Annotated in this window: 48 protein-coding genes, 2 tRNA genes and 2 pseudogenes (1 of these 52 only partly in view); 25 read left to right on the forward strand and 27 right to left on the reverse strand. The window is 59.2% G+C overall.

Features of this window, described 5'->3' with window-relative positions:
- A protein-coding gene (locus tag J4E08_RS10555) for a DUF726 domain-containing protein (RefSeq protein WP_349538429.1) crosses the window boundary here: on the reverse strand, positions 1-111 show its 5' portion. The gene continues 822 nt to the left of window position 1, outside the view; 111 of the gene's 933 nt are visible here — the first part of the coding sequence; its start codon is at positions 109-111; the stop codon falls past the left edge of the window.
- Between the two features lie 247 nt (positions 112-358).
- On the opposite strand from J4E08_RS10555, the gene J4E08_RS10560 reads away from it, so the two are divergent.
- The 4 genes from J4E08_RS10560 (at position 359) to J4E08_RS10575 (ending at position 4,666) form a co-directional block, all read left to right on the forward strand.
- A complete protein-coding gene (locus J4E08_RS10560) occupies positions 359-1,543 on the forward strand; it encodes an aminotransferase class V-fold PLP-dependent enzyme (RefSeq protein ID WP_349538430.1) in 1,185 nt (394 codons plus the stop codon).
- Positions 1,544-1,661: 118 nt separating this feature from the next.
- On the forward strand, positions 1,662-2,762 hold the full coding sequence (folE2, locus tag J4E08_RS10565; RefSeq protein WP_349538431.1) for a GTP cyclohydrolase FolE2: 1,101 nt from the start codon (positions 1,662-1,664) through the stop codon (positions 2,760-2,762).
- A gap of 104 nt (positions 2,763-2,866) precedes the next feature.
- Positions 2,867-3,148: a hypothetical protein gene (locus J4E08_RS10570; RefSeq protein ID WP_349538432.1), complete on the forward strand. Its 282-nt coding sequence runs from the start codon at positions 2,867-2,869 to the stop codon at positions 3,146-3,148.
- Between the two features lie 69 nt (positions 3,149-3,217).
- Positions 3,218-4,666: a TrkH family potassium uptake protein gene (locus J4E08_RS10575; protein WP_349538433.1), complete on the forward strand. Its 1,449-nt coding sequence runs from the start codon at positions 3,218-3,220 to the stop codon at positions 4,664-4,666.
- Positions 4,667-4,807: 141 nt separating this feature from the next.
- Here J4E08_RS10575 and J4E08_RS10580 read toward each other — a convergent pair whose 3' ends face one another.
- The 6 genes from J4E08_RS10580 to J4E08_RS10605 all read right to left on the reverse strand — a co-directional run bounded on the left by J4E08_RS10580 (position 4,808) and on the right by J4E08_RS10605 (position 13,335).
- Complete coding sequence (locus tag J4E08_RS10580) at positions 4,808-7,894, reverse strand: valine--tRNA ligase (RefSeq protein ID WP_349538435.1); 3,087 nt, start codon at positions 7,892-7,894, stop codon at positions 4,808-4,810.
- Between the two features lie 786 nt (positions 7,895-8,680).
- On the reverse strand, positions 8,681-9,007 hold the full coding sequence (locus tag J4E08_RS10585; protein ID WP_349538436.1) for a DUF1127 domain-containing protein: 327 nt from the start codon (positions 9,005-9,007) through the stop codon (positions 8,681-8,683).
- A gap of 302 nt (positions 9,008-9,309) precedes the next feature.
- On the reverse strand, positions 9,310-10,458 hold the full coding sequence (locus tag J4E08_RS10590) for a DNA polymerase III subunit delta' (protein WP_349538438.1): 1,149 nt from the start codon (positions 10,456-10,458) through the stop codon (positions 9,310-9,312).
- Complete coding sequence (tmk, locus tag J4E08_RS10595; RefSeq protein WP_349538439.1) at positions 10,451-11,083, reverse strand: dTMP kinase; 633 nt, start codon at positions 11,081-11,083, stop codon at positions 10,451-10,453. The genes J4E08_RS10590 and tmk overlap by 8 nt, the downstream gene beginning before the upstream one ends.
- On the reverse strand, positions 11,080-12,288 hold the full coding sequence (locus J4E08_RS10600; protein WP_349538440.1) for a D-alanyl-D-alanine carboxypeptidase family protein: 1,209 nt from the start codon (positions 12,286-12,288) through the stop codon (positions 11,080-11,082). The genes tmk and J4E08_RS10600 overlap by 4 nt, the downstream gene beginning before the upstream one ends.
- A 207-nt stretch (positions 12,289-12,495) precedes the next feature.
- Entirely contained in the window at positions 12,496-13,335 is an 840-nt protein-coding gene (locus J4E08_RS10605) for an SPOR domain-containing protein (RefSeq protein WP_349538441.1), read from the reverse strand.
- A gap of 331 nt (positions 13,336-13,666) precedes the next feature.
- Between J4E08_RS10605 and J4E08_RS10610 the strand changes: the two genes are divergently transcribed.
- Both J4E08_RS10610 and J4E08_RS10615 read left to right on the forward strand, forming a co-directional pair.
- Positions 13,667-13,756, forward strand: a tRNA-Ser gene (locus tag J4E08_RS10610).
- A gap of 333 nt (positions 13,757-14,089) precedes the next feature.
- Positions 14,090-14,215: pseudogene (locus tag J4E08_RS10615) on the forward strand (ATP-binding protein); the annotation flags it as partial.
- Positions 14,216-14,411: 196 nt separating this feature from the next.
- On the opposite strand, the gene J4E08_RS10620 reads toward J4E08_RS10615, so the two are convergent.
- The 10 genes from J4E08_RS10620 to J4E08_RS10665 all read right to left on the reverse strand — a co-directional run bounded on the left by J4E08_RS10620 (position 14,412) and on the right by J4E08_RS10665 (position 25,410).
- Complete coding sequence (locus J4E08_RS10620) at positions 14,412-15,467, reverse strand: alpha/beta hydrolase family protein (protein WP_349538442.1); 1,056 nt, start codon at positions 15,465-15,467, stop codon at positions 14,412-14,414.
- A gap of 424 nt (positions 15,468-15,891) precedes the next feature.
- The gene (locus J4E08_RS10625) at positions 15,892-18,093 is read right to left on the reverse strand and encodes a 3-hydroxyacyl-CoA dehydrogenase NAD-binding domain-containing protein (RefSeq protein ID WP_349538443.1); all 2,202 of its coding nucleotides are present in this window, start codon (positions 18,091-18,093) and stop codon (positions 15,892-15,894) included.
- A 38-nt stretch (positions 18,094-18,131) separates the two neighbouring features.
- Positions 18,132-19,049 (reverse strand): cupin domain-containing protein, encoded by a 918-nt coding sequence (locus tag J4E08_RS10630; protein ID WP_349538444.1) that lies wholly within the window; start codon positions 19,047-19,049, stop codon positions 18,132-18,134.
- A 440-nt stretch (positions 19,050-19,489) separates the two neighbouring features.
- On the reverse strand, positions 19,490-20,701 hold the full coding sequence (locus J4E08_RS10635) for an acetyl-CoA C-acetyltransferase (protein WP_349538445.1): 1,212 nt from the start codon (positions 20,699-20,701) through the stop codon (positions 19,490-19,492).
- A gap of 26 nt (positions 20,702-20,727) precedes the next feature.
- The gene (locus J4E08_RS10640) at positions 20,728-21,366 is read right to left on the reverse strand and encodes a glutathione S-transferase family protein (RefSeq protein ID WP_349538495.1); all 639 of its coding nucleotides are present in this window, start codon (positions 21,364-21,366) and stop codon (positions 20,728-20,730) included.
- 333 nt (positions 21,367-21,699) lie between these two features.
- Positions 21,700-22,224, reverse strand: a complete 525-nt coding sequence (locus J4E08_RS10645) for a hypothetical protein (protein ID WP_349538446.1) — start codon at positions 22,222-22,224, stop codon at positions 21,700-21,702.
- Complete coding sequence (locus J4E08_RS10650) at positions 22,221-22,433, reverse strand: hypothetical protein (RefSeq protein WP_349538447.1); 213 nt, start codon at positions 22,431-22,433, stop codon at positions 22,221-22,223. The genes J4E08_RS10645 and J4E08_RS10650 overlap by 4 nt, the downstream gene beginning before the upstream one ends.
- Before the next feature lie 44 nt (positions 22,434-22,477).
- On the reverse strand, positions 22,478-24,259 hold the full coding sequence (locus tag J4E08_RS10655; protein ID WP_349538448.1) for an acyl-CoA dehydrogenase C-terminal domain-containing protein: 1,782 nt from the start codon (positions 24,257-24,259) through the stop codon (positions 22,478-22,480).
- 56 nt (positions 24,260-24,315) lie between these two features.
- Positions 24,316-24,720 (reverse strand): MerR family transcriptional regulator, encoded by a 405-nt coding sequence (locus J4E08_RS10660; RefSeq protein WP_349538449.1) that lies wholly within the window; start codon positions 24,718-24,720, stop codon positions 24,316-24,318.
- A gap of 318 nt (positions 24,721-25,038) precedes the next feature.
- Positions 25,039-25,410, reverse strand: coding sequence for a MerR family transcriptional regulator (locus J4E08_RS10665; RefSeq protein ID WP_349538450.1), 372 nt, complete (start codon positions 25,408-25,410; stop codon positions 25,039-25,041).
- A 127-nt stretch (positions 25,411-25,537) separates the two neighbouring features.
- Between J4E08_RS10665 and J4E08_RS10670 the strand changes: the two genes are divergently transcribed.
- From J4E08_RS10670 to J4E08_RS10680, 3 genes are all read left to right on the forward strand, one after another.
- The gene (locus tag J4E08_RS10670) at positions 25,538-25,978 is read left to right on the forward strand and encodes a PaaI family thioesterase (protein ID WP_183963034.1); all 441 of its coding nucleotides are present in this window, start codon (positions 25,538-25,540) and stop codon (positions 25,976-25,978) included.
- Positions 25,978-26,484, forward strand: coding sequence for a PaaI family thioesterase (locus J4E08_RS10675; RefSeq protein WP_183964025.1), 507 nt, complete (start codon positions 25,978-25,980; stop codon positions 26,482-26,484). Before J4E08_RS10670 ends, J4E08_RS10675 begins: the two co-directional genes overlap by 1 nt.
- Before the next feature lie 187 nt (positions 26,485-26,671).
- Positions 26,672-27,952: an MATE family efflux transporter gene (locus J4E08_RS10680; RefSeq protein ID WP_349538496.1), complete on the forward strand. Its 1,281-nt coding sequence runs from the start codon at positions 26,672-26,674 to the stop codon at positions 27,950-27,952.
- On the opposite strand, the gene J4E08_RS10685 is transcribed toward J4E08_RS10680, so the two are convergent.
- Complete coding sequence (locus tag J4E08_RS10685) at positions 27,933-29,012, reverse strand: transglutaminase-like domain-containing protein (RefSeq protein ID WP_349538451.1); 1,080 nt, start codon at positions 29,010-29,012, stop codon at positions 27,933-27,935. The two genes, J4E08_RS10680 and J4E08_RS10685, sit on opposite strands and share 20 nt — an antisense overlap.
- A gap of 459 nt (positions 29,013-29,471) precedes the next feature.
- On the opposite strand from J4E08_RS10685, the gene trpB reads away from it, so the two are divergent.
- Complete coding sequence (gene trpB / locus J4E08_RS10690; RefSeq protein ID WP_349538452.1) at positions 29,472-30,692, forward strand: tryptophan synthase subunit beta; 1,221 nt, start codon at positions 29,472-29,474, stop codon at positions 30,690-30,692.
- 444 nt (positions 30,693-31,136) lie between these two features.
- Here trpB and J4E08_RS10695 read toward each other — a convergent pair whose 3' ends face one another.
- The 3 genes from J4E08_RS10695 to pth are packed head-to-tail and all read right to left on the reverse strand — an operon-like array spanning position 31,137 to position 33,362.
- Positions 31,137-31,514 (reverse strand): DUF2237 family protein, encoded by a 378-nt coding sequence (locus J4E08_RS10695; protein WP_183963030.1) that lies wholly within the window; start codon positions 31,512-31,514, stop codon positions 31,137-31,139.
- A 2-nt stretch (positions 31,515-31,516) separates the two neighbouring features.
- A complete protein-coding gene (locus tag J4E08_RS10700; RefSeq protein WP_349538453.1) occupies positions 31,517-32,674 on the reverse strand; it encodes a serine hydrolase domain-containing protein in 1,158 nt (385 codons plus the stop codon).
- 1 nt (position 32,675) lies between these two features.
- Complete coding sequence (gene pth, locus J4E08_RS10705; RefSeq protein ID WP_349538454.1) at positions 32,676-33,362, reverse strand: aminoacyl-tRNA hydrolase; 687 nt, start codon at positions 33,360-33,362, stop codon at positions 32,676-32,678.
- A gap of 86 nt (positions 33,363-33,448) precedes the next feature.
- On the opposite strand from pth, the gene J4E08_RS10710 reads away from it, so the two are divergent.
- Entirely contained in the window at positions 33,449-33,658 is a 210-nt protein-coding gene (locus J4E08_RS10710) for an antibiotic biosynthesis monooxygenase family protein (protein ID WP_349538455.1), read from the forward strand.
- Positions 33,659-33,827: 169 nt separating this feature from the next.
- On the opposite strand, the gene J4E08_RS10715 is transcribed toward J4E08_RS10710, so the two are convergent.
- Positions 33,828-34,469 carry a 50S ribosomal protein L25/general stress protein Ctc gene (locus J4E08_RS10715; protein WP_183964021.1) on the reverse strand — a complete coding sequence of 214 codons (642 nt, stop codon included), beginning with the start codon at positions 34,467-34,469 and terminating at the stop codon, positions 33,828-33,830.
- Positions 34,470-34,606: 137 nt separating this feature from the next.
- Positions 34,607-35,062 carry a hypothetical protein gene (locus J4E08_RS10720; RefSeq protein ID WP_349538456.1) on the reverse strand — a complete coding sequence of 152 codons (456 nt, stop codon included), beginning with the start codon at positions 35,060-35,062 and terminating at the stop codon, positions 34,607-34,609.
- Positions 35,063-35,559: 497 nt separating this feature from the next.
- On the opposite strand from J4E08_RS10720, the gene J4E08_RS10725 reads away from it, so the two are divergent.
- Positions 35,560-35,772, forward strand: a complete 213-nt coding sequence (locus J4E08_RS10725; RefSeq protein ID WP_349538457.1) for a hypothetical protein — start codon at positions 35,560-35,562, stop codon at positions 35,770-35,772.
- 65 nt (positions 35,773-35,837) lie between these two features.
- On the opposite strand, the gene J4E08_RS10730 is transcribed toward J4E08_RS10725, so the two are convergent.
- Positions 35,838-37,001, reverse strand: coding sequence for an alpha-hydroxy acid oxidase (locus tag J4E08_RS10730; protein ID WP_349538459.1), 1,164 nt, complete (start codon positions 36,999-37,001; stop codon positions 35,838-35,840).
- Positions 37,002-37,131: 130 nt separating this feature from the next.
- Between J4E08_RS10730 and J4E08_RS10735 the strand changes: the two genes are divergently transcribed.
- Together J4E08_RS10735 and J4E08_RS10740 are read left to right on the forward strand one after the other, a co-directional pair.
- Positions 37,132-37,740 carry a heme NO-binding domain-containing protein gene (locus J4E08_RS10735; protein WP_349538460.1) on the forward strand — a complete coding sequence of 203 codons (609 nt, stop codon included), beginning with the start codon at positions 37,132-37,134 and terminating at the stop codon, positions 37,738-37,740.
- Positions 37,737-39,146, forward strand: a complete 1,410-nt coding sequence (locus J4E08_RS10740) for an ATP-binding protein (RefSeq protein WP_349538461.1) — start codon at positions 37,737-37,739, stop codon at positions 39,144-39,146. Before J4E08_RS10735 ends, J4E08_RS10740 begins: the two co-directional genes overlap by 4 nt.
- On the opposite strand, the gene trpA is transcribed toward J4E08_RS10740, so the two are convergent.
- Positions 39,087-39,878 (reverse strand): tryptophan synthase subunit alpha, encoded by a 792-nt coding sequence (gene trpA / locus J4E08_RS10745; RefSeq protein ID WP_349538462.1) that lies wholly within the window; start codon positions 39,876-39,878, stop codon positions 39,087-39,089. The genes J4E08_RS10740 and trpA overlap by 60 nt on opposite strands.
- A 201-nt stretch (positions 39,879-40,079) precedes the next feature.
- On the opposite strand from trpA, the gene J4E08_RS10750 reads away from it, so the two are divergent.
- The 3 genes from J4E08_RS10750 (at position 40,080) to J4E08_RS10760 (ending at position 42,679) form a co-directional block, all read left to right on the forward strand.
- Positions 40,080-40,634, forward strand: a complete 555-nt coding sequence (locus J4E08_RS10750; RefSeq protein WP_349538463.1) for a hypothetical protein — start codon at positions 40,080-40,082, stop codon at positions 40,632-40,634.
- A gap of 148 nt (positions 40,635-40,782) precedes the next feature.
- A complete protein-coding gene (locus J4E08_RS10755; RefSeq protein WP_349538464.1) occupies positions 40,783-42,141 on the forward strand; it encodes an MATE family efflux transporter in 1,359 nt (452 codons plus the stop codon).
- Positions 42,142-42,292: 151 nt separating this feature from the next.
- The gene (locus J4E08_RS10760; RefSeq protein WP_349538465.1) at positions 42,293-42,679 is read left to right on the forward strand and encodes a DUF805 domain-containing protein; all 387 of its coding nucleotides are present in this window, start codon (positions 42,293-42,295) and stop codon (positions 42,677-42,679) included.
- Positions 42,680-42,739: 60 nt separating this feature from the next.
- Here J4E08_RS10760 and J4E08_RS10765 read toward each other — a convergent pair whose 3' ends face one another.
- Entirely contained in the window at positions 42,740-43,138 is a 399-nt protein-coding gene (locus tag J4E08_RS10765) for a VOC family protein (RefSeq protein WP_349538466.1), read from the reverse strand.
- Positions 43,139-43,252: 114 nt separating this feature from the next.
- Between J4E08_RS10765 and ychF the strand changes: the two genes are divergently transcribed.
- The 5 genes and pseudogenes from ychF to J4E08_RS10785 all read left to right on the forward strand — a co-directional run bounded on the left by ychF (position 43,253) and on the right by J4E08_RS10785 (position 47,959).
- Entirely contained in the window at positions 43,253-44,350 is a 1,098-nt protein-coding gene (gene ychF / locus J4E08_RS10770; protein WP_183963017.1) for a redox-regulated ATPase YchF, read from the forward strand.
- A 1,152-nt stretch (positions 44,351-45,502) separates the two neighbouring features.
- A tRNA-Ser gene (locus J4E08_RS10775) sits at positions 45,503-45,592 on the forward strand.
- Between the two features lie 153 nt (positions 45,593-45,745).
- The gene (locus J4E08_RS24515; protein WP_502949263.1) at positions 45,746-46,036 is read left to right on the forward strand and encodes a DUF6538 domain-containing protein; all 291 of its coding nucleotides are present in this window, start codon (positions 45,746-45,748) and stop codon (positions 46,034-46,036) included.
- 207 nt (positions 46,037-46,243) lie between these two features.
- Positions 46,244-46,818 (forward strand): annotated as a pseudogene (locus J4E08_RS10780) (transposase).
- 505 nt (positions 46,819-47,323) lie between these two features.
- Positions 47,324-47,959, forward strand: coding sequence for a hypothetical protein (locus J4E08_RS10785; RefSeq protein ID WP_349538467.1), 636 nt, complete (start codon positions 47,324-47,326; stop codon positions 47,957-47,959).
- Between the two features lie 5 nt (positions 47,960-47,964).
- On the opposite strand, the gene J4E08_RS10790 is transcribed toward J4E08_RS10785, so the two are convergent.
- Complete coding sequence (locus tag J4E08_RS10790; RefSeq protein ID WP_349538468.1) at positions 47,965-48,903, reverse strand: hypothetical protein; 939 nt, start codon at positions 48,901-48,903, stop codon at positions 47,965-47,967.
- Between the two features lie 121 nt (positions 48,904-49,024).
- Between J4E08_RS10790 and J4E08_RS10795 the strand changes: the two genes are divergently transcribed.
- The 3 genes from J4E08_RS10795 to J4E08_RS10805 form a co-directional block, all read left to right on the forward strand.
- A complete protein-coding gene (locus J4E08_RS10795; protein ID WP_349538469.1) occupies positions 49,025-49,735 on the forward strand; it encodes a hypothetical protein in 711 nt (236 codons plus the stop codon).
- An 86-nt stretch (positions 49,736-49,821) separates the two neighbouring features.
- On the forward strand, positions 49,822-50,607 hold the full coding sequence (locus J4E08_RS10800; RefSeq protein WP_349538470.1) for a hypothetical protein: 786 nt from the start codon (positions 49,822-49,824) through the stop codon (positions 50,605-50,607).
- A 192-nt stretch (positions 50,608-50,799) separates the two neighbouring features.
- The coding region (locus J4E08_RS10805) for a hypothetical protein (protein ID WP_349538471.1) at positions 50,800-51,082 on the forward strand (283 nt) is incomplete at its 3' end.

Consider the following 51,082-nt stretch of genomic DNA (forward strand, 5'->3'; position numbering starts at 1 on the left):
GATTGGCCCTGCATCCTCAGCCAGTGCATCACGCAGTGCGCTTAACAAAGGCGCGGAGGAGCCATGCAAGGCGGCGGAGCCCTCGGTGACGGTGATGCGAAGAAGCGGCATGGCAGCGATCCACGGAGACATTGACAAAAGCCTGTAGCGATAGCCTGCAAAAGCTGGATGAAAGAGCGTTGACAGCGCTGTGACAGGCTTGAAATGAATTCTTAATGGCTCTATGGCAGCGACGTGGCGCTTTGTTACCGGATTGTGGGCCACGGACGCGACAGCCGTCCAAAAACCGCTAAAGAGGTCAGACGAAAGCCCCTTTCGCTTGGCCGAAATGGGGCTTTTTTGTTGGAAGGACAACAAGATGACAGAGAAGACACGCGGCAAGCGAACAACGCTGGTTCACGGTGGCACACGCCGTTCGCAATACGGCGAAGTCAGCGAGGCCATGTTCCTGACACAAGGGTTTGTGTACGACACTGCCGAAGCTGCCGAAGAGCGTTTCGTGCAGGCCGGACCGGATGAGTTCATTTACGCCCGTTATGGCAACCCGACGGTGCGCATGTTCGAGGATCGCATGGCGGCGATCACAGGCTACGAAGATGCATTTGCCACGGCATCCGGGATGGCTGCGGTCAATGGCGCCCTGATGGCTCTGTTGAAAGCCGGCGACCATGTGGTGGCGTCACGCGCCTTGTTCGGATCCTGCCTTTATGTGCTGGAGAGCGTCCTGGCGCGGTTTGGCGTGGAAATCACGCTTGTCGATGGCACGGATAACGCAGCTTGGGACGCGGCGATCCGTGAGGATACGACGTTGGTCTTCCTCGAGGCGATCTCCAATCCGACGCTTGAGGTGATCGACCTGCGACACGTGGTGGAGGTGTCTCATAAGGTTGGCGCAAAGGTGATCGTGGATGACGCGATGGCGACGCCCATCTATTCCTATGCTGCAGAGTGTGGGGCAGATATCTGCGTTATTTCAACGACCAAGCACGTGGACGGGCAGGGGCGCATGTTGGGCGGAGTGGTGTGTGGCGATCGGGAGACCATTCGTGGTCCGATCGAGACATACCTGAAACACACGGGCGCGGCCTTGAACCCATTCTCTGCCTGGGTGCATCTCAAATCGCTCGACACGCTCGATCTGCGCGTGCGTGCCCAGGCTGGCTGCGCCTTGCAAATCGCACAAGCGCTGGAGACGCATTCCAAACTGGCCCGTGTCAGCTATCCGGGTCTTGCCAGCCATCCGCAACACGAGGTTGCCATGTCTCAGGCCGAGTCCGGCGGCACGGTCGTTGCCTTCGAGATTGACGGTGGAAAGGAGGCGTGTTTCCGTTTCCTGAATGCGTTGGAAATTTTCACCATTTCCAACAATTTTGCAGATTCGAAATCCATCGTGACGCATCCTGCAACCACCACGCACCAGCGCCTGCCGCAGGCGCAAAAGGATATACTTGGCATCTCCATGGGACTGGTGCGTCTGTCCGTGGGTCTTGAGGACCCTGACGACCTTCTTGCGGACTTGATGCAGGCGCTTGAGGCTGTCTGACGTCGGAAAAGAGTGATCCGGGGGGCGTCGCAGTGCGTAGACTAAAGCAAAGTTGGAAATCAACGCTGCACTACCTACGTTATGCAGCAAGACCGTTGGCTGAGGGGGCCCCCCTGACATGAACATGCATTCGCCTGAAATCGACCGCAAACCAAGCCGTGAAGACGCAGAAGCCGCATTGGCGCTGCTCAAGCGCTGGGCTGGCGCCGCGCATGATGCGGAGATAGAGCAGCTTGATCCGGCACTGGTCCGTTTCTCCGCTGATGCGACGCCCGACGCCTATCCCGTGCTGTCCCGTCAGTACCCTGAGGAGTTCGAAGTCGACCCAGCCTACAAAGCCCGGATGCCTGACCTGCAAAATGGTCCTTCGTCACTCATTCGCGGCGAAAACCGCATGATTCAGCACGTGGGCATCTCGAATTTCCGGCTTCCGCTGCGCTACCGCACCCGTGACAACGGCGATTTGTGCTTGGAGACCAGCGTTACAGGCACGGTCAGCCTTGATGCGGACAAGAAGGGCATAAACATGAGCCGTATCATGCGGTCCTTCTACGTCCACGCGGAGAAAACTTTCAGCTTCGAAGTGATTGAGGCGGCTCTGGACGATTACAAAAACGACCTTGAAAGCTTCGATGCGCGGATCAACATGGCTTTCCGGTTTCCCTTGAAGGTCGAAAGCCTGAGATCCGGTTTGATGGGCTACCAATATTACGACATCGCTCTGGAGCTGGTGGACAAGGGCGAGGAGCGGGTCAAGATCATGCATCTTGATTACGTTTATTCTTCCACGTGCCCTTGTTCACTCGAACTGTCGGAGCACGCACGCCGCGAGCGCGGTCAGCTGGCAACGCCACACTCGCAGCGCTCTGTCGCGCGGGTATCGGTGGAGGTCCTGGAAGGCGATTGCCTGTGGTTCGAAGACCTTATCGAAATGTGCCGCCGTGCGGTTCCGACTGAAACACAGGTGATGGTTAAACGTGAGGACGAACAAGCGTTCGCTGAACTGAACGCCGCCAACCCGATCTTTGTCGAGGACGCGGCGCGGCTTTTTGCCGAACAACTTCAGCAGGATACTCGGGTCAGCGACTTCCGGGTCGTGGCCAGTCACCAGGAAAGCCTGCACAGTCACGATGCGGTGTCCGTGCTGACCGAAGGCACACGCTTTGCTCAGGACAGCCTTGATCCGCGTCTGTTTGCGAGCCTTTTCCACGTTGGATGAGTGCTGACGAGCAGTGCGCTTGACTGCGCTCTGCTCGTTTGTGCGCCATATGGCCCGCGTTTTGCTGATAAACGCGATGGATTAACTGTTTCGCAATGTCATCCGTGGCAGCCTATGAGGCGATGGGAGGAAACCCAAACGCAAAAGAGGTTTCCGAAATGCCGAGTGACAACGTGAAAATCACAATGGGCCATGCGCAGCTTGGGGCTCGCATTGACCTTTTTTTCGTGGAGCAGGGGTTGGGCTTTAATCCCTACAGCTTGAGGCGGGCGAGACTGCGCCACATCATCGAGTTGGAGGTTCGCTCAGACGGCGAATTGGCCGAGCTTGGCCTTACCCGAGATGGCATTCTTCCATTTGTCTTCCGTGACCTTCTGGCAGCCTGAGAGCACGACGATAGGTCGGATGCGCGTGGATGCTTGACAGCATCGAACATGCGCCCCAAGGCTCTGCGCATGTTTGATATTCGTCCCGTCGCCTATGTCATTGGCCTTCTGGTCACGGCTCTGGGGGTTTGCATGTTGCTGCCGATGCTGGTGGACCTCGCAGAGGGACGCGGCGAATGGCATGTCTTTCTGGAAAGTAGTCTTCTTACCATCCTGACCGGTGGAATGATCGCGCTGGCCTGTGCCAATCGCGTCCAGGAAGGCCTGTCGATCCAGCAGACTTTCCTTTTGACCACCGGGGTTTGGGTGGCGCTGCCCGTCTTTGGCGCATTGCCTTTCGTTCTGGGCGAAACCGACGCCAGCTACACTGACGCATTTTTCGAAGCCATGTCCGGCATGACGACCACCGGATCGACGGTGTTCTCCGGTCTCGACACTTTGCCGAAAGGTTTGCTGTTGTGGCGGGGTTTGCTGCAATGGCTGGGTGGGGTCGGCATCATTGTGGTTGCCATGGTTTTCCTTCCTGAACTCAAAGTCGGGGGGATGCAGATTTTCCGGTCGGAAGCCTTCGAGACGATGGGTAAAATTCTGCCCCGCGCGACGCAGATTTCTTCGTCGATCTCCACGATCTACATCTCGCTCACACTGGCCTGTACTGTGTGCTATATCTTCACCGGCATGGGGGCCTTTGACGCGACGGTGCACGCGATGACGACGGTCTCGACTGGTGGCTTCGCGAATTACGATGCCTCCTTTGGCGCATTTTCCGGGTCAGCGGAGTATGTGGCATCGGTCTTTATGGTTCTCGCGGCGCTGCCCTTTGTACGTTACGTGCAGATGCTCAACGGGTCGCAAACAGCCCTGTTTCGCGACAGTCAGGTACGGGCATTCCTTGGCACGATCTTTTTTCTGGTTGGTGTGACGGCGGTCACCCTGATGTGGATATTCCCGCATCACCCGGAGCAAGCGTTCCGCGAAGGATTGTTCAACATCACTTCCATCATTTCAGGCACCGGATACGCCAGCGTTGACTACATGGCGTGGGGGCCGTTCCTGATCGCGTTGTTCTTCTTCATCGGTCTGATCGGGGGCTGCGCGGGTTCAACGGCCTGTTCGGTCAAGATATTCCGCTACCAACTGCTTTTCGCGTCCATCAAAGTACAGCTGCGCCGCATCCGTTCGCCAAATGGTGTCTTTGTCCCGCGCTACGACGGTCGGCCGGTCGGTCACGACGTCTTGAGCTCGGTCATGAGCTTCTTCGTCTTCTTTGTGGTCTCTCTGGGTTTGCTGTCCGTTGTACTCGGCATGATGGGGCTGGATTTCATTACGTCCGTATCGGCCGCAGCAACGGCACTGGGCAACATCGGGCCGGGCCTGGGTGATCAAATCGGGCCGGCGGGCAATTTCGCGGGTCTCTCGGACGGGGCAAAGTGGGTTTTGAGCTTTGCAATGCTCTTGGGGCGGTTGGAATTGCTGGCGGTCTACGCGCTGTTCACCGTACGGTTCTGGCGCGGCTAAACCATCCACTCGACCGAACCAAAAAAGCCGGTGACGCGCATCACCGGCTTTCTTGTTGCTTGATCACAATGTGGGTCTCGCTTCGGGGCGAGGTTCCCAATGTGGGCGGGTCGCACGACGGGCGCGACCCAGGGAGTCGGCTCAGCCGATTTCTGCCAGTCGTGCGAGGGCTGCTTTGATCTTGGCCTCGTCGCTTTCCCGCTCGGCGAGATTGGCGCGCGCTTCGGCGACAACCTCATCCGGGGCGGAGGCGGCAAATTTCGGATTGTTCAGACGTCCGCGCAGGCCACCCAATTCCTTTGCCAACTTGCCGAGCGTCTTTTCAAGGCGGGCCTTTTCCTCGGCCACGTCAATGATGTCCGCCAATGGCAGGCCAAAGGTCGCGTCGCCGACGGGAATGGTGACGCAGCCCTTGGGGAAGGCGTCAACTTCGGTCAGGCCGTCGATGCGGGCGAGACGCTTGATGAGCACCTCGTTGCGGTCCCATGCGCCGCGCTCCTCGGCGCCAAGGCCGGTGACCAACATCGGCACATAAAGGCCGGCAGGCACATGCATCTGCGCCCGGGCAGAGCGGACGCCCTCGATCAGACCGATGACCCAGGACATTTCCTTGTCTGCTGCGGGATCCGCCACAGATGCGCCGTAGGTCGGCCAGGCGGCATGCACCAACAGGCTTTCGCGTGTGCCAAGAGTGCCCCAGAGCTCTTCGGTGATGAAAGGCATGATGGGGTGCAGCATGATCAGGCACTGGTCCAGCACCCAGCCCATGGTGCGACGGGTTTCGCCGACAACGCCATCATCCTCGGAGCCAAACAGCGGCTTGGAGAATTCGACGTACCAATCACAGACCTTGCCCCAGACAAATGCGTAGAGCGCATTGGCTGCATCGTTGAAACGATACTCCTGCAAAGAAAGATCGACGGTTTCGCGCACGCGGGCGGTTTCTCCGATGATCCACTTGTTGACGGTCTGCTGCGCCGGCACGACCCACGCGCCGTCGTTGGCGGTCTCATGATGGGTGAAGACCTCGTTCATCTCGGCGAAGCGGCACGCGTTCCAAAGCTTTGTGCCAAAGTTCCGATAGCCCGCGATACGGTCCACCGACATTTTCAGCACGCCGCCGATGGACGCCATGGAGGCATTGGTAAAGCGCAGCGCGTCGGCCCCGTATTCATCCACGATTTCCAGCGGGTCGATGACGTTGCCGGTGGTTTTGGACATCTTCTTGCCCTTCTCGTCCCGGACGAGCTGGTGCAGATAGACGGTGTGGAAGGGGACTTCGTCGGTGACGGCCAGTTGCATCATGATCATGCGGGCGACCCAGAAGAACAGGATGTCCTGACCGGTGACGAGCACGTCTGTCGGGAAATAAGTCTTCATTTCCGCCGTGTCCTCTGGCCAGCCAAGCGTGCCGATCGGCCAGAGGCCGGAGGAGAACCATGTGTCCAACACGTCCGGGTCGCGGAACATGGGCAGCTGCATCGGGGCGTCAAAGGACCGTATCGCCCCTTCGTCGCCCACGTTCATGGCGTCACGGACAGCTGACAGGACCTCTCCGGCCTCGGCCATGTCGGCAACGATGCGGAATTCGGTGCCTTCGGCGGACATCATGCGCGCCTTTTCAAGCGCCTCTTCCTCGGTTGCCGCGCAGATCGGATACCAGTCTTCCTCGCCCGGGATGTACCAGACGGGGATCTGGTGGCCCCACCAAAGCTGGCGCGAGATGCACCAGGGTTCGATGTTTTCAAGCCAATGGTAGTAGGTCTTTTCACCTGATTCCGGCATGATCTTGATGCGGCCATCGCGCACGGCGTCCAGAGCGGGGCCGGAGATCTTCTCGGCCTCGACAAACCACTGGTCGGTCAGCATCGGTTCGATCACGACCTTGGACCGGTCACCGAAGGGCTGCATGATCGGCTTTGCCTCGACCAGCGGGACGAGGTCTTCGCTGCGGTCTTCACCACCTTCTTCTGGCGCGAGCGGCTTTTTGACAGCCTTGCCCAGACGCGGGTCGGTGGCAACGGTCATCACGGCAAGGCCATCTTCGGTAATCTCTGAGACGACCTTTTCGCGCGCCTCGAAGCGGTCCAGGCCGCGCAGGTGATCCGGCACGAGGTTGATCAGATCGGTCTCGGCCTCGGTCAGCTTGCGATTGCCTTGCGCGACCTCCATGGCGATTTTGGCGGCTTCTGCATAGGGCGCGCCGTCATCGCGCATCCGGCCGGAGCGATCCATGAGGCGGTAAAGCGGAATGTCGCCGCGCTTGGCCACCTGGTAGTCGTTGAAGTCATGCGCACCGGTGATCTTCACCGCACCGGAGCCAAAGCTCGCGTCCGGATATTCGTCGGTGATGATCGGGATCAGACGGCGGTGCTCTTTCGGTCCGACCGGGATTTCACAGAGCTTGCCAACGATGGAGGCATAACGTGTGTCGTCTGGATGCACCGCTACCGCGCCGTCGCCAAGCATTGTCTCAGGCCGCGTGGTGGCGATGGAGATATAGTCGCGCACTTCGGAGAAGGTGACGTTGCCGTCTTCGTCCTTTTCCTCATAGGTGTAGGTCACGCCATCGGCTAGCGGATATTTGAAGTGCCACATGTGACCGGCGACTTCGACGTTCTCCACCTCCAGATCGGAGATGGCGGTTTCGAAATGCGGGTCCCAGTTCACAAGGCGTTTTCCGCGATAGATCAGGCCCTTGTCGTACATATCGACAAAAACCTTGATCACTGCATCGTGAAAGTTGCCCTGACTGTCGGCCTCTGGCGCGCCCGGCGCACCGGACATGGTAAAGGCGTTGCGTTCCCAGTCGCAGGAGCTGCCCAGCCGGTGCATCTGCTGGATGATTGTATCGCCATATTGCGCTTTCCAATCCCAGACATGGCCTAGGAAGTCCTGGCGGGTCATGTCGGTGCGGCGCAGATTCTGCTCTGCCTTCAGCTTCTTTTCGACCTGAAGCTGGGTGGCGATGCCTGCGTGGTCCTGGCCGGGCTGCCACAGCGTGTCAAAGCCGCGCATGCGGTGCCAGCGGACAAGAATGTCCATCAGTGTGTGGTTGAAGGCATGGCCCACATGCAGCGCGCCGGTCACGTTCGGCGGCGGCAGCATGATCGTGAAGCTTTCGTCACGGGACTTGTTGGCCCCGGCGCGAAAAGCCCCGCTGTCGATCCATTTGGCGGACAGGCGCGGTTCAGCTTCGGCGGCGTTGAATGTCTTTTCCAAAGGCATGGCTTGGACCCCTCGTTCTTTGCCTGATGTGTTACCTGTTGGGCGGACAAAGGGGAAGGGCGGGCAGCTGGTCGCGCAGACCTGTTTGCTGCGCAAAAGCGGCCCGCCCACCCAGAGCGATCCCAAAGTGGCCAATTCAAGCATGTGCAAGAATGGAAAAAGCCCGCGATGACGGTTTCATCGCTGGCCGAGTATACGAGCGCCCTAGGGAGGAGGGTAGGGGCCCCGAACCAAATCTGTGGTGCGACGGTGCCAGGGAGGAGGAGGGGCACCGTCGCTGATGTCGGAAACCCCAGGGAGGAGGAGAGGGGTCCGGCATGTCTTGGCCACCAAATCCCCGTGGAAGAGGAGGCCGGTTGTAAGCGCGACGGTGCCAGGGAGGAGGAGAGGCACCGTCGCTCGTGTCGGAAACCCCAGGGAGGAGGAGAGGGGTCCGGCATGTTGTGGCGTCCAAACCCTTGAGGGCAAGGTTGCCTGAAAAGCGCGCGACGACACCAGGGAGGAGGAGAGGTGCCGCCGCTTATGTCGAGGCCCCAGGGAGGAGGAGAGGGGCTCGGCATGGCTGGGTCGCAGACCTAAGGAATGAAACCCGTTATCTGGATGCGACGGTGCCAGGGAGGAGGAGAGGCACCGTCGCTGATGTCGGAAACCCCAGGGAGGAGGAGAGGGGTCCGGCATGTCTTGGCCCATTTGGACCGGTGTTGGTATGGCGACGCATCCAGGGAGGAGGAGAAGATGCGCCGCCGTAGACGGTAGGGGCAGGGAGGAGGAGAGCCCCAGTCCGTATTAAATTTCCTTTGACGCCTGAAGAGCGACGCGGCGAATTTCAGCGCGTACCAATCCAAGGTCGGCCAGATCACGGTTCGACATCGCATACAGTTCGCGGAAGGTCTGGTTGAACACCTTGCGACGTGCGAGGTGCGCTTTGAAAGCTGCGATCAAACCTGCAAAACCGGCGACTTCGGTGCCGTGTGCCTGTGTGTTGAACTCTGTTGTATCTGCCATTGTTCCGTGCCTCGTTGGCGAAAATCTTGCGACTGCTTGTGTCGCTGTTGAACTCAAGATGGAGGAAATGCTGCGCTTGCACAATGCCTGCATCGTCATTGCTGCCATGCAGAAAGTGCATACTCGGAGCTGGCAAATTTTCTAAAAGTGGCGCGCAAAATAGCATTTTATGGTGTTAAGGTGTATTTCACCTAGGGTAAGGCACAACCTGAGAGGTATTGCGACGGATTTTTAGGCAGCCCAGTTCCGAGAAGTGACGAATCAATATTGTCGCGCGTAAAAAATATTCTTGCAGCGATTCATGTTGTGGCTTTGTGCGCGTAGGCCAATTTCTCGCGCCGCATGAGGAAAATAGGACGGGGCGCAGCAGTCGGCTGCGAGGCGGGACGGCAAGCGGACGGTGCGAAGCGTCAGGCTGCGACTTGCAAGTGCAGGAACAGGTCGTTGACCAGAAGTGCGGGATCGACGTTCACGCCAATGGCGTGGCGCGCACGGTCGCCTGCATCCTGGATTGCTTGTGCCCAGGCACGCCCACGCGCAGGATCCGGAGACAGGCGGGCGAGCACCTTGCCTTCACCTGGCACGATTTCCGGCGGAGGTGTGCCGGTCACGCCTGTCCGCGCCAGTCGCGCTGCGATCCGATCCGTCAGCGTCAGCAGAAGGGCAAGTCGATCTTCACGCCCCTTGCCGGCGCAGCTTTCGGCCAGTGACAATGCGGCACTTCGATCAAGCTGTGGCAGGGTGCCGAGCACAGACAGAATTTGGCGGTAGAGGTCCAGCCCGTCCAAGCGATGCAGACGCATCGCCGTCCCGACAGACCCTTCGGACAGAATATTGAGGGCTTCTGTGTCCTCGGGGGGAAGGTCGACGCCAGCCTGCGACAATGCGGCCAGCATGTCGTCATGGCCCAGGGGGGAGAGGCGCAAGGTCCGGCACCGGCTCTTGATCGTGGGCAGCAGGCGCGCCGGTTGATGACAGATCATCAGGATTGTTGAGCGCGCGGGCGGCTCCTCCAGCATTTTCAGCAGGGCATTTGCCGCCTGAGCGTTCATTTCGTCCGCCGCGTCCACAATCACAACCCGCCGGCCGCCATCGGCCGACGACATGGAAAAGAAGTGCGACATCTTGCGCACCTCATCTACCCGGATCAGGGCGGAGAACTTGCCATCCTCGAAGTTCTTCTTCTGCTCGCTTTCCCCGGTGCCGCTGCCACCGCGGCGCAGGAGAAACAGCCCCGGCTCCGAGCGCGCGACCAGTCGGCGGGAAACAGGGTGTTCGGGATCAATCTCAAGCGACGTGGCGGGCGGCGGCGCGCCGAATAGGCCATCATCGTCTATAGGCGGCGTCGCCAGCAAAAAGCGCGCGATGCGCCACGCCATCGTAGCCTTGCCGACACCGCGCGGCCCGGTCATCAGCCAAGCGTGATGGAGGCGGTCCGCATTAAATGCAGTCAAAAAGTCTGCCTCGGCCTGCGGCTGGCCAAAGATCTTCAGCGTTTCGCGCGGATGCGGGGCACCATCAACGCGATCTGGCTCGGGAGCGGGCTGGATATCAGCCACAGGCCGTGTCCATCAGAGCTGATGCGACAATGGCGTAAACATCCTCGGCGACAACTTGCGGCTGCCGATTGCCGTCGATTACGTGGATCCGTTCAGAAAATTCCTCAGACAATGCAAGAAAATCCTGTCGCATCTGTTGTTGAAGCTCAAGTCCGAAGTCCTCGAACCGTTCTTCCATCGTGGCGCGGGATTTGGCACGGGCCAAGGCGGCTTTCGGGTCCATGTCAATCAAGAGTGTGAGGTCTGGCTCTCTCCCGATAATCAGGTCGTGCAATGTATCGACAGTCTGTCGCAGGCCTTGGCGCCCCTGATACATGCGCGTGGAATCGGCGAAACGGTCGCAGATTACGACACGCTGATCGGCCAAGGCCGGACGGATCGTCCGTTCCAAGTGGTCTCGGCGCGCAGCAGTGAACAATAGCAATTCCGTCTCAGGCGACCAGCGATCCGGGGCCCCTTGCAGTACCAAGGCGCGGATTTCCTCGGCCCCGGCAGAGCCGCCGGGTTCACGGGTCAAAAGCGGGGATCTGCCATCTGCGGTCAGGCGCTCCGCCAGCAGGCGGGCCTGCGTGGACTTGCCGGAGCCGTCGATGCCCTCGAAGGACAGAAACAACCCTTTGGTCACGAGGCGTCCTGAGTCTCGATCTGCGCCTGTGCTTCGCCGCGCGGCTGATCGGCGATGCGTTTGAACAAGGCCTGGCTCACCGTCATCATCCGATCGACAAAACCACCTGCGGCCACGTCCTTGCCGGCAAACAGCGGGACGCGTGTCTCAGGCAGGCCTTCGGGTTGGATGATCAGTTCGGCAAGGCGCTGGCCCTTCTGAACGGGCGCTTCAATCGGACCGGTATAGACAACTTCGGCATGGACGCCGCCGACGGTCATGGTCGGCAGTAAAAGTGTAATGTCTTTTTCCGCCACAAGATCAACACTGTCTTCGGCCCCTAACCAAAGTTCAGCCTGGGTGACCGGCATCCCTTCGGTGACGATGGTCTGCTCAGCGAATTGCCGGAAAGCCCAGTTCACGATGGCCTCTGACTGCTCGGCGCGGTCAGCGGCGTTGTCTAGGCCGGTCATTGCAAAGATGATGCGGCGATTGTTATCCTTGGCGGACCCGACGAGGCCGTACCCTGCCTCCTGAGTGTGACCCGTTTTCAGCCCATCGGCGCCGATATCAAGTGACAACAGGGGGTTTCGGTTAGATGTGTTCGACGGTGCGCGTCCGTCAAAGGCGAATTTCTTTTCCGAGAACATCGGATAGAAATCCGGGAAGTCCTTGATGATATGTGTCGCCAGCAAGCTTAGATCACGCATGGACATGACGTGACCCTCGGCAGGCCAGCCGGACGCGTTCTTGAATTTCGAATTCGTCATGCCGAGCTGCTGCGCCCGCTGCGTCATAAGTCGGGCGAACCCTTGTTCCGTGCCGTCGGGGGACAGAGCTTCTGCCAAAACCGCGCAGGCATCATTGCCGGACAGCACGATGACACCGCGCAGAAGATCCTCGACCTTAACCCTGTCCTGCGTGTTCAGGAACATGGTGGAGCCCGTATAGGACATTGCATGCTGCGAGACTGGCAGCCGCTCTTCCAAAGACAACTGCCCCTCGCGGATCGCTTCGAAGGCAATATAAAGCGTCATCAGTTTTGACATGGAAGCCGGGGGCAGGGCCTCGTCGGCGTTCTTGTTCAGCAAAACAGTGCCGGTGGTCACGTCTACAACAAACGCCGCACGAGCCTTGGTGTCAAAGGCGTGCGCCCCAGTCGCCATCAGCGCAAACAGCGCGGCTGAAGCGAAAAGCTGTCGGGTCCTGTGCATGGTGCGGGTCATTGGCGGGCCTCTGGTCCATGATCGAATCTGCTACGCGCCAGTTATCGCGCATGTCTGGTCGGGTGTCACCCGCTTCAGGCGGGAGATCGCCTGAGCCACGCAGACGTGAGCGCTGTATGGTTCTGCGCTCGAAACCGCGCCTATACGGCCACAAATTTTGAGCTTTGATGCGGGATCGCCCCTATTTGCGGCAAAAAAGTCCCGCGATCAGTCGGTGACGGGATAGGCATCTTCGAATCCGTTCGCCTTGATCGTCTTCAGCAGCGCGTCGCGTTCTTGTGTTGTCTGCGCCGGGCCAACGACCACACGCCAAAATGGCTTACCTGATGACGTGCCGGGTTTGACTGATGGGATCAGCCCTGCCTGCCGCATGGCCACGGCCGTGTTCGAGGCATTTTGCTCAACTGAAAAAATGCCGATTTGCAAATATGGTCTGCTCAGCTTGCTTTTCGCGGGGACCGGGACCGGGACCGGCTTCGATGCAGCGGGTGAAAGCGCCGCAGTTTGAGCGGGGGCTGTTACAGTGGGGGCCATATCCAGCGCCCTGGCCGCATTTTCCGAAACAGGGTCCAAGGTGCCTTCGCTCACATCTGGTGCGGCGGTCATAAGCGCTGGACCTGTCGCGCCAACCAGATCTTTGTCCGCGCCGGAAGGCTTGGCGGCCAGGCCTGGTTCAACCTGCTCGCGGCGCAGGGCTACGACGTCAAGTGTTGTCGGTGCGCCTGCCAGCATTCCAAGCGCTGCGGCCGCATCGGACGAAACCTGAAGACGGGGGCCAGGCGTTGCACGCTCCTTACGGAACAGCGCACCGATCACATACTGCCCGTTGTCGGTATTGCGAATGATCGCTCGTTCCGGCTCCTTGACGTCCGGATGCGCGACCCAAACCCCTCCCAGAGACGGGCGGCCGTCCCAAAGACCGGGTTCCTTGGCGGCAAAGATTTCAGGGGCTTCGACATCACGCTCGGTTTCCTGAGCGCCACTGACGCCAGCCGCACCGCGAGACACCTGCTCCCCTTGGGCTTTGGGTTGAAGAAAGCCGGGCATCTGCCCCTCCGTGCAGGCCACCAACACCAGACATGTTGTCAGGAGGAGGGGGGCTCGCAGAAGTCTGCTTTTGGAATTTCTACCGCTCATCAGGTGCCTCTTGCCTTCTGTTGCCGCATTGCGCGACGACGCACCGGGTTGGCCGGTTGCGATGATCTTTGAATTGCAGTTTGGAACTGCGGTGTTGCCTCGGTTCGGGCCGTTTTGCGCCCTTTTGACGTGAGATTAGCCTTTAGCGGGCCTTCTGAAAAGCCTGCAATCTGAAGAGCTGTCGATTTTTCAAACTGAGTGCTTTTAGAATCGCAATTGGCGCGCTAGAGGATCGCCGACCGGAGGTTTGGCAGAGTGGTCGATTGCACTGGTCTTGAAAACCAGCGGGCGTGAGAGCGTCCCCAGGGTTCGAATCCCTGAGCCTCCGCCAAATCTTATGTAGGGGCATGATGAATTTCAGATGTTCCGTGCTCTGATTTTTCATCCCCACATACAGCTCCACATTTGATTTCATCTTTTTACTCCGGCGTGCTGCTGCAACCAGCCTCATGCTTATTGTCAGGCGCTCAACTGATGCCAAGCGGACGCATCCCATAGTAGCGCAACATGTTACTGCACCTTCACTTTCATATTACGGTGAAGGCTGGCGCGAGTATTGCGATCACCCAACTCGAAAAGAGTTGTTTCCGTATGCTTCGGCTGCGGAGACGACCAAAACGACTGAGCAGAATACGGCTGCGCAGTCGGACAATACTGCCCCTAGCATCATCGCAAGCGGGTGCTCTTCTTCTCGACCGTTGAACTGGCGAATGCGCTGGAACAAGAAAAGGCCTTGGGAAAGGCTGGAAAGGTCGCCGAGGCGCTGGTGAAAACCAAATTGGTGCTCCTCCCTCTCACACATGCCGCGCATGTGCTGCCGGGCAGTGGATCGAGGAGGAACCCTCTTTCGGTTTTCGCACGGTGGCGTGGCTGCTGGGGTTCAACAAGACCACGGTGTAGCGGGTTCGACATCTCTCACGAACCGATGGAGTTCGGCATCTCAACAACGGGTGCGGCTGTAAAACCCATTTTGGCGACCTGCGATATCAGCTCTCGGATGGCATGGCCTTGCGAAACGCCGCAATGGTCATTTCTATGAGCTGAGCATGGATTGCGTCACGGGAGACGCCATTCCCGTCGGTACAGATTGGGTCCTCGATGCCTTCCTCAAGGGCAATTTCGGCAGCGTTTGCCTTGCACTCAGGGAACATGGACGCGTGACTGGCCTCTTCGATCACCTGATAATTCGAGCCGGAAATGGCGGCAGCGATCTCCGACGCCTGAATGGTTTGAGGAATTTCGGACAATTTGCCCAAGTTCACGATGGAAACCGGAACCGAAACCTCATCAAGGGATGCAAGGGCGAAGATATCTGCTGGTGCCGGGTCGATTGCCATGGCGAAACGGATCCGGGGGTCGGTATTGTTTCGCCCGGCGGCCCTCTTGTCCATCTTGTGGAGATCTACGCCGCTCTGGTTTATCCAATCGCACAGGGACGCGTTGAGCTCATCCGTGTCGCAATAATTCGCAAAAAGCTCGGGATCGAGCCTGGCACCGACCAGAGAAAGCGCAGTGTTGCCGCCCATCGACAAGCCCAGAACCCCGATCTGATCGTTCGCAAGATGTGGATGGAGCGTCGGGTCCTCCTTGATCGCATCAAGCGTCGCTGAAATGTCGGATGACCTTAACCAGAGCTTCATGGTTTCTGCGGCCGAGCGGTCCCGTCCGGTGTTCCCGGGATGTGTGGGCGCGGCGACGATAAAGCCGTCCTGTGCCAGTGGGGCGGCTATCCAGCTCATCGCCTCGGCACGACCGGCCAGACCCGCCCCGTGGGACAGCAGCACGAGGGGGAATGTACCGTCGCGCACGGATGCTCCCTGCAGGGCCGGTGTCCCCTCAAAGAAGATGTTCTCGCCCAAGGTCACGCTCTCGCCGCCGGTAGAGGCAGGGTACCAGATCGTCACCTCCAGATCGGCTCCCCGTTCCTCGGAGGCGACCGTGATTTTCTGAACGCCGGCCATGTTGTCAGCCGCAAGCGCCTGCACGCAAGACGTGACGACAATCACCCCTGCGATTGTGGCGGATTTCATCATGTTCTTCATCGAGAGACTCCAGGTCGCTGGCAGATTCGTTCTTGATAACACCGTTGGTTTTTTTGAGCCTTTCCACCAGACCCGAACGTCACCTTTGACCGGACAGTGTTGGAAAAGCCTTTGAAACAAAGCGCAGGAATAAAACCAGAGTTTGGTTCCCCTCTAGGTACGTGCGAGGTACACGCAGGATGTCCTGAGCGGGGTGGTTGCCCAAATGCTCTGCAATTTCAGGCCGCTCAACGTCCAAACTCGCTTTCCAATACAGTCTTTGGTTGTTCGCCCTAGGGCAGAAACAAAATGCCCCTACAAATTCTTGCAGGGGCATTCGACTGGTTTGACGCGCGTGTCACTCGGGATCACGGCTGGATCTTCAACATATCCGGTGGGGGAGGGGACTGCGAATTCCCCTCCTCCAATGGTCCGGCCAGAATGCTCACGCCGCGTAGGCTTTTACAGCAAACCGACGATAGAAGGCCTGGTTCTTGTTCGCCATCTCGCGCAGCAGATCCGGACAGTGGAAGCGTGTGCCATATGTCTCTTCCAGCTGATCACAGCGTTCAGCCGCGTAAGGCGTGCCAATCATGTCCAACCAGCTCAATGGACCACCAGACCATGGCGCAAAGCCCCAGCCCAGGATCGCGCCCACGTCGCCTTCGCGGATGTCCATCAGGACGCCTTCTTCCAGCGCGCGCACGGCCTCAAGGCACTGCACGAACAGCAGGCGGTGCTGCACTTCGATCACGCTGGGTTGGTCACCGGACTGCGGATATTGCGCTTTCACCGTCTCCGAAAGCCCCTGACGCTTGCCCTTTTCGTCATAGTCGTAAAAGCCCGCCTTGGTCTTGCGGCCCAGACGTCCTTGTTCTTCCATCCAGAAAATCACTTCGTCGACCTCACCATCGGGGTAGGCGTCGCCCATCCCGGCCTTGGTCGCGCGTGCGATCTTGGCGCCCAGATCAATGGAAGTCTCATCCACCAGCTGCAGCGGACCCAGCGGCATTCCGATCATTTTGGCGGCGTTCTCGATGAGGGCTGGCGACACGCCTTCCTTCACCATGCGGATGCCTTCGTTGATGTAGGGAATGATGCACCGGTTGGCGTAAAAGAACCGCGCGTCGTTCACGACGATCGGCGTCTTGCGGATCTGGCGCACGAAATCGAGCGCTTTGGCCACGGCACGATCCCCGGTTTTCTTGCCCTTGATGATTTCCACAAGCATCATTTTCTCCACCGGAGAGAAGAAGTGGATGCCGATGAACTGCTCCGGGTTTTTGGAGGCTTTCGCCAGTTCCGAAATCGGCAAGGTAGAGGTGTTCGTGGCAAAGATGCAGTCGGCGTTTGTCACTGCATCGACAGCCCTGGTCACCTCGGCCTTGATCTTGGGATCTTCAAAAACGGCTTCGATGATGAGATCGGCGTCAGCAAGTGCGGCATAGTCCGTTGTCGCCGTGATGCGCGACAGGATCTGGTCCTTTTTCTCGGGCGTGGCCTTCTTTCGGGCGATGCCCTTGTCCATGTAGTCGGCGCTGTAGGACTTGCCGCGGTCGGCAGCCTCCTGCTTCTGGTCGATCAGCACCACTTCGATGCCGGCCTGAGCCGACACCAGAGCGATGCCGGCGCCCATCATGCCCGCACCAAGAATGCCGACTTTCTTGACGGTCTGATCAGGCACATCGGCGGGCCGCACCGCGCCCTTTTCAAGCGCTTCCTTGTTGATAAACAGCGAACGGATCATGGCGCCCGACGACGGGTTCATCAGAACATTGGTGAACCAACGTGCCTCGATCTTCAGCGCGGTATCAAACGGCACCAGCGCGCCTTCGTAGACGGCCGACAGCAGCGCCTTGGCCGCCGGATAAACGCCTTTGGTTTTGCCATGCACCATGGCGGAGGCGCCGACAAATGTCATGAAACCGGCCGGGTGGTAAGGCGCGCCGCCGGGCATCTTGTAGCCCTTCGCGTCCCATGGCTTGAGGATATCGGCGTCCTTGGCGGACAGAACCCATTCCTTGGCAGCGGCCAGCGGATCCTCGACCACCTCGTCAATGATGCCTGCCGACTTCGCCTTGGCAGGGGCCATCATCTTGCCTTCGAGCAGATAGGGGGAGGCGCCCATTGCGCCCAGTTTGCGCACCAGGCGCGTGGTGCCGCCCATGCCCGGAAAGATGCCGACCATGATTTCCGGCAGGCCGATCTTGGCCTTGGGATTGTCGGCGCAGAAAATGCGGTGGCAGGCCAGCGGAATTTCCAGGCCGATGCCAAGCGCGGTGCCCGGAAGCGCCGCCGCTACAGGCTTGCCGCCCTTGTTGGTTTTGGGGTCCATACCCGCGCGTTCCAGTTTGCGCAGGATGCCATGCGCGCCCATCACCCCCTCAAACAGACCCCGGGCCGGGTCGTCGCCAGCGCTGTCTTTCATCTGAGCGATGACATTCAGGTCCATGCCGCCAGCAAAGCTGTCCGCTTTGCCAGAGGTGATAACGATGCCCTTCACCGCGTCATCGGCCAGCGCGTCGTCGATCAGCCCGTCGAATTCGGGCCAGGCCTCCATCGACATCACGTTCATGGATTTGCCTTGAACGTCCCAAGTGATGACGGCGACGCCATCGGCGCCTTTATCCATCGTGAAATCAGCCATTTCAGTCTCTCCCATTGCCTCGTGGCGCGTTTGCGCGCTCAATCCAGTTCGAATTTCATGTCCGCGCTGATGCCCGACAGGCCATGCGTCCAATTGATATGTCCCAGCGAGCTGATCACCCGTCCGATGCGCCACACACCGCCGCGACGCTCCACGCGAAAGGTGGTGACAAACGGCTCGACCAGGGTTACCCCCGCGGCGTTGCGGAAATGTACCTCCGCCTCAACCACACACACATCGGGGCTGAGGAAAAACGTCCGCTGCACGCGGCGGTCGATCTCCGTGATCCCCTGTTCGGTTGCGGCCTGTAGATAGAGGGCATAATCCTGTCGCATCTCTTCTTCTGTCGAGATGGTGTAGCCTTCGCCAACCCGCGGATTGATCGTTGCTGGCATGTGAAACGCCGCACGATATGCCTCGAAACGCCCGCCCACCAAGGCCTCCGTCAGGTTGGCAGAAATCGGAGCAAAGATCCCGGCACCGTCCTCGGGCGTATCGGCCGGTGCGCTGCCCTCTCGCGGCATAAAGCGCGTCTGGCCGCCGGACGTTTCCATGCGCAGGTCGTCTTGTGTGTAATGCGCGACCTCCGTGTCGGTCCGCGTGCCGATCACCAGGAAAACAGCCTCCGCATCGGAGCGGTTCACCATGCTGTGCCCATTGGCGACACCGGCCTTGAAGCCAGCGCAGTCGCCCGCAGACAGTTCGGTCTCGCCACTGTCTTCCTCCAGCACCAATGTGCCAGATGTGACCATGACGAATTCGTCTTGATTTTCATGCCAATGCCGCAGCGAGGCCCTCGCTCCCGGCAACAGCCGTACAAGGTTTGCGCCGAATTGCGTTAATCCGGCGGCGTCGCCCAGACGTTGTGAGCTGCGACCGGTGACGGATGCATCAAAAGGCGCCGGGTAGCTGGAATTGGTCCGGATCGGAACGCTGTCGATGTCGAGCTTCGGCATCAGGAATGAGCCTTTTCGTTGGCGAAGGTCTGCACCGGCGAGCCATCGGTCAGGAGGATAGATCCGCTCCGTACTCTCGCCGACCTATGCATCTCGGACGGACGAGGGCAGTGCGAGTGCCCCGTTGTTTCCATTGCGTAAATCGTAGTCAGCTGCGTCGACGCGATTTGATATCTCTGCGCAACGACCGCGCAAAACCCGGTGCTTTCAAAAAGAGCGATGTCGTGTCTCACCAATTTGTTTTCAGAAGCAGCGTAGATGTCACCCAGACGCTCAGGCGTATCGACAACGTCTAAACCCGCGCTTGTGACGATTGTATCGGGCAAGAGGATATGCCGGGCAACTACATCTGAATCGGCGCATTTTGGCGCCGCTCCAAACGTGGTTGGTGTCTGCGCCGCGATGGCGCATGCGCGTTCCTCCTGCCCAGACATCTGGTATCAGACCCTTTCGATGATTGTGGCCGCGCCCATGCCGGAAGCGATGCATAACGTTGCAAGGCCGGTGCCCTTGCCGGTGCGCTCCAGCTCGTCAAGCAGTGTGCCGATGATGATCGCGCCGGTGGCACCCAGTGGATGGCCCATGGCGATCGAACCGCCGTTCACGTTCACCTTGTTGCTGTCCACGTCGAAGGCCTGCATGAACCGCAGCACCACCGAGGCAAATGCTTCGTTCACCTCGAACAGATCAATGTCGGAAATCGACATTCCGCTGTCCTTGAGGATCTTCTCGGTCGCGGGCACCGGTCCGGTCAGCATGATTGTGGGATCGGTGCCGATCTTGCAGGTGGCCCGGATGCGCGCGCGCGGTTTCAGCCCATGAGCTTCGCCGAACTCCTTGTTGCCGATCAGCACAGCAGCTGACCCATCCACGATACCGGACGAGTTGCCCGCATGGTGAACGTGGTTGATGCGCTCCAGATGCGGGTACTTCATCATGGCAATGGTGTCGAAGCCGGGCATGACCTCGCCCATTTCCTTGAACGACGGCTTAAGGCTGCCAATCGCCTGCATATCGGTGCCGGGGCGCATGTACTCGTCATGATCAAGGATGGCGAGGCCGTTCTGGTCGCGCACGGTGATGATCGATTTGGAAAACCGGTTGTCTTCCCAGGCAGCCGCGGCGCGACGTTGAGATTCCACGGCCAAAGCATCGGCATCGTCACGGCTGAAGCCGTACTCGGTCGCAATGATGTCGGCGGAGATGCCCTGCGGCACGAAATATCTGTCCATCGCAACGCTGGGATCCACGGCAATCGCCGCGCCATCGCTGCCCATGGCAACACGGCCCATCATTTCGACGCCGCCCGCGATATAGGCTTGTCCCGCGCCACCTTTGATCTGGTTTGCGGCCAGGTTCACGGCTTCCATGCCAGAGGCACAAAACCGGTTTATCGCCAGGCCCGGAATGGATTCATCAAGATCAGAGGCCAACACGGCAGAGCGCGCCAGACAGCCTCCCTGTTCCATCACTTGGGTCACATTGCCCCAGATGACGTCCTCGACGGCATGTCCTTCGAGGCCGTTGCGCTCTTTTACAGCGTTCAGCACCTGGGCGGACAGGCGCAACGAAGTCACTTCGTGCAAAGCCCCGTCCTTGCGGCCCTTGCCGCGGGGGGTCCGAACGGCGTCGTAGATATAGGCTTCGGTCATGGTATGTCCTTCTGGCGTCGGAATAATCAGGCGCGGTCCGCAGGGGAGCCGGGCATCAGGTCATAGGGGGCTTTCCAACCATCGAGCGCTTCGATGTTGGACAGCCAGCGATCAATGTTGCCGAAGGACGCGCGGACAAAACCGAACGCTTCGGGGTAAAACAGGTAACCACAGCAGGTCAGATCGGCATTTGTCGGCGCATCGCCCACGATCCAGTCGCGACCATCGAGGTGAGTGTCCAAGGTTTTGTACGCCGCTTGCAGGCGCCCCTGGTTGAAAGCGATCACTTCTTCAGGGCGTTTTTCAGCGGGCATGAAGTTCATCAGAAAGCGCGTCATGCCCGCCATTGACGAAAGCTTGTGGTTGTCCCAGAGAACCCAACGGAGCACTTCTCGCTTTTCGACTGACGTGGTGCCGCCAAAATGGCCGTATGTATCGCTGAGATATTGCTGAATGACGCCAGACTGGGTCAGTCGAATGTCGCCATCGACAAGCACCGGGCATTCCCCCATCTCGTTGACTTCGCTGCGATACTCGGGGCTGCGGGTTTCGCCGCCAAAGAAATCGACCTTGACCGGCTCCCAGTCAAGCCCCGCAAGCTCCAGCGCCAGAGCCGCTTTGTAAGAATGCCCGGATTCTCCAAAGCAGTAGAGTTTCATCGTCATTGCGCCGTCCTCCCGTCGCATTTCTGTTCTCCTCCCCATCGGGCGTTTCACACCCTTGGTCCCCCGAGGAGGTATGTCTAAAGCAAAGTCGGTCTTTGCTCACGGAGCATTAACCTTAACGCCCGTAACATGTTTGGGCGGTACAGGCTGAAGAGCCGATGACCGCAAGTGGAGAAGCCCCGTTCCTAGCCAATGGCTCGGGTTCGGCAGGAAGGCCGCATGCTGCCCCGCAGCGGGGCTCGAAAACCGGCCTTCCTGCTTCTCTGCTTCTATAGGTACTCATTTTTACCGCGCTTTTGCTCTTCCCATCTGCACTTGGTTCACCAAGACATTCTACCTTGCTGGAATATCCAGTGGTTCCGCCAAATCAGGATACACCTCCGCCAACATCGCCCCGTGCATCGGCGTTTCCAGTCGCACCAGATACCACGTTTCATCGTCCATCAGCGCCACCATGCCAGTGCGCATTTCAGGCACGCCAAGCCCGGGAAAGGCAGAGACGGCTTCCAGCAAAGCATAGGCGCGGCCGGTGTCGGTTTGCGCCACTTCGGCCCCGTCCAGCTCCACATCGTAGGTCGCACCTTGCAAATCCCCGGCGGTCACGACATCGGTGATTTGCGTGCGCAGCATTTCCTTGAACCCGGTGGCATCGGTTCCAGCCAGATCACCCAGATGGGACAGCAGGGCAGGGGGCATGTAGTCCAATGTCGCGGCCAGATCACCGCTCTCGATCTCTCCCTCAAGCGATGTCACTCTGCCCGTCAGTGCGTCCATTGTCGGTGCATCTGCTTGGGCAAACCCTGCAGGCAACAACATTGCAGCCACCGTCAAGGCTTTGAATATGGGGCTATTTATCATGACTTGCGCTCCTCCAGATCGCTGTTGAACTGCCGTAGGTGATACCCCAACGCCTCAGAGTCTGTGACCCGATCGAAATACTCGAACAGGAAAGACAGCGCCTCTCCCTCGTCCAACCCCGCCTCATGTGCGAACCGTTTCAGATTGCGGAAGCCGTCCTCGGTCATTGCGATAGGAAAACGGCGGGTCAGGCGAAAGCGTTTTGGCATCTGAGCCTCCCGAAAGGTGGGGTGGGGTTTAGCCCACCTTCCTCTCAGAACTGCTCCGCGTCCAGAGACATCACAGGGTCGGCTCCGCTCTCGATGCGCTTCAGATGCGTCGCAGTCATGGGCAGTTGTCGTGCCATGTAGTAGCGCCCGGTTGCGATTTTGCCGTTCAGGAACGCAGCGTCGCTGTCACCCGCGGCCAGCCGATCTTCTGCGGCAATCGCCATGCGCGCCCACATCAGGCCAAGGCAGACGTGGCCGAAGAGATGCATGAAATCATAAGATCCCGACAGCGCCGCATTGGGGGCTTTCATCCCGTTGTTCATGAAGAACATGCCCGCTGCTTGCAGATCCTTGGACGCCGCCTTGAGAGGTTCGCGGAAGTCCGCGTCAAAGCTCTCTGAGCGGCCCTTCGTCTCCTTGATGAACTCAGTCACCATGGAGAAGAAGGCCATGACATGTTTCCCGCCATCCTGCGCCAGCTTGCGGCCAACGAGGTCCAGCGCCTGAACACCGTTTGCGCCTTCGTAGATCATGGCGATCCGCGCGTCGCGTGCGAATTGGGACATGCCCCATTCTTCTATGTAGCCGTGACCGCCGTAAACCTGCTGCGCCTGGATGCACATATCGAACCCGCGGTCGGTCAGGAAACCCTTCACCACCGGTGTCATCAGCGAGATCAGTCCCAATGCCGCCGCATCGTCATTGCGATGTGCCCGGTCGATCATTTGCGCGCCCCACAGAGTGAATGCACGCGCGCCTTCGTTGAACGACTTCTGGTCCAACAGGCTGCGGCGAATGTCCGGGTGCACGATAAGCGGATCGGCCGGGCCATCGGGATTTTCCACACCTGTCACAGACCGGCCCTGAAGCCGATCCTTGGCGTAGGCCAAAGCGTTTTGATAGGCGACTTCCGACTGCGCATATCCCTGAAGGCCGACGCCGACGCGCGCTTCGTTCATCATGGTGAACATCGCGCGCATGCCCTTGTGCTCGGTCCCGATCAGATAGCCGGTCGCTTCATCATAGTTCATCACGCAGGTGGAGTTGCCGTGAATGCCCATTTTATCTTCGAGGTTGCCAACGGAAACGCCATTGCGCTCGCCAACAGTGCCATCTTCGTTCACCAAGAACTTCGGTACGATAAACAGGGACACGCCCTTGATGCCATCCGGCCCACCGGGAATCTTTGCCAGAACAAGGTGGATGACATTTTCGGACATGTCGTGATCACCGGCTGAAATAAAGATCTTCTGCCCGGTGATCTTGTAGCTGCCGTCATCCTGAGGCTCGGCCTTGGTCCGCATCAGGCCGAGGTCGGTGCCGCAATGCGGCTCCGTCAGGTTCATTGTGCCGGTCCACTCACACGTAACCATTTTAGGCAGATACGTCGCCTTCTGCGCGTCTGAGCCATGAGCGTGGATCGCGGAGTAGGCCCCGTGGGTCAAACCCTGATACATGTTGAACGCCATGTTGGCGGCAGAAAACTGTTCCCCGACGGCCGTTGCCACGACATATGGCAAGCCTTGCCCACCGTACTCGGGATCGCAGTCCAAAGCCGTCCAGCCGCCTTGGCGGACTTGGTCAAAGGCGGCTTTGAAGCCTTCAGGCGTGCGCACCACACCGTTTTCCAGAACACAGCCTTGCTGGTCGCCAACCGCATTCAGCGGGGCCAGAACGTCACGCGCCACCTTGCCTGCTTCGTCAAGGATGGCTTCCAATGTCTCACGGTCGAGGTCGTCGTACCCCGGAATGTCCTGCTCTGCGACCTTGAGAAGGTCGTTCAACACGAACATCTGGTCTTTGACGGGTGCGTTGTAGCTCGGCATGGTCTCTCTCCCTAATCGTCACCCGAGGTTTGCATCCCGGGTCAACGGCAGCGAAGTTACTCCGCCGCCTCTTTATTCTCCATTGAGGCGATCATTTTTGCGCCCCACTCCATTTGTTCCTTCAGCTCGCCTATGGCAGCATCCAGATCATCGCGTTGCCGGACCATGTCCGCCATTCGCGTTTCCGCAATCTCATAGGCTTTTTCCAACTGCGTACGTTGCTGGTCGCCCACGGCATAGAGATCCAGAAGCTGGCGAATATCCTCGAGGCTGAAGCCAAAGCGCTTGCCGCGCAAAATCAGCGTCAACCGTGCCCGCTCGCGCTTTGTGTAGAGACGCTTCTGACCTTTCCGGATAGGGGTCAGCAGCTCCTTCTGTTCATAAAAGCGCAGTGTTCTCGGGGTCACATCGTAGGTGTCGCACATCTCCCGAATCGTCATCATTTTTTCATCTGTTGTCATCTCGCGTATCCTTGGTTGCGTAGGCCCAACGCAGAGGGGGCGAGTAACGTCCCATCCTTACAACAAGAAATTCTGTTGACGTAACCTGTACGCTGCGTCACTTTTTTGCTTACGTGGCTTCCTGCATTCGACATATGGTCATGTCGTAACTCTGGCGCAGCACACAAGCCCGCACGGGTCCGGTATTCCCCACCCGTGACGTAACGTCCTGACCAATGGTAAGCTTTAGCCAAACCGCTTTGGCTGGCGATTCATGGGTCTGAGCGGCTATCCGCCAGCGTCCAAGCGCCTTTTTGCCGGACCAAGCCGTCCCTAACGTCAAGCGTTCAGGCTGGCCGATGTCTCGTCTCTGAGGGCCTTCAAATCGGCCATGGCTTCCTCGATCTGAGCCTTCTGCTCCGCGAGTTCACGGAGCTGCCGATCGGCCATGTCCACCCACGCCTCCATCTGCGCTTTCGTGCCTTCTTTTTCGTAGATCTGTAGCCACTGGCGGATGTCTTCCAGCTGGAATCCGAATTTGCGGCCGCGCAGAATCAGGATCATCCGGGCGATTTCGCGCGGTCCATAGTACCGGGACCGCCCCTCGCGCTCGGGGGATAAAAGCTCGATATATTCATAATATCGCAAGGTCCGCGGAGTCACATCGAACTTCGCGCACATTTCCTTGAAGCTCAGACGCACATTTTCCATCGCTTTGCTTCTCCTCTACCCTGAGCACAGGCTATTCCGCCGCGTCCGGAAGGACAACCATCCTGCACATGATTGACCCCTGCGCCGCTGCGTGCCACCGTTCGCGAAAAATATATCAGGACAGATCATGACCGCCGACAAGGCCGAAATTGCCAGGCAATTCATCGAGACCATCCCGCATTCCCAAGCACTTGGAATGCGTATCACTGAAATTGGCGACGGTACGGCACAAATCGAGATGCCCTACGACCCACGCTTTATCGGAGATCCTGAAACCGGGGTCATTCACGGTGGCGCGGTGTCGGCCTTGATGGACACCTGTGGCGGCGCAGCGGTGATGAGCCACCCACGCGCCCCCGCCGGAACGGCCACCATCAACCTGCGTATCGACTATATGCGCCCGGCAACACCGGGCCAGACCATCGTTGCGCGGGCGGAATGCTACCACATCACGCGATCGGTTGCCTTTGTGCGGGCCACCGCGCTGGATGATGACACCGACCGGCCCGTGGCCACGGCAACTGGCGCATTCACAGTGGAACAAGGCACCGTAGAGGAGGGGAAATGATGACGCGGCCAGCTCCCGAACCTGTCCAGGTGGTGAAACAACGTCGTGATGCGGCGCTCTCGGCGTTGGTCAATGGCATGCCCTATGTTTCGTGGCTCGGCGTGCAATTCGACCGGCGCGGAGATGAGCTGACGGCGGTTCTTCCGTTTCATGAGGCGTTGATTGGCAATCCCAATCTGCCCGCGATCCACGGCGGGGTGACGGCGGCCTTTCTCGAAATCACGGCAATGGTCACGCTCAATTGGACATGGCTCTGGGGCGATGTGGAATCGGGCGTGTTGGATGCAGAGGAAATGGCACAGGGCAAGCTTCCACGCCTGCCGAAAACCATTGATTTTACCGTGGACTACCTGCGCTCTGGTCTGCCCCGCGACGCCTATGCGCGGGCCTTTGTGACGCGGTCAGGTCGGCGTTATGCGTCGGTCCGGGCGGAGGCATGGCAAGACAACCGTGACAGGCCGTTGGCGCAGGCCACGGCGCACTTCCTGATGCCGCGCAAAGACTAGGGTCGTCGAGCGCCGGCAGGTGACCGGCGCGCTTTGCGGGCGCCATATGCGCCACCTGGATATTTTCAGTCCAAAGAAAGGGCGCTCGCTTGACCTTCGGTGCGTGTCGGGGTCCTGTCGCGGAACGTCTTGCCAAGAGGTTTCCGTGGCTACCCCCATAACCCACACCCGCGTTCTGAAGATCGCCATGCCAATTCTTCTGGCCAATATCACCGTGCCGATCCTCGGGGCTGTGGACACGGGCGTCGTAGGGCAGATTCCCGCGCCAGAGCCGATCGCGGCCGTGGGCGTCGGGGCCATCGTGCTCAGCGCGATCTACTGGATTTTCGGGTTTCTGCGTATGGGCACGGCCGGTCTGACGGCGCAGGCCACGGGGCAGGGGGACCACGCAGAGGTCGCCGCTTTGTTGACGCGGGCGTTGATGATCGGCCTTGCCGGCGGCGCAGCTCTGGTCCTGCTGCAAAGCCTGATCTTCGCGGGCGCTTTTGCCGTGTCGCCCGCCGGGCCAGAGGTCGAAGCTTTGGCCCGCGATTACATGACCATACGCGTCTGGTCGGCCCCCGCCGCTGTGGCCATTTACGGGATCAATGGCTGGCTTATCGCGCAGGAACGCACGCGCGACGTTCTGATCCTTCAGCTTTGGATGAACGGTGTAAACGTGAGTCTGGATCTGGCCTTTGTGCTGGGATTCGGCTGGGGGGTGAGCGGCGTCGCCTTTGCGACCTTCCTCGCGGAATGGTCCGGGCTGGCTATGGGGCTGTACCTTTGCCGGGTCGCTTTTCAGGGATCCGCATGGCGGGACTGGGCGCGGATCTTTGACCGTGTGCGGCTAAAGCGGATGGCCGTGGTCAATACCGACATCATGATCCGTTCGCTGCTGTTGCAGGCTATCTTTGTCAGTTTTTTGCTGCTGGGCGGGCGATTTGGTGCGGTGACACTGGCGGCCAACCAGGTGTTGCTGCAATTCATGCACATCATTTCCTTCGCGCTCGATGGCTTTGCCTTTGCCGCGGAGGCGCTGGTGGGGCAGGCGCTGGGCGCGCGGGCGCTGGGCCGGTTGCGACAGGCGGCGTGGATGACCAGCCTTTGGGGCTTGGGGAGTACCGCAATGTTCATGCTGGGGTTCTGGCTGTTCGGCGATGCGATCATCATTCTGATGACCAAGGATCCGGAGGTCCAGCAAGCGGCCATGACCTATCTGCCGTGGATCGTGGCCGCGCCGATCGTGGCGCTGGCGTCTTTCATGCTCGACGGCATTTTCATCGGCGCAACGCGGACCGGCGACATGCGCAACATGATGGCGCTCTCTGCGATGGTCTATGCCGCGGCCGTTTTTGCCCTGATGCCGGTTTTGGGCAATCACGGGCTTTGGGCAGCTTTGATGGTGTCGTTTGTGGCGCGCGGGATCACGCTTGCTTTGCGTTACCCCGCGCTGGAACGGGCGGCCCTTAGACCGTCTGTGCCGTGATTGTGTAGGTAAAGCTTGATGGGTCCAGTTCGTCCTGGGCGCGGCCATCGATTTCCGCCTGCGGATACATCAGGAACGGCAGCGCGCCGCGCGTGGACCCCGGCAGCACCACGTCATGCGCGTCGTTTAGGCAGACCCAGTTGCCCTCGGCCGCGCCAAACAAGCCTTTGCGCACGTCGACGACCTTCGGCGTGTCGAGCGTCAGCCCTTCGTCCGCCCCGGCGAGCACAACCTTGCGCACATCTGCCGGATCGACCGGAAGCCAGCCAATGCCCTCGACAAAGACCTCCGCGCGGCAGTGTTGCGCGCCGGTGACGACCTCGGAACCCGCGCCAAGCGCCTTGTATCCAAAGGACGATGGCGCCACGCGCAGACCATACAAGTCGCGCGCCGGCAGGCCGGAGGCCCGCGCCAGACCAACATAGAGCGCGTTCAGGTCGGCGCATTTGCCGGTGAGATCGCCCGTGTGCAGCATCGACGCCACATCGCCCAGCCCACAACCGCGGGTGTCCGGATTGCGCTCTGTCTCGGTCACGACCCAGTCGTATATGCGTTGCGCACGGTCCAGATCGTTGACCGCGCCATCGGTGATCATGGCGGCTGTCTCTGCCACGATGCCATCGGTGGGGATCAGATCTGTTGGCGCGGTCAGTTCGGCGCGCTCGGCGTCGCCCATGGTCGCGCCGGTTTCTGTCAGTGGAACATGGCGGCTCTGCGTCTCGACCGTGGAGACCACCTGCAACTCCGGCGTCTGGCCGGCCTTCCAGCGCGCGTGGACAAAGGCCACGCCTTGCACGTCATCCACCACCAGCTCCGCGTCACCATTCGTGGTAAATGTGGTGTCGCCGGGGCGCGTCCATGCGTCTGCGGTAAAGTACGGCACCGGCACCCAGGCCTGCGCAGCTTTGCCATCTGCGGGCAGATCGACCCGCGTGGTTAGAGAGAACGTCTTCCACCCGTCGGGGCGCGGTGCGTAGGCCGCCAGAAGACCACCGGGCAGCGCAGCTGCCAGAGCAGCAAGGCCACAGGCATTCAAGAAATCACGTCGGGTCAGAGTCATGTCAGCACCATAAAATGCAAAAGGAGGATTGCCTTAGGCTATAGGCGCTTCGTCCACACGCATCAACGCTGGCGTGTTCGTTGCACCCGCTGCCCGCGAAATAGCGCGCAGCTTCTACCGCGATGCCGGTATGACTGGCATGTGTCAGGTCCACCTCGTCGCCGGTCACGCCGCCTTCGATGACAGAGTTGCGCAAGCATGAAACCTCCTGAGCACCCTGTAGACAGCATTGGCGCGAATCTGGCTACTTTAACCCTCACATGCGAGGTGCCACTGACAGGGCGTCAGTCGTTTGGCCTTCATCAGCGTCTAGCGGCCACCAAAGCCGCGCGTTTACAAGGACGCAAGCGCAACGTCACGATCAAACCCTGGCGACTAAGGGCGGCAGCGGCAGTTTGCCTCTGGCCTTTACCGCCCCGCATCCTCTATTCAGTTGCGGTCAAACAGGGGAGAGGCGCAATGGACGATCTCGTAAACAGCTTCATGACCGGCCCAGACGAAAAGGGTCGTTTCGGCATCCACGGCGGGCGCTTTGTGTCCGAAACGCTCATGCCGCTCATCCTCGCGCTCGAAGAAGAGTATGAGAAGGCCAAGACCGACGATTCCTTCTGGGAGGAGATGGACTGGCTGTGGAAACACTACGTTGGTCGGCCCTCGCCGCTCTATTTCGCTGAGCGTCTGACGGACCGTCTGGGCGGTGCCAAGATCTACCTCAAGCGCGACGAGCTGAACCATACTGGCGCGCACAAGATCAACAACGTGTTGGGCCAGATCATCCTCGCCCGACGCATGGGCAAAACCCGCATCATCGCCGAAACCGGCGCGGGGCAGCATGGTGTGGCGACCGCGACGGTCTGCGCCAAGTTCGGCCTGAAATGCGTCGTCTACATGGGCGCGCATGACGTCGAGCGTCAGCAGCCCAACGTCTTCCGCATGAAGCTGCTGGGCGCAGAGGTCATTCCCGTGACCTCCGGTCGGGGCACGCTGAAGGACGCAATGAACGACGCACTGCGCGACTGGGTGACCAACGTGCGTGACACGTTCTACTGCATCGGCACCGTCGCCGGTCCGCACCCGTACCCCGCAATGGTCCGAGATTTCCAGTCGATCATCGGCAAGGAAACCAAGGAGCAGATGATGGAGCAGGAGGGCCGTCTGCCCGACACCATCATCGCCGCCATCGGTGGTGGATCGAACGCCATGGGCCTGTTCTATCCGTTCCTCGACGACAAGACGGTGAACATTATCGGGGTCGAGGCCGGCGGCAAGGGCGTCAACGACAAGATGGAGCACTGCGCCTCCCTCACCGGCGGACGTCCCGGCGTTCTGCACGGCAACCGCACCTACCTGCTGCAAGATGAGGACGGCCAGATCCTCGAAGGTTTCTCGATTTCTGCTGGTCTCGACTATCCGGGGATCGGGCCGGAGCATTCCTGGCTGCATGACGTGGGCCGCGCGAAATACGTGTCGATCACCGACAAGGAGGCGCTCGAAGCCTTTCAACTGTGCTGCGAGACCGAAGGCATCATCCCTGCGTTGGAACCCTCCCACGCGCTGGCGCATGTGATGAAGATCGCGCCAGAGCTGCCGAAGGACCACATCATCTGCATGAACATGTGCGGTCGCGGCGACAAGGACATCTTCACCGTGGCAAAGCATCTTGGCTTTGACATGGGGTAACGCTCCGGGCTGATAAGGCCGTAAACAACAGTTTACGGCCTTTCACCTTGGATTTATTGCGGATTGCCTGCTGAACTGACGTCTACCCGCAGTGGGATGGTGCGTAAATCAAGCACAATAGCGCAAAGCGAATGTCCACTAATGATCGCTTTGTGTGCTGCACGCTCATCGCGCCCGATTGTGAATGCGGCGCATCATCGTACTTTCCTCAAAACCTGTGGTTGACGGTCGTCATGATCACAACAGGGGAGGCGGCTTCACTGGCCCGTTGGCCCGTGTCTTCGGCGCGCCGCCTTGCGCGAAGACGGTGGAGTAACTTGCCCGAGCAGATCACGTCCTTGAACTACAGAAGTATCGCAGTTCAGCGTACCGTCTTGGGGCGTGTCTGGCGGTGAGCAGTCGCTAAGCCTTTATGTTTGAAAACCGGACCGCGAAGCCGGCAGATCATCTTTCGCAGAAGGCATGTGTCTCAAGCACATCCATCGGCACGATCTCCAGCGCCCCCTGATGCGTCGCGGACAGATTGACCTTGGGGGCACATCCCTCGTCGTGGGCCTGCAGGAATCGACCCGCACACAGGCACCAGTGATCGCCGGCCTTCAACCCGGCAAAGCCGAATTCCGGCCGGGGCGTCGACAGATCGTTGCCAACGTACTTGGAGAAGGCCAGAAACTCCGCCGTCATCACGGCGCAGACCGTATGGCTGCCGTGATCCTCGGCGCAGGTATTGCAGTGCCCGTCACGAAAGAACCCGGTTAGCGGGTCGGTCGAACAGGAGGTGATCGGTTCACCCAACACATTGATCTCTGGATCTTTACGCATCTCTACTCCTCTTCGCGTCGCGCGATACGGCGCATCATGTTCAGCGCGTCGTCCGATGCACCCGCAGCACGAAACTGACGGTCCGCGGCGTTCACCGCAACCACGGTACCGCTCTGCTTGTCGACGTACACATATTGCCCATAGACACCCTGAGCCATGAATTCGCCAGCGCGGGCGTCAGAAGGGGTCCACCACTGATAGCCATATCCCTTCCGTCCCGTCGCGGTGGGGGCAGAGGCGGTGACGCTCTCCACAGCCCAGTCGTGCGGCACGATTTGCTTGCCCTGGAACTGGCCCTCCAGTCGGAACACCTCTCCCAGTCGGGAAAAATCGCGGGTGGTCAGGTTCAATCCCCCCAGCGCAAAGGCCACGCCATGCCCGTCGATCAGGTAATAGGGGGTGCCGTACGCGCCTATGGGGTCAAGGATCTTCTGCTGCATCAGATCGGGCAAGGACCGTCCCGTGGCAGCGCGCACCACCATCCCAAGAACGTGCGTGTCGATGGAAACGTACTGCCAGCGTTCGCCCGCTGGGCGGTCCCGCGCGTCCAGTCCGCCGGCAAAAGCGTCCATTGAGCCGCCCAACGCCAGAACCCGGCCCATTTTGTTGATGTCGCTCCAGAAATCCAGGTAGTCCTCGTCGAACGAAACGCCAGAGGACATCTGCAACACGTTGCGCAGGCTCACGCCCTCGTAGGCAGAACCACGCAGCTCTGGCACGATCTCAGTGACCATCACGTCCAGGCTCCCGACATGACCTTCGTCCAGCAACACGCCGAAGAGCGCCGACAAATAGGATTTCGCCACCGACCACGATATGCGCTGATCCTCCTGGGTGGTGCCAAGGTGATAGCTTTCATGCACCCTTGCGCCATCCTTTAGCACCACGACGCCTGTCACCGACCGCCGCGCCAGCCAGTCCTCCCAATCATCGGGCATGACCAAGGCCGGACCTGCGGGCAAAGGCACAGGCTGGCCCGTCATGTGCATCGGGGCGCTGAGAAACAGCTCGTCCATATGGCTGAAATTATGAACGATCCTGTCTTCGTCAAACAGTGCGTTCACCGCAGCCAGACGGACCAAAGCCTCTCGGTTCCAGAGCGCGAATGCCGCGAGTGCGGCCAGTAAGATCAGGCAAGCATATCCGGCCCGACGCAGCATCTTAGCGGAACTTGTCTGCAAGACGTTGCAGCGGATTGCGTGCGTCTTCCGTGGGGGGCTTGGGCTCCGGCGATGGTTCAGGCGCCTCGCTCTTCGCCTTGGGCGGTTTTGAGGAGCGGGGAGGGGCTGTGCGCAGTGCGACGGCATTCTGGAACTTGCCCTGCTCGCCATCTGCCAGATGCGGTGCGCCATCCGACAAGCCGCGCATCAGATCATCAAGCCACGTTTCGTCGGCCTTGTGGAAGTCGTGCAGTACATAGGCCGCGACCATCTCCTTGCGGCCGGGATGGCCGATGCCCAGACGCACCCGCCGGTAGGCTTCTCCGATGTGGGCATGGATTGACCGCAGCCCGTTGTGCCCAGCATGACCTCCACCCATCTTGACCCGGCATTTGCTGGGTGCAAGGTCCAGTTCGTCATGAAAGACGGTGATGTCGCCCGGTTCCAGTTTATAGAAGCGCATGGCCTCACCCACGGATTGGCCGGACAGGTTCATGAAGGTCCCGGGCTTCAAAAGCACAACCTTTTCACCCCCCAGCCGACCTTCTGCGATCTGGCCTTGGAATTTGGCCTTCCACGGCCCAAAGCCATGATCCTCCGCGATACGATCGAGCGCCATAAAGCCGATGTTGTGTCGATTGCCGGCGTATTTGTTCCCCGGATTGCCGAGGCCCACGAATATCTGCACCTTGCCCTCCGCCTGTGCTGCGTTAGGCCTATGTAGTCCAAATCGGGCCCAAGTCACAACGGGCCAAACACAAACGGAGCAAGGCGATGTATCTCACGATGAACCGATTCAAGGTGGTGCCCGCCGAGGCGCAGGCCTTCGAAGGCATGTGGCGCGGGCGCGACAGCCACCTGAAGCAGGTGCCAGGTTTTGTCAGCTTCGCCATGATGAAAGGCCCGGAACGGGCGGACCATATCCTCTATGCGTCGCACACGGTCTGGAAGGATCAGGCCAGCTTCAAGGCCTGGACCACATGAGAGGCGTTTCGCAAGGCGCACAGCGGGGCGAAATCGTCCGCCAGCATGTACCAAGGGCGGCCAGAACTGGAGGTGTTCGAGGCGGTACAAGTTTTGACCCTATGACATGCAAAAGGCCCTCACCGTGGTGAGGGCCTTCGAAAGTCGTCCGACAATGTCGGCAGCCAGATCAGACGGTTTCGTCTTTCTGGTTGATGACTTCGGTCTCTTCGACCTCATCGTCATCGTCAGATGCTGCGAGACCCGACGGAGCCGAAATGTTGGCGATGACAAAGTCACGGTCGATGGTCGGCTTCGCGCCTTCCGGCAGGGTCACGTCCGAAATGTGAACGATGTCGCCGATTTTCAGCGTGGACAGGTCCACGGTGATTTTCTCGGGGATGTCACCCGCAGTCACAACCAGTTCGACTTCCGGACGGACAACGGTCAGAACGCCGCCTTTTTTGATGCCGGGAGCAACGTCTTCGCCGATGAATTCAACGGGGATGAAGAGGTTCACTTTCGACGTGCGACGCAGGCGCATCAGGTCGAAGTGGGTCGGCAGATCCTTTACCACGTCGCGCTGAACGTCGCGGCAGATGACGCGGACGTCGTCCTGGCCTTCGACCTTCAGGTTGAAAAGCGTGGACTTGAAGCGGCCCTCTTTCAGCTTCTTCAACAGCACGTTGAAGGGGATCTGAATGGACATCGGGTCGTTGTCGCCACCAAAGACGACGCCGGGAACCATGCCGTTACGGCGTGCTGCACGAGCGGCGCCCTTGCCTGCCCCCGCGCGGACCTCGGCGTGAAGATCGGGAATCTCACCAGCCATGTTGTATCTCCTAGATGATGGGGGTGCCTCCAAGGCTGTCACCCCGCGTGAAGCGGAGCCTTTAGGATGGATCGACTGGCTTGGCAAGGCGTTTCTGGAGCGGCCATGGCCCCGGGTAAGGGCGTAGCGCCCTGAATTCAATGTAAGCCATGTCTCGCAACGAAACCATCTTTTGCCAACAATGAGGTAATTGTGTTCCGCGATTTTAGCAATCTGCGGGAAAACTGGAAGCCGCAAGAGCTCTTGTGCTTTGATATCAAGTGCAATTTATGAGGTTCTCTGCGGGGGCTACTATGATGCATGTCCAGCTTTGATTTGCCGCCCCGCATCAGGTAGTTGGGACCAAAGGCGGCTTTATCCAAATGAATTTCGGCCAAATCCTCGAGCGCCAGTTTGACCGAATTGGTGCGCACTTCGTCTGGGATGCGATCTCGCACGTGTGTCTTCACCGTGCAGGCCATCCAAACCGCTTCTGATTTCTCCAGGGCGAAGACTGTTTGTGGATCGCCCGCCTGATGTCTTTGAAGAGCTTTTCGCAGGCCATCTTGGCGGGGTTTTTCATCGTCCGCGCCTCGGCGGTTACGATGGGCCAAAACTCTCTATCATCAAATTGACCTATTTGGCCGCAAATGCGTTGACCGCTGACAGAACGCAATTGGCGGTCGTTTCGTGGGACGAGACGCGTGTGTTGTGGCCAATCCAGCCCGCGGCCCAATAGGTGTGACCAACCCCGGATATTCCGACGACCCGGCTTCGGACTGCCCCGGCGTGAATTTACTCTCGGACATCGTCGTTTCGCGCTTGAAAGGCAGCTATGTCTCGAAACGCGTGACGCGGCGGCGGGACCAGTCTTTTTTGACTAAGCCGCAGACTTCTTTGCGACCGACGCCCGCGTTCGGTGCCCTCTCGTATCAGGCTTGATCTTGACGAACCGCCTCAATGGCTTACTTCAAGTACGTTCTTCTCGTCGCGCTTCATTGAAATGTGTTGTAGGCTTCGAGAAGTGGGCCGTCGCATTTTGCGGGCGGTGTTCAGGAGGGGGCTTCATGACTTTGCACGCTGTATTTTCAACGACCAAAGAGGTGCTGACATGAAACCTACGTTCGAAGAAATGATGGCTGGGCGCACCGGGATGAAGCGACCGGAGGTGCCCGAGAGCATCGAGGCGTCAAAAAAGCCGTCCAAGACCGCGATGGAGAAGACCTCTGATGCGGCAAAGGAATTGATCGACACTGAGACCCAGAAACGCGACGCCAAGACCGCTGCTTTGCGCAAAGCGCGGATGGCGCGCGACAAAGCCTGACGGTTTTTTTGATGTATGAAGGCGCGTCAGACGAAGGTCTGGCGCGCCTTTTGCGTTTCGGGGTGTCAGGACCAGTCGCCGGAAAAGTTCTTTGGCACCATCAGGATGTCGCGGTCCACGGTGTTCACGTCGCGGTGGCCGCAGAGCGCCATGGAGGTGTCGAGTTCCTTGTGAATGACCTCCAGCGCCTTGGTCACGCCAGCCTCGCCCATGGCCCCAAGGCCGTAAATATAAGCACGGCCAATCCAGGCGCCCTTGGCCCCCATGGCGACAGCTTTGAGCACGTCCTGGCCGGAGCGGATGCCGCTGTCGAGGTGGACTTCGATCTTGTCGCCGACGGCATCCAGGATTGGCTCCAGCGCGCGGATCGAAGAAAGCGCACCGTCGAGCTGCCGCCCGCCGTGGTTGGAAACAACGATAGCGTCGGCACCGACATTGCAAGCCTCAATCGCATCGCGGGGGTCCAGGATCCCCTTGATGATGAGCGGACCATTCCACATCTTGCGAAACTCGCGGATGCGGTCCCAATTGAGCGACTGGTCAAAGGATTCAGCCGTCCACGTCGTGAGCGAAGCGGGATCGTTGACGCCCTTGGCGTGGCCGACGATATTGCCGAAGAAGCGGCGCTTGGTCTGGAGCATCTCAAGGCCCCAAGGCACCTTGGTCGCCATGTTTGCGATGGATTTGGGCGTGAGCTTGGGCGGGGCAGAGAGACCGTTTTTCAGGTCTTTGTGTCTTTGACCAAGCAGTTGCAGGTCGACAGTGATGACGGCCGCGGAACAGTTGGCCGCCTTGGCGCGGTCGAAGAGGCCGCGCATGAAGTCGTCGTCCTTCAGGGTGTAGACCTGCATCCAGAAGGGTTTGGAGGTGTTGGCAGCCACATCCTCGATGGAGCAGATGGACATGGTGGACAGGCAATAGGGGACGCCGAACTTTTCTGCGGCTTTGGCAGCTTTGATCTCGCCATCCGCATTTTGCATGCCGGTGAGGCCGACGGGGGCGAGGGCGACGGGCATGGCCACGTTCTGACCGATAAGCTGGGTGGCCGTGCTGCGGTTGGCCATGTCGATGGCAACGCGCTGGCGGAGGCGAATTTGGTCGAAGTCGGAGGTGTTCTCGCGGAAGGTCTGTTCCGACCATGAACCGCTTTCGCAGTAGTCGTAGAACATCTTGGGCGCACGGCGGCGGTGGAGGCGTTTGAGATCTTCGATATTGGTGATGGTGGGCATAATCACCTCCGTGCCGTTAAAATTGGTAAGGGATTGTTACCAATGCGGTGTGCGTGGAGCAAGATGTTTAAAGCGATTGTTCATGTGATGCGGCTATCAGGTATGCCTGTGCGCATGCGAGGGTCCGATCGTGAAGGGGATTGTTTTTACGGAATTGCTGACCATGGCAGAGCAGACCGTGGGGGAAGAGGCGCTGGACGAGGTGCTGGATCAATTGGCTCTGGCATCGGGCGGGGCCTACAGCCGGGTGGGCAATTATCCCTGTTCGGAGCTGGTGGCGATCGTTGGCGCATTGTCAGCCCGAACTGGCATGTCCGGGGACGATCTCCAACGCGCTTTCGGGTGCTGGATGCTGGATCGTTTCAAGGTGCTTTATCCACAGTTTTTCGAAGGCAGAGCATCGTCGCTGGAGATGCTCGCGGCGATCGAAAACGAGGTGCATGTGGAGGTGCGCAAGCTGTACCCCGATGCTGAGCTACCTCGGTTCGAGACTGCTTGGGATGGACCGCGACGGCTTCGGATGCGCTATGTGTCGGAGCGACCCTTGGTGGCATTTTGCGAGGGGCTCATCAGAGCCTGCGCAGACGCCTTTGGCGACAAGGTGTCAGTGGAGGTGTCTCGCGATTCAGATCGGGAAGCCACCTTTGACATCACCATGATTGAACTCGCAGGCCAGTGGACAGAAGTTTCGCATGGGGCGGAGGACACGCCGCGCGAGCCGGGGGCTGGCATAGCATGATCGAGGATCCGCCTTCAGCATCGGACCGCGTGTCGCGACGGCGATACGAGCGCGCGGTGCGGTCGCGGCAGGAGGCGGAGGATCTCCTCGAAGAAAAGAGCCGGGCTTTATGGGAGGCAAACGAGGCGTTGCGCTGTCAGGCCGAGGTGCTTGAGGAGGAGGTGGCCCGGCGCACACAGGAGCTGGAGCGGGCCAAAACGCAGGCTGAGTCCTCGAACGCCGCCAAGAGCGCTTTCATTGCCGTGATCAGCCACGAGATCCGCACCCCGATGAACGCTATCCTTGGCATGACGACTGGCTTGCAAGACAGCGATTTGAACGCAACGCAAGCAGAGATGGCGGATACGATCCTGACCTCTGGACGCGCGTTGTTGGCGATCCTCGACGATCTGCTCGACCTGTCCAAGATCGAAGCAGGCAAGATGGAGGTGGAGCAACGCCGGTTCGACCTCGGGGCGCTATGCCGCGAATTACGTTCGCTGTACGCAGAGGTGGCGGCAGCAAAAGGGCTGGAGTTCAGTCTCGACGTCTTGGTGGATACCAGCGATTTGCGTGTCAGCGATCCTACGCGGCTACGGCAGGTGATTGGTAACCTGCTGTCCAATGCGGTGAAGTTTACCGAGGTGGGTGCCGTCCGTACCGTGGTTTCGCAAGTGGATCAAATTCTCACCATCGAAGTCCATGACACCGGGCCTGGCGTTCCCAAGGCGGAGCAAAAGCGGCTGTTCCACGCGTTCAGCCAGGCGAATGAAACGGTAAACCGGGTTCACGGAGGCACCGGTTTGGGCTTGGCGATCTCTCAGCGTCTTTGTCGTTTGTTGGGGGGCGATCTGACCTATCAGGACTCCGCCGCAGGCGGCGCCTTGTTTCGGGCAACAGTGCACCTCGAAAATGCACCACACTGTAATCGTCGCGGGCAACGTCTCCCGGTTTTAGAACCCGAAGACGTGCTGAGCCAGCGGGCATGGCGCATCCTGGTGGCCGAAGACAGCCTGACCAACCAGCACGTGCTGAAGCTGATCTTGAAGCCCTTCGATTTGACCTTGGACTTTGTGCCAGATGGTGCGCAGGCGGTGGCGCGCCAAAAGGACGGGCGTTTCGACCTGATCTTGATGGATGTGAATATGCCGGTGATGGACGGGTTGACGGCGGCCGCAGAGATCCGCGCTTGGGAGGCGGCGGAAGGACTGTCACCGGTGCCGATCATGGCGTTGACAGCCAACGCCATGACCCATCAGGTGAACCGATACCTGCGAAACGGGATCGATGCCCATGTGAGCAAACCGGTCAGACGCGAACACCTCGCGCGAGAGATGGCGCGCCTTTTGGGCCGAAACCTTGAAGTTTCAGGCGCTATGCGCACCGTCGGCGAGAGATTTGACGAAAGCAAGGATATCCGCAGTTGATTTGCCATCGGCGATCTGGGCCACGATGGCGGAGCCAACGACGGTGCCATCTGCAACAGCGGCAATCTCTCTCGCGGTTTCCGGGGTGCGCACGCCAAAGCCGACGATCACGGGAAGATCGGAAACCGCTTTGATCCGAGCAACCTCGGGGGCGACATCAGCCGCCTGTGCCGCTGCCGCACCGGTGATGCCGGTGATGGAGACGTAGTAAACGAAGCCGGAGGTGTTTTGCATGACCTTGGGCAGACGTTTGTCATCGGTGGTTGGCGTGGCGAGGCGGATGAAATTCAGGCCCGCCTTTTGCGCGGGAATGCAGAGCTCATCGTCCTCTTCGGGCGGCAAATCCACGATGATGAGGCCGTCGATGCCAACCTCTGCGGCGTCGGAGAGGAATTTGTCTACGCCCCGATTGTAGATCGGGTTGTAGTAGCCCATCAGCACGATTGGCGTCTCGTTATCAGTCTCGCGGAACGCCTTGACCATATCGAGGGTCTTTTGCAGCGTCATCCCGCCTGCCAGCGCACGCTGACCAGCGAGCTGAATGGTCTCGCCATCGGCCATCGGGTCCGTGAACGGCAGGCCGAGTTCGATGATGTCGACACCGGCGGCGGGCAGACCCTTCATCACATCGAGCGACTTTTCCGCAGTCGGATCGCCCGCCATGATATAGGCGACAAAGGCTTTTTTGCCGTCTGTGCTCAGGTGGGCGAACTTGGATTCGATACGGGTCATGGCTGTCTCCGGATAAAGTCCTTGATCTGTTGCCGTAAGCGGTGGGGAAAATCAATGGGCCGAAGTGACATGACCGCAGGCGGGCTTTTGCGAGGAAGGCAATAATGCATCGGCAAACAGAAGGCGCCTACGGCAACAGCGCGCAAGATTGCCGTTATTTCTGCAGCGCCATTCGCATTGGTGTGTCGTACCGGGATCAAATTGCCCTGGTTTATCTCAAACCACATCAACAGCCTGCGCTCTGAGGCCCTTGCCAAGCACAGCAGGCTGTTCTGGTACGGCCATCATTATGCGCCATTGGCGCGAGGGACTGTGGCGACCAATTCGTCACGAGCCGAAAGCCGTGAGGATCAGATTTTAAAAAGTGCGATGCTTCCCACCGAGCCGTTTCAGCGCGCGACATGGGGAGCGCCTCCCGCTACGCAGCTGTCAAAGGGGGGGGCGGGTCGGCGGGATACCAAGCATCCCGGCGAAGTGATCAGTCAATCCCCCCATCAGGTGCCAAAGCGTTTGAAAGGGAGCATATGCCGTCCAGAGAAGACACTTCATGACGAGGGTGCCGGGCATTTCCCGGATGTGGTCGATCTGCCTTGGGCCGACCTGCTGTATCAGGTTTTCCGGCTTCCATTACAGCCACACGTCAGAAAGTGGGTGGTATTGGCAAGCCTCACGCAGTGGATCTTCGTGGTACGGACGTTCAGAAAGATCCTGGCATCTTGGAAAAACGATGATGCGCCGGTCGGATCTGTCAGATGACTGATTTCAAATCACTTTACGAAAATTCGGCATAAATTCGTGCAAAAAGCACGCAAGGATTGTGCGCAGCGTGTGTCGGCGTCGTGACCTGCTGCCTCTTGCGAGGGCGAGGGGGCCGGGGTAGGGCGCTAGGATGATAGCCCCCGTAATGACATATCCCGACCATTTGCGCGCGATCCTGAAGCTTGGCTTGCCGCTTGTAGGTGGGCACCTGGCGCAATTCGCCATCGGACTGACCGACACTATTGTAGTGGGCTGGTACGGCGTGCCCGAACTGGCGGCGCTGGTGCTTGCAACCTCTGCATTTTTCACGCTGTTTCTTTTCGGATCGGGCTACGCCTGGGCGATCCTACCCATGGTGGCAACCTATGCCGCGCGCGAGGACGAGGTGGGCATCCGCCGCGCCACGCGTATGGCCTTGTGGTGGTCGATCCTGTATTTTGCGATGGTGATGCCACTTTTGTGGTTCTCCGGCCCGGTGCTTCTGGCCTTGGGTCAGACGCCGGAGATCGCGGAGATGGCGCAGACCTACCTGCGGATCGCTGGTTGGGGAATGCTGCCCGCCCTTGGCGTCATGGTCATGAAAAATTACCTCGCCGGGTTGGAGCTGACCCGGGTCGTGTTGTGGGTGACAGTGGCAGCGGCCGTGGTGAACGGGGCGCTGAACTACCTGCTGGTTTTCGGCAAGCTGGGTCTGCCGGAAATGGGCATCGCGGGCGCGGCACTGGCGTCTTTGGCCGTGCATGCGATCTCGCTTGGGTTGATTGTGGCATACGCGTTGCGCCGCCTCCCGGAGCATACCTTGTTCGCGCGTTTCTGGCGCCCCGATTGGGAGATGTTCGCACGGGTGTTCTCGCTGGGGCTGCCGATTGGCCTGACCACGCTGGCCGAAGTTGCTTTGTTTGCTGGCGCCTCGGTGCTGATGGGCTGGCTGGGCACGGTGCCATTGGCGGCGCACGGGGTTGCGTTGCAGATTTCGACCGCCACGTTTGTCGTTCAACTGGGGCTGTCGAATGCGGCCACGGTGCGCGCGGGCAATGCGATGGGCCGGGGCGATGTGGAACATATGTTCCGTGGTGCGCAAGTGATCACGATTTTGAGCGTCGTCGTGGCGTTGATGTCGATCACGATCTTCCTGACGCTGCCGGAGTTTCTGGTCGGTTTGTTCGTCGCCCCGAGCGAGCCACAGCGCGCTGCGGTGATCGCGGTGGGCGTGCAGTTGATGGCCCTGGCCGCGCTGTTCCAGATGGTGGACGCGTTGCAGGTGAACTACCTTGGAATGCTGCGAGGTTTGCATGACACGCGGGTGCCCATGGTGCTGGCCGCGTTGTCCTACTGGGGCATCGGGATGCCCGGCGCGCTGGTGTTCGGCTTTACGCTGGGGTGGGGCGCGGTTGGGGTCTGGATGGGTCTTGTGCTGGGGTTGAGCGTGGCCTGCGCTCTGCTGATCTGGCGATTCTGGTCGCATGGCCGCATGATATTTGCCGCAGGCATGACGGCTTCCTGACCAAAGCGGTGGGCAGGAATTCCTGACCTAGCGTCATTTCCTGATTGAAAGCGTTTGGGGGGAGATGATCTAATGCGCGAACGAGCAAGCCCATGTTTGGGCGTTTGACAAGATCAATACATTTGCGAAGAGCATTTGAGGGAGCAATTTCATGGACACCACTGCAGAAATGGCCACGGCTGGCCGCAACTATCAGGAAGACGTCAGCTTTCAGGAAGCTCTGACGCGTTTCTTTCAGAATTACATCGTGTTCGAGGGACGAGCGAACCGCGGTGAGTACTGGAAGGCTTGGCTGGGCTGCTTCGCGGGGTCCATCGTCTTCAGCCTTGTGGATTTTATGCTGGGGATTGGCGTGTTGTCGGGCCTGTGGTCGCTGGCGATCATCGTGCCGAGCCTTTCCATCGGGGCGCGACGTCTGCATGACATCGACAAGAGTGGATGGTGGCTGTTGATCGGTCTGATCCCGCTGATCGGCGCGATCATTCTGATCGTCTGGTTCGCAAAAAAGCCCGATCCGGCGCCGAACCGTTTCGGCTAAACCCCATCGACTTGGAAACTGCAAAGCGCCGGGGCTCCGGCGCTTTTTGCGTTCAAGGGGTTAGGCGACGTGGATCATCCACGGCACGCCGAACTTGTCGCGCAGCGTGCCAAAGGCGCGCGCCCAGAACACATCGCCATAAGGCATCAGGATGTCCCCACCTTCGGCCAGCGCGTCAAACAGCGCACGGCCTTTCTCCACATCGCTGAGGTCAATCTGCAGGTCGAAGCCTTTGAACCCTGCGCCCGAGCCGTCCAATCTGTCAGAGGCTTGCAACATAATGTTCCCAAGATCGAGCCGCGCATGGGCGACCTTTCCGCCGGCACCCTCCGGGATGTCGTCACCGGGAGGCATGTCGCTGTACATCATAATGGTCAGCTCGCCACCGAGCGCGGTCTGGTAAAAGGTCATTGCCTCCACCGTGGTGCCGTCGAACGTCAGGTAGGGGTGAACTTTCATCGCTGGTCTCTCCTTGATGTGCGCGGGTTTACCGTAGCAGCACCTTGCGCCCACGTCGCCCTGCGCATAGAAGCGGCCCGTCTTGGACACAGCCTCGGATAACAGGAGACGCGCATGGGCTTTCGAATGGGAATCGTGGGGCTGCCCAACGTGGGCAAGTCGACGCTCTTCAACGCATTGACAAAAACGGCAGCGGCGCAAGCAGCGAACTTTCCGTTTTGCACGATCGAGCCGAACGTCGGTGACGTGGCCGTGCCCGATACGCGTCTCGAGAAGCTGGCGGCCATCGCCGGCTCCAAGCAGATCATTCCCACGCGGATGACGTTTGTGGACATTGCCGGTCTGGTCAAGGGCGCCTCGAAAGGCGAGGGTCTGGGCAACCAGTTCCTGGCCAACATCCGCGAGACGGATGCAATTGCGCACGTGCTGCGCTGCTTCGAAGACGAGGACGTGACCCACGTGGATGGGCGTGTCGATCCTGTCAGTGATGCGGAAACCATCGAGACAGAGCTGATCATCGCGGACATGGAGTCGTTGGAAAAGCGGCTGCAAAACATCACGCGGAAGGTGCGCGGCGGCGACAAGGAAGCGGTGCAGCAGGAGCGGCTGATGAAGGCGGCCCTGGCCGTGCTCGAAGAGGGCAAGCCCGCACGCGTGGTCGAGGTGGATGAGGACGACCAGAAGCAGTGGAAGATGCTGCAACTGTTGACGTCCAAGCCGATCCTTTACGTCTGTAACGTGGATGAGGGCGAGGCTGCGGAGGGCAATGCGCTGTCGCAAAAAGTGGCCGAGATGGCCGCTGCACAGGGCAATGCGCATGTGGTGATCTCTGCCAAGATCGAGGAAGAGATTTCACAGCTGGACGCCGAGGAAGCCGAAGAATTCCTTGGTGAACTGGGTTTGAAAGAGGCAGGTCTGGATCGCTTGATCAAGGCAGGGTACGCGCTGCTCGAACTGGAAACCTATTTTACCGTCGGCCCCAAGGAAGCCCGTGCCTGGACGATCAAACACGGCACCTCTGCCCCGCAGGCAGCAGGCGTGATCCATGGTGATTTCGAAAAGGGGTTCATCCGCGCTGAAACCATCGCCTATGAGGATTTTGTCTCCTTGGGCGGTGAGGCGCCGGCAAAGGAAGCTGGAAAAATGCGCGCCGAGGGCAAGAACTATACCGTACAGGACGGCGACGTGTTGCACTTCTTGTTCAACACTTGACCCAACAGGGGTAGCTTAGGTTGTTGGAAAACCGCGTCCGCCGTCAGGTGTGGGCGCGGTTTTTTGTTTTGCCTGTTTCCTTAGACGGTGCAGGAGACCTATGATAATACTTGATATCTTTTTTAAGACACCGGAAGCCCGAGATCTCCGCCAGCCCAACCTACGGCTTGCATCCGCTTGTTTGCGTTTTCTGCGATTGACCCCATGCTTCGTCACCTGCGGCGTTAGCGTGTTTCTGACGTGTCATCCCACGTCGATCATCGCGGCCTTCAGTGCCGGTTTGGGGACAACTCCCCTTTTCACGTCGTGGGCCGGCAACACCACTGCCGCGCTGTAGGGCGCAATATTATCCGGTCTAAACCCTAAGCGATCATCGCGAAGCTCTTGCCGGGGTAAAGACCTTGAGACGCGAACGGATGAGCCCTGGCAACGGCCTTCCCTGTCTTTGCTGAGAGCCGGCGACGAGTCCGTCGACCGCTGCGCTTAAGGTTCAGTCCGCGGGATCGAAGAACCAGTGACGGCAGAGTATTCATTCTATCGTCCGTATTTCTGCGCCTGCTTTCAGCTTGGCCGGCCCCCAGAGGGGGTGGAACACCTTCTACACGCAGTCTGCGGCGACGCCGTGATAGCGTCAAAAGCCTACACACAGTAGCTGCACCACCGCCGAGCAGGTTTCCGAAGCTGTCCGTTCAGCCGGATCGCCATAGTCTTGCTCCCTGTACCAGCCAAGGTTGCCAGGCAAGGCAGGCGTGTCGCATTTAGACTGCAGTTCAAGCATCGAACGCGCCTGCCTTTGCAGATGAATGGGGGCGGCGCGTCTTTCATTACGAGGAGCTGGCCACCTGCGGCTCTCAACGGAAATTCGCGCCTGGCAGGGGGGGGGGGGGGGGGGGCGGCGGAGCGTCCACGTGCGAGAGCGACGAAATCCAGTCTCGCAATTATAGCATTTCCGCGCGAGATGATCGGAGCCTACATGCTTTTATGGCTGATGAACCTTCGGGGTCGTGGTGTTTCCCGTCGTCAACACATTGACTGAAAAGGTTTTTCGGTGACCTCATCGAACATATATGATATTTATTGCGCGGCAAGACCTGCCAAAAAAGATCAATTTTCGCCTTGTTTCTCAGGCAATGCCTCTCTAAACGGGTTAGCGGAGACGTGGCCGAGTGGTCGAAGGCGCTCCCCTGCTAAGGGAGTAGGCCCGGAAGGGTCTCGAGGGTTCGAATCCCTTCGTCTCCGCCACAACATCCTGCGCGGAAATATATTTCGCTAATGCTTTCAAGTTTTTGTGAAGCAGGCTTGCTTTGATCCGCCTTCTAGCTCCTTGTCTTGCTACACAATTTTCCCCACATTTTGCTCTTTTGATGGGCTGACGTGGAGGGGCTGATGGCGGTGATGTTTCGTGGAACCACCCGGAATTTGCGCAAGCGCGTGCCTGCCCGTTATGCTGGGGTTGAACCTCGCAAGGAGCTTTGGGTGAGCCTTCATACAGATTCGAAAGCTGAAGCCGAAGCCAAGGCGCTTGCAATCTGGCGAACGCAGATCGAGGCTTGGGAAGCGTGCCTGGCAGGTGCATCAGGAGACGCCGAGAGACGGTTTCAGGCAGCTCAGGATCTGGCTGGGAAGCGAGGTTTTCCCGGTTGCCCTTGGCGGAGGTCACGCACTTGCCTCGCGCAGATCTGCTGAAGCGGATTGAGGCCATCCCTGCCCATAGTCAGCATCCGAACCGCCAAGAGGCTGCTGCGATCCTGGGTGCCGTGTCTGCCCCCGAGATCACAGTGTCGCGTGCAGTCGAGCACTACTGGAGTCGGACACGTGACCGGGTGGCTAGGGTCAGGACCCATTGATCTCAGCCGAGCGTCGTGATTCACCGCCGAAAAACTGAGCGGTGACATATCTGATCTTTTCTGGTTGAGCGACGCGCAGATGACGCGCTTGAAGCCCTGTTTTCCGAAGTCCCACGGCAAGCCAAGGGTTGATGACCGCAAGGTACTGAGCGGGATTATTTTCATCAACCGCAATGGGTTACGCTGGCGCGATGCGCCCAAAGAATACGGCCCTCACAAGACCCTCTATAACCGATGGAAGAGGTGGAGCGACACGGGCGTCTTTGCTCGGATCATGGCTGGCTTGGCTGCCGAGCATCGAGAAAGGAAGACCGTGATGATTGACGCGACTTACCTCAAGGCACACCGCACCGCGACCAGCATGGGCGAGACAAAAAGGATACGCGCCTGCATCCCGGGTCGTAAGCAGCGCAAGACCACAGTGAAATACCCCTCTCGGGACATTGCTTTGCAATGCCCTGCCGGGCAAGGAACAAGCGCCGCTACAAACGCCGAAATAGAATCGAGATCATGTTCGGCAGGTTGAAGGATTGGAGAAGGGTCGCGACCCGGTACGACAGGTGCCCAAAGGTCTTCTTGTCCGCAATCGCTCTCGCTGTGACCATCATCTATTGGTTATGAGTCCAGACCCTAACAGGATCGCTCGTGATTGCAGCTCCGTTGATCCAGAATTCCTCATCCGTATACTGCTTGTAAAGTATTCCTTAGGCATTAATTCGAACAATTTCCTACGGATATGTAAGGTGAAACATCGCGACTTTGCCTACCGTCGGTCCTGCCTCTCCAATCTGACTTATCGTGAACGAGATCTTTTTCCTTCTCCCGAAACAGGTACGGTCGCACCTGCGCCAGCGACTTGTTGAGCCACCTGTTCGGGGTAACCGTTACAGCGGGGGATTGAAGATGTTCTGGTCAGCGGGAAACCATGCAATGATCGCAAGCGCCTCCTTCAGCTACGCGCTGCGCTACGGTGAGACTGTCGCGGACAACACAATGTCCGATACGATCCTGACACTTGACGGATGACCACGAGACGGCAAGGTTGTGCGGCAAACGTTGAAATTCGGAATTACAAGTCTTGGATAATTCCCGGTCCATCATGTGCGATCGGAAGAAGGGGGCAGTTATGTTTAAAAAGTATCTCTGGGCTGCATGCTTGTCGATTACAAGCACCGCGGTGTTTGCACAGGGCATGACGATGGAGCAGCTTCGTGCCGCGGTGGATAAAGAGCTCTCGAAAGACGACGAATTGGTCGCGATGCTGAGCGATCCTGACCCGAAACGCGCGCAGGCGACGATGAAAGTGATGCTCGACAGCGGCGATCCGGACATGCGGCGCGTCGCGCTGGAGAATGGCATCTACAGCTCGGATCCCAACGTGCGGGGCATAGCGGTGAAGGCATTCCTGGACAGCGAACCTCTGATTGAGGTTCAGATCGACGGGAGTAAGGCGAAGCAGGAGGATTTTCGCCGCATAGTAAGTCGCAAACTGGGCCTGGTGCCGAACGATGATGCGCAGACAATCTGGATTGGAAAATTCAGTGAGAGGGCAGCGGATGGCACCTGCTACTCTTTTGAAGGCTGGCCTTCTCAAGGTGGATGTCTATTTCGCGCAGTTGGAGGAACGCTACAGCTGCAAAGCATCGGAGCCAATTGGTATGAAGTGAACCTGACCGATGACGGAAGACTTCAGGCAGTCGTGGAAATTCGAGAGTCGACGAAAACCGCAAGTCCCGTTACACTCTCAATCCCAATCCGCTGACGGCATCAATCGAAAGCAATTTCGTCTATGCCAACGCTTCCCGCGTCCCAGCTGTTCAGCACCGTGACGAAGACCCACACAGCAGTGGTCTCCATGCGCGACTGTTCGAGAATGCCGTCCGGGCCGACTTCGCCGGTTAGGAAAGGTCTATCACCGCGCCCGTCGCTACGCGATGAGACGGTTACGCGAATGCGGCGAGGCAGAGCGTGACCGGCCTCGGGGGCCGAGCGCAGGCGCAGCCCGCTCAGCGAGGCGCTGGTAGCGTCGCGGGTCCGGAAGGCGATACGGTTCGGCCCGTCTGGTGCGAACACGTAGCGGCCCGGCCCGATCAGGTTCTGCTCGGACATCTCTGGCGAGACAGGGGCGGATGCGGCCGAAACAACCTCGAACCGCGACAGGGGCGCCGGGGCTGGCGTGGGCTCCGTGAGCGCTTCGGTCACCGTCAGACCGGCACGGCGTGTCAGCCAGCGCCTGAGGTTCATCTCGATTTCCTCGCTTCGCAGGAAGGTGCCCTCAGTCTGAGAGGTCATGCGCAGCGCCATCCCGACCGGTTTTTGGCCGACCATAAGGAAAGCCCCGCTGATGCCTTGGCGCAATTCTGCGTCGGGCTGGATGAGCCTGGCGTCAAAGGTCAGATACCCGCTCTCTGTAATCAGCATCTGCGTCGGGCGCGGCTCACCGGTGGCGCTCAGTTGCATGAGCCGACCAATGCTGTTGGCCTCCGGGTGAGCCTCCGCGAACCAGTCCAGATCCCGGGTGCAGCGGTCTTCTACGACGCCGCGCACCTGCGCGATGGCAAGATCCATGTCCTTCCAGAACGGATCGGTGACCCATGCAAGGGAATGGACCACAGGCGCAGCGGTGAATACGGTGAGTTTTGGGTCGCCTTCGACCACGACGTGACGCGGCAATGCGACAAAGCAATTGTGGTTGAATTCAAACATCAGCCCGTGTCCAAACTGGTCGCCGGACTGAACCCGCACGGTTTGCGCGAAGAGTGCAACGGGGAAATCAAGCAGGATGAGGCCTAATACAATGCGGGACAGAAATGGAAGAAAACATCGCATGTCAAAAACCGTCCTTACCGGATTGTTGATGGCTATTCCGTTTATGGCATCATCGCAATCGCAGCACGAGGCCCAACTTCACGGCGCATTCGTCGAGTTTGTCTACGAGGCTCCCGAAATTGCCGGTGCCCGTCTTCTGGGCTTTGCACGAAGTGGTCCGATCAGTGCGCGACAAACCGAACTTGATGTGAGCGCAACGCTGCCAGAAGACTGGACGTCGCCGGAGGTCTGTCTGCGGATGACAACGGTTGACGGTTTGTACGAAAGCAGAAACACTTACAGTGTCGTTGGCGTTTCTCCGGGCGGGCGCCTGCGGTTCCCTTACCCGACGCAGCAGCTGCCGCTTTTGCGAGAGGCGCCGCCGGATACTTTGGCGGGGCTGCTTACTCCCGGCGCGTGCGACAGGTTCACCGGCCTCGAAGAAGCCGCCGCAGTCTATTTTGGTACCCAATCGGGAGAGGCACTGTCGCTATTTCTGAACACATCTGACGCTGAATTCACTTATGTGATGTTCCCGCAGTTACCGGACGTCGGTGAACAGGAGTGTCGGCCGGTCACCCAGTTAGTCCGTAGCGCATTCGACACGATTTGCGAGATCCCGGAGGCCGTTGCAAGGCAGGGCAGGTTAGCGGCAGACGTTCTGTCGGTCGATGGTGGCGAGATGGTACCGCCAGTACAGTTCGTGCTTCGCGTTGCCTCGGTGCCATAAGGATGAGACGCCTACGGGAATGGCGCGAACGCTGCCATGATCTTCTGTATCTGGCAGTGCTCTGGGGATGCGGTATCGTGCTTGCCATGATCATTATTCTCGTCACCGGTGTGCTTTCCCGGCAATCTTTGGTGCTGGATGCCCACACCCGTGCGCTCAGTGTAGTGATCAAGGATCGAGAACTCCTCCGCTGGGACCTCGGACGCGTCAAAACGTGTGTGCCTCGCGAGTCTCATCGTTTCGACCTTCCCCGAGGCGAGGGGCTTTGCGATGCACGTTTTTATCAGAATGGCGAACAGGATCTGGATATTTATCTGCACGATGGCGTCCATATTGATTTCGAAAATCCTTCCGAGAGGGGGGTCGGTATCGTCTTCAAGGATCACGACGAGCTTGGAAAAGAATTCCGCATCTGGCTTTCGCGCGAGCGCTGGATCGAACTCGGTACGCTTGCGTTTTCCGGCCAACCCAGGATCGGTTATCCGGCCGACACGGCCGAAACGGGCCTGCTTCTCGCCGGAAGTTACGAATTTCGCGAGCGTCGGCCATTTTCTGTGCGTACAGACGCGATCAAAACCGGCACATTCCGACGAGGGGAGAGCATTCGCGTCCTCGAAGCAGGCGGTGGTGCGGCGATGAGTGTATTCGGTACGGTCTCACCAGACCTGTCGATGCCTGATGTGCTAGCGGTAGGGCTCGTCGCAGGACCGAAAAAGTCCGAACTTGAAGCATCCTTCATCAGCCGCGCCTCGCCCGCGCATGTATCTCCGAGCTGGGTTGATCGAGCCCGAAACAGCCCGTTGGTCCTGGCGCTATTATCCGTTCTGTCTCTAACCTTCGCTGCTTCGCAAGTGCTTGCACATCGACACTAATTGCACCCTGTTTAGGTGAATGACGGGAGACCTCGTTCGCCTGAGGTGAACTTTAGCGGTTCCTTTCTGGATAGTGTCATCAAATTCGCCGCTCGCATCTCACGCCCATGCGGCGGGTCCTGCACCGGTTTGCCGACAATATGGTCGTCCATCGGATATTCTGACACACGCCAAAACGGAAACAATTTCCGTGTGCGCAGGCCCGATGCCATCCATGGAGCGCAGATATTCCGCTTCATCCGCCAAAAATGGTGCGCGTTGGACGGATGGCCGGTCTGGCGAAGCTGTACCGCGGCGATCGGCCAAGGATTGAAATGCCGCTTCGGGCCGAGGCTGTGTGAAAACTCCAGGTTCAGCTATACTGCCTTTACCAAATGGAGGCTGGTGATGTCGGGCTATATCGAAGGAGTGGACCGGGAGCAGACGACCCTGTTCCCGGATCGTTTGGAGGACTGGATCTGCGAGGATCATCCAG

The sequence above is a fragment of the Sagittula sp. NFXS13 genome (genome assembly GCF_040148795.1).
GTDB classification, from domain to species: domain Bacteria; phylum Pseudomonadota; class Alphaproteobacteria; order Rhodobacterales; family Rhodobacteraceae; genus Sagittula; species Sagittula marina.

Bases quoted from the DNA above. Each gene is read 5' to 3' on its own strand.
- J4E08_RS10560 (WP_349538430.1), top strand. From the start codon at position 359: ATGACAGAGAAGACACGCGGCAAGCGAACAACGCTGGTTCACGGTGGC.
- folE2 (WP_349538431.1), top strand. From the start codon at position 1,662: ATGAACATGCATTCGCCTGAAATCGACCGCAAACCAAGCCGTGAAGAC.
- J4E08_RS10575 (WP_349538433.1), top strand. From the start codon at position 3,218: ATGTTTGATATTCGTCCCGTCGCCTATGTCATTGGCCTTCTGGTCACG.
- J4E08_RS10580 (WP_349538435.1), bottom strand. From the start codon at position 7,894: ATGCCTTTGGAAAAGACATTCAACGCCGCCGAAGCTGAACCGCGCCTG.
- J4E08_RS10585 (WP_349538436.1), bottom strand. From the start codon at position 9,007: ATGGCAGCAATGACGATGCAGGCATTGTGCAAGCGCAGCATTTCCTCC.
- J4E08_RS10600 (WP_349538440.1), bottom strand. From the start codon at position 12,288: ATGACCCGCACCATGCACAGGACCCGACAGCTTTTCGCTTCAGCCGCG.
- J4E08_RS10605 (WP_349538441.1), bottom strand. From the start codon at position 13,335: ATGCCCGGCTTTCTTCAACCCAAAGCCCAAGGGGAGCAGGTGTCTCGC.
- J4E08_RS10620 (WP_349538442.1), bottom strand. From the start codon at position 15,467: ATGAAGAACATGATGAAATCCGCCACAATCGCAGGGGTGATTGTCGTC.
- J4E08_RS10625 (WP_349538443.1), bottom strand. From the start codon at position 18,093: ATGGCTGATTTCACGATGGATAAAGGCGCCGATGGCGTCGCCGTCATC.
- J4E08_RS10630 (WP_349538444.1), bottom strand. From the start codon at position 19,049: ATGCCGAAGCTCGACATCGACAGCGTTCCGATCCGGACCAATTCCAGC.
- J4E08_RS10635 (WP_349538445.1), bottom strand. From the start codon at position 20,701: ATGACCGAAGCCTATATCTACGACGCCGTTCGGACCCCCCGCGGCAAG.
- J4E08_RS10640 (WP_349538495.1), bottom strand. From the start codon at position 21,366: ATGACGATGAAACTCTACTGCTTTGGAGAATCCGGGCATTCTTACAAA.
- J4E08_RS10645 (WP_349538446.1), bottom strand. From the start codon at position 22,224: ATGATAAATAGCCCCATATTCAAAGCCTTGACGGTGGCTGCAATGTTG.
- J4E08_RS10650 (WP_349538447.1), bottom strand. From the start codon at position 22,433: ATGCCAAAACGCTTTCGCCTGACCCGCCGTTTTCCTATCGCAATGACC.
- J4E08_RS10655 (WP_349538448.1), bottom strand. From the start codon at position 24,259: ATGCCGAGCTACAACGCACCCGTCAAAGACCAGATGTTCGTGTTGAAC.
- J4E08_RS10660 (WP_349538449.1), bottom strand. From the start codon at position 24,720: ATGACAACAGATGAAAAAATGATGACGATTCGGGAGATGTGCGACACC.
- J4E08_RS10665 (WP_349538450.1), bottom strand. From the start codon at position 25,410: ATGGAAAATGTGCGTCTGAGCTTCAAGGAAATGTGCGCGAAGTTCGAT.
- J4E08_RS10670 (WP_183963034.1), top strand. From the start codon at position 25,538: ATGACCGCCGACAAGGCCGAAATTGCCAGGCAATTCATCGAGACCATC.
- J4E08_RS10675 (WP_183964025.1), top strand. From the start codon at position 25,978: ATGACGCGGCCAGCTCCCGAACCTGTCCAGGTGGTGAAACAACGTCGT.
- J4E08_RS10680 (WP_349538496.1), top strand. From the start codon at position 26,672: ATGCCAATTCTTCTGGCCAATATCACCGTGCCGATCCTCGGGGCTGTG.
- J4E08_RS10685 (WP_349538451.1), bottom strand. From the start codon at position 29,012: ATGACTCTGACCCGACGTGATTTCTTGAATGCCTGTGGCCTTGCTGCT.
- trpB (WP_349538452.1), top strand. From the start codon at position 29,472: ATGGACGATCTCGTAAACAGCTTCATGACCGGCCCAGACGAAAAGGGT.
- J4E08_RS10695 (WP_183963030.1), bottom strand. From the start codon at position 31,514: ATGCGTAAAGATCCAGAGATCAATGTGTTGGGTGAACCGATCACCTCC.
- J4E08_RS10700 (WP_349538453.1), bottom strand. From the start codon at position 32,674: ATGCTGCGTCGGGCCGGATATGCTTGCCTGATCTTACTGGCCGCACTC.
- J4E08_RS10710 (WP_349538455.1), top strand. From the start codon at position 33,449: ATGTATCTCACGATGAACCGATTCAAGGTGGTGCCCGCCGAGGCGCAG.
- J4E08_RS10715 (WP_183964021.1), bottom strand. From the start codon at position 34,469: ATGGCTGGTGAGATTCCCGATCTTCACGCCGAGGTCCGCGCGGGGGCA.
- J4E08_RS10725 (WP_349538457.1), top strand. From the start codon at position 35,560: ATGAAACCTACGTTCGAAGAAATGATGGCTGGGCGCACCGGGATGAAG.
- J4E08_RS10730 (WP_349538459.1), bottom strand. From the start codon at position 37,001: ATGCCCACCATCACCAATATCGAAGATCTCAAACGCCTCCACCGCCGC.
- J4E08_RS10740 (WP_349538461.1), top strand. From the start codon at position 37,737: ATGATCGAGGATCCGCCTTCAGCATCGGACCGCGTGTCGCGACGGCGA.
- trpA (WP_349538462.1), bottom strand. From the start codon at position 39,878: ATGACCCGTATCGAATCCAAGTTCGCCCACCTGAGCACAGACGGCAAA.
- J4E08_RS10755 (WP_349538464.1), top strand. From the start codon at position 40,783: ATGACATATCCCGACCATTTGCGCGCGATCCTGAAGCTTGGCTTGCCG.
- J4E08_RS10760 (WP_349538465.1), top strand. From the start codon at position 42,293: ATGGACACCACTGCAGAAATGGCCACGGCTGGCCGCAACTATCAGGAA.
- J4E08_RS10765 (WP_349538466.1), bottom strand. From the start codon at position 43,138: ATGAAAGTTCACCCCTACCTGACGTTCGACGGCACCACGGTGGAGGCA.
- ychF (WP_183963017.1), top strand. From the start codon at position 43,253: ATGGGCTTTCGAATGGGAATCGTGGGGCTGCCCAACGTGGGCAAGTCG.
- J4E08_RS24515 (WP_502949263.1), top strand. From the start codon at position 45,746: ATGTTTCGTGGAACCACCCGGAATTTGCGCAAGCGCGTGCCTGCCCGT.
- J4E08_RS10785 (WP_349538467.1), top strand. From the start codon at position 47,324: ATGTTTAAAAAGTATCTCTGGGCTGCATGCTTGTCGATTACAAGCACC.
- J4E08_RS10790 (WP_349538468.1), bottom strand. From the start codon at position 48,903: ATGTTTGAATTCAACCACAATTGCTTTGTCGCATTGCCGCGTCACGTC.
- J4E08_RS10795 (WP_349538469.1), top strand. From the start codon at position 49,025: ATGTCAAAAACCGTCCTTACCGGATTGTTGATGGCTATTCCGTTTATG.
- J4E08_RS10800 (WP_349538470.1), top strand. From the start codon at position 49,822: ATGATCATTATTCTCGTCACCGGTGTGCTTTCCCGGCAATCTTTGGTG.